This is a genomic window from Salmonella sp. SJTUF15581 (assembly GCF_043356775.1).
Taxonomy (GTDB): Bacteria; Pseudomonadota; Gammaproteobacteria; order Enterobacterales; family Enterobacteriaceae; genus Salmonella; species Salmonella enterica.
Genome location: NZ_JBEUJY010000003.1, coordinates 282,918 through 340,588 on the forward strand (window position 1 = coordinate 282,918; position 57,671 = coordinate 340,588).

Annotated in this window: 48 protein-coding genes (2 of these 48 cut by a window edge); 24 read left to right on the forward strand and 24 right to left on the reverse strand. The window is 49.8% G+C overall.

Annotation, left to right across the window (positions count from 1 at the left end; translation table 11 throughout):
• Together ABVN36_RS08290 and ABVN36_RS08295 are read right to left on the reverse strand one after the other, a co-directional pair.
• A protein-coding gene (locus tag ABVN36_RS08290; protein ID WP_000331200.1) for a nickel-dependent hydrogenase large subunit crosses the window boundary here: on the reverse strand, nucleotides 1-1,228 show its 5' portion. 575 nt of this gene lie to the left of the window's left edge; only the first 1,228 of its 1,803 coding nucleotides appear in the window; its start codon is at nucleotides 1,226-1,228; its stop codon lies beyond the left edge, outside the window.
• Between the two features lie 2 nt (nucleotides 1,229-1,230).
• The gene (locus ABVN36_RS08295; RefSeq protein ID WP_001194448.1) at nucleotides 1,231-2,334 is read right to left on the reverse strand and encodes a hydrogenase small subunit; all 1,104 of its coding nucleotides are present in this window, start codon (nucleotides 2,332-2,334) and stop codon (nucleotides 1,231-1,233) included.
• 428 nt (nucleotides 2,335-2,762) lie between these two features.
• Here ABVN36_RS08295 and ABVN36_RS08300 point away from each other — a divergent pair, with 428 nt between their 5' ends.
• Nucleotides 2,763-3,854 (forward strand): choloylglycine hydrolase family protein, encoded by a 1,092-nt coding sequence (locus tag ABVN36_RS08300; protein WP_000981375.1) that lies wholly within the window; start codon nucleotides 2,763-2,765, stop codon nucleotides 3,852-3,854.
• Between the two features lie 45 nt (nucleotides 3,855-3,899).
• Complete coding sequence (locus ABVN36_RS08305; protein WP_000388417.1) at nucleotides 3,900-4,691, forward strand: FadR/GntR family transcriptional regulator; 792 nt, start codon at nucleotides 3,900-3,902, stop codon at nucleotides 4,689-4,691.
• A gap of 58 nt (nucleotides 4,692-4,749) precedes the next feature.
• Here the strand turns inward: ABVN36_RS08305 and ABVN36_RS08310 are convergent, their stop codons facing one another.
• The 5 genes from ABVN36_RS08310 to ABVN36_RS08330 form a co-directional block, all read right to left on the reverse strand.
• Complete coding sequence (locus ABVN36_RS08310) at nucleotides 4,750-5,775, reverse strand: zinc-binding alcohol dehydrogenase family protein (RefSeq protein ID WP_000864924.1); 1,026 nt, start codon at nucleotides 5,773-5,775, stop codon at nucleotides 4,750-4,752.
• Complete coding sequence (locus ABVN36_RS08315; RefSeq protein WP_000824240.1) at nucleotides 5,750-7,036, reverse strand: MFS transporter; 1,287 nt, start codon at nucleotides 7,034-7,036, stop codon at nucleotides 5,750-5,752. The genes ABVN36_RS08310 and ABVN36_RS08315 overlap by 26 nt, the downstream gene beginning before the upstream one ends.
• Before the next feature lie 176 nt (nucleotides 7,037-7,212).
• On the reverse strand, nucleotides 7,213-8,769 hold the full coding sequence (locus tag ABVN36_RS08320; RefSeq protein ID WP_076932805.1) for a PhoPQ-activated pathogenicity-related family protein: 1,557 nt from the start codon (nucleotides 8,767-8,769) through the stop codon (nucleotides 7,213-7,215).
• Between the two features lie 69 nt (nucleotides 8,770-8,838).
• Complete coding sequence (locus tag ABVN36_RS08325) at nucleotides 8,839-10,080, reverse strand: MFS transporter (RefSeq protein WP_023138145.1); 1,242 nt, start codon at nucleotides 10,078-10,080, stop codon at nucleotides 8,839-8,841.
• Complete coding sequence (locus ABVN36_RS08330) at nucleotides 10,070-11,578, reverse strand: FAD-dependent oxidoreductase (RefSeq protein WP_023138146.1); 1,509 nt, start codon at nucleotides 11,576-11,578, stop codon at nucleotides 10,070-10,072. The genes ABVN36_RS08325 and ABVN36_RS08330 overlap by 11 nt, the downstream gene beginning before the upstream one ends.
• Nucleotides 11,579-11,622: 44 nt before the next feature.
• On the opposite strand from ABVN36_RS08330, the gene ABVN36_RS08335 reads away from it, so the two are divergent.
• On the forward strand, nucleotides 11,623-12,111 hold the full coding sequence (locus tag ABVN36_RS08335) for a MarR family winged helix-turn-helix transcriptional regulator (RefSeq protein ID WP_023138147.1): 489 nt from the start codon (nucleotides 11,623-11,625) through the stop codon (nucleotides 12,109-12,111).
• Between the two features lie 192 nt (nucleotides 12,112-12,303).
• Nucleotides 12,304-13,377 carry an S-adenosylmethionine:tRNA ribosyltransferase-isomerase gene (locus ABVN36_RS08340; RefSeq protein WP_023138148.1) on the forward strand — a complete coding sequence of 358 codons (1,074 nt, stop codon included), beginning with the start codon at nucleotides 12,304-12,306 and terminating at the stop codon, nucleotides 13,375-13,377.
• Between the two features lie 57 nt (nucleotides 13,378-13,434).
• Here the strand turns inward: ABVN36_RS08340 and ABVN36_RS08345 are convergent, their stop codons facing one another.
• The 5 genes from ABVN36_RS08345 to ABVN36_RS08365 all read right to left on the reverse strand — a co-directional run bounded on the left by ABVN36_RS08345 (nucleotide 13,435) and on the right by ABVN36_RS08365 (nucleotide 15,675).
• Nucleotides 13,435-13,824 (reverse strand): RidA family protein, encoded by a 390-nt coding sequence (locus tag ABVN36_RS08345; RefSeq protein ID WP_000194089.1) that lies wholly within the window; start codon nucleotides 13,822-13,824, stop codon nucleotides 13,435-13,437.
• Nucleotides 13,825-13,994: 170 nt separating this feature from the next.
• Nucleotides 13,995-14,279 carry a type II toxin-antitoxin system RelE/ParE family toxin gene (locus ABVN36_RS08350; protein WP_000221345.1) on the reverse strand — a complete coding sequence of 95 codons (285 nt, stop codon included), beginning with the start codon at nucleotides 14,277-14,279 and terminating at the stop codon, nucleotides 13,995-13,997.
• Nucleotides 14,269-14,517 carry a type II toxin-antitoxin system Phd/YefM family antitoxin gene (locus ABVN36_RS08355; protein ID WP_000885424.1) on the reverse strand — a complete coding sequence of 83 codons (249 nt, stop codon included), beginning with the start codon at nucleotides 14,515-14,517 and terminating at the stop codon, nucleotides 14,269-14,271. Before ABVN36_RS08355 ends, ABVN36_RS08350 begins: the two co-directional genes overlap by 11 nt.
• Nucleotides 14,518-14,929: 412 nt before the next feature.
• Nucleotides 14,930-15,283 (reverse strand): hypothetical protein, encoded by a 354-nt coding sequence (locus ABVN36_RS08360; protein ID WP_000418733.1) that lies wholly within the window; start codon nucleotides 15,281-15,283, stop codon nucleotides 14,930-14,932.
• 2 nt (nucleotides 15,284-15,285) lie between these two features.
• The gene (locus ABVN36_RS08365; protein WP_001044696.1) at nucleotides 15,286-15,675 is read right to left on the reverse strand and encodes a hypothetical protein; all 390 of its coding nucleotides are present in this window, start codon (nucleotides 15,673-15,675) and stop codon (nucleotides 15,286-15,288) included.
• 878 nt (nucleotides 15,676-16,553) lie between these two features.
• Here ABVN36_RS08365 and ABVN36_RS08370 point away from each other — a divergent pair.
• Entirely contained in the window at nucleotides 16,554-16,886 is a 333-nt protein-coding gene (locus tag ABVN36_RS08370) for a DUF1493 family protein (RefSeq protein WP_023138149.1), read from the forward strand.
• A gap of 274 nt (nucleotides 16,887-17,160) precedes the next feature.
• Here the strand turns inward: ABVN36_RS08370 and ABVN36_RS08375 are convergent, their stop codons facing one another.
• Nucleotides 17,161-17,349 carry a DUF29 family protein gene (locus ABVN36_RS08375; RefSeq protein WP_001276021.1) on the reverse strand — a complete coding sequence of 63 codons (189 nt, stop codon included), beginning with the start codon at nucleotides 17,347-17,349 and terminating at the stop codon, nucleotides 17,161-17,163.
• 412 nt (nucleotides 17,350-17,761) lie between these two features.
• Between ABVN36_RS08375 and ABVN36_RS08380 the strand changes: the two genes are divergently transcribed.
• Both ABVN36_RS08380 and ABVN36_RS08385 read left to right on the forward strand, forming a co-directional pair.
• Nucleotides 17,762-18,670, forward strand: a complete 909-nt coding sequence (locus ABVN36_RS08380) for a LysR family transcriptional regulator (RefSeq protein WP_023138150.1) — start codon at nucleotides 17,762-17,764, stop codon at nucleotides 18,668-18,670.
• A 173-nt stretch (nucleotides 18,671-18,843) separates the two neighbouring features.
• Nucleotides 18,844-19,824: a nitronate monooxygenase family protein gene (locus tag ABVN36_RS08385; RefSeq protein WP_023138151.1), complete on the forward strand. Its 981-nt coding sequence runs from the start codon at nucleotides 18,844-18,846 to the stop codon at nucleotides 19,822-19,824.
• A gap of 254 nt (nucleotides 19,825-20,078) precedes the next feature.
• On the opposite strand, the gene ABVN36_RS08390 is transcribed toward ABVN36_RS08385, so the two are convergent.
• Nucleotides 20,079-21,545 (reverse strand): hypothetical protein, encoded by a 1,467-nt coding sequence (locus ABVN36_RS08390; protein ID WP_077908601.1) that lies wholly within the window; start codon nucleotides 21,543-21,545, stop codon nucleotides 20,079-20,081.
• A 257-nt stretch (nucleotides 21,546-21,802) separates the two neighbouring features.
• Here ABVN36_RS08390 and ABVN36_RS08395 point away from each other — a divergent pair, with 257 nt between their 5' ends.
• The 3 genes from ABVN36_RS08395 to ABVN36_RS08405 all read left to right on the forward strand — a co-directional run bounded on the left by ABVN36_RS08395 (nucleotide 21,803) and on the right by ABVN36_RS08405 (nucleotide 25,620).
• The gene (locus tag ABVN36_RS08395) at nucleotides 21,803-22,810 is read left to right on the forward strand and encodes a LacI family DNA-binding transcriptional regulator (protein ID WP_000201080.1); all 1,008 of its coding nucleotides are present in this window, start codon (nucleotides 21,803-21,805) and stop codon (nucleotides 22,808-22,810) included.
• Between the two features lie 143 nt (nucleotides 22,811-22,953).
• Nucleotides 22,954-24,405 carry a Na+/H+ antiporter NhaC gene (gene nhaC, locus ABVN36_RS08400; protein WP_001276629.1) on the forward strand — a complete coding sequence of 484 codons (1,452 nt, stop codon included), beginning with the start codon at nucleotides 22,954-22,956 and terminating at the stop codon, nucleotides 24,403-24,405.
• Nucleotides 24,406-24,417: 12 nt separating this feature from the next.
• Nucleotides 24,418-25,620 carry a MalY/PatB family protein gene (locus ABVN36_RS08405; protein WP_023138153.1) on the forward strand — a complete coding sequence of 401 codons (1,203 nt, stop codon included), beginning with the start codon at nucleotides 24,418-24,420 and terminating at the stop codon, nucleotides 25,618-25,620.
• Nucleotides 25,621-25,732: 112 nt separating this feature from the next.
• Here the strand turns inward: ABVN36_RS08405 and glgX are convergent, their stop codons facing one another.
• From glgX to ABVN36_RS08435, 6 genes are all read right to left on the reverse strand, one after another.
• On the reverse strand, nucleotides 25,733-27,808 hold the full coding sequence (gene glgX / locus ABVN36_RS08410) for a glycogen debranching protein GlgX (protein WP_023138154.1): 2,076 nt from the start codon (nucleotides 27,806-27,808) through the stop codon (nucleotides 25,733-25,735).
• Between the two features lie 56 nt (nucleotides 27,809-27,864).
• Nucleotides 27,865-30,393, reverse strand: a complete 2,529-nt coding sequence (gene treY, locus ABVN36_RS08415) for a malto-oligosyltrehalose synthase (protein WP_023138155.1) — start codon at nucleotides 30,391-30,393, stop codon at nucleotides 27,865-27,867.
• The gene (gene treZ, locus ABVN36_RS08420; protein WP_023138156.1) at nucleotides 30,390-32,174 is read right to left on the reverse strand and encodes a malto-oligosyltrehalose trehalohydrolase; all 1,785 of its coding nucleotides are present in this window, start codon (nucleotides 32,172-32,174) and stop codon (nucleotides 30,390-30,392) included. Before treZ ends, treY begins: the two co-directional genes overlap by 4 nt.
• A 128-nt stretch (nucleotides 32,175-32,302) precedes the next feature.
• Nucleotides 32,303-33,088, reverse strand: coding sequence for an OBAP family protein (locus ABVN36_RS08425; RefSeq protein ID WP_000698598.1), 786 nt, complete (start codon nucleotides 33,086-33,088; stop codon nucleotides 32,303-32,305).
• Nucleotides 33,089-33,230: 142 nt separating this feature from the next.
• Nucleotides 33,231-33,560: an acid-activated periplasmic chaperone HdeB gene (gene hdeB / locus ABVN36_RS08430; protein ID WP_001032161.1), complete on the reverse strand. Its 330-nt coding sequence runs from the start codon at nucleotides 33,558-33,560 to the stop codon at nucleotides 33,231-33,233.
• A 336-nt stretch (nucleotides 33,561-33,896) separates the two neighbouring features.
• The gene (locus ABVN36_RS08435) at nucleotides 33,897-34,328 is read right to left on the reverse strand and encodes an OsmC family protein (protein ID WP_000152297.1); all 432 of its coding nucleotides are present in this window, start codon (nucleotides 34,326-34,328) and stop codon (nucleotides 33,897-33,899) included.
• A gap of 511 nt (nucleotides 34,329-34,839) precedes the next feature.
• Here ABVN36_RS08435 and bdm point away from each other — a divergent pair.
• From bdm to adhP, 4 genes are all read left to right on the forward strand, one after another.
• Nucleotides 34,840-35,055 carry a biofilm-dependent modulation protein gene (gene bdm, locus ABVN36_RS08440; RefSeq protein ID WP_000495700.1) on the forward strand — a complete coding sequence of 72 codons (216 nt, stop codon included), beginning with the start codon at nucleotides 34,840-34,842 and terminating at the stop codon, nucleotides 35,053-35,055.
• A gap of 94 nt (nucleotides 35,056-35,149) precedes the next feature.
• Nucleotides 35,150-35,293, forward strand: coding sequence for a stationary-phase-induced ribosome-associated protein (sra, locus tag ABVN36_RS08445; protein WP_000841559.1), 144 nt, complete (start codon nucleotides 35,150-35,152; stop codon nucleotides 35,291-35,293).
• A gap of 176 nt (nucleotides 35,294-35,469) precedes the next feature.
• Nucleotides 35,470-37,167 (forward strand): NAD-dependent malic enzyme, encoded by a 1,698-nt coding sequence (locus ABVN36_RS08450; protein ID WP_000450511.1) that lies wholly within the window; start codon nucleotides 35,470-35,472, stop codon nucleotides 37,165-37,167.
• Between the two features lie 285 nt (nucleotides 37,168-37,452).
• On the forward strand, nucleotides 37,453-38,463 hold the full coding sequence (gene adhP, locus ABVN36_RS08455) for an alcohol dehydrogenase AdhP (RefSeq protein WP_000642447.1): 1,011 nt from the start codon (nucleotides 37,453-37,455) through the stop codon (nucleotides 38,461-38,463).
• A gap of 90 nt (nucleotides 38,464-38,553) precedes the next feature.
• Here the strand turns inward: adhP and fdnI are convergent, their stop codons facing one another.
• The 3 genes from fdnI to fdnG are packed head-to-tail and all read right to left on the reverse strand — an operon-like array spanning nucleotide 38,554 to nucleotide 43,148.
• Complete coding sequence (fdnI, locus tag ABVN36_RS08460) at nucleotides 38,554-39,210, reverse strand: formate dehydrogenase-N subunit gamma (RefSeq protein WP_000045658.1); 657 nt, start codon at nucleotides 39,208-39,210, stop codon at nucleotides 38,554-38,556.
• A complete protein-coding gene (gene fdxH / locus ABVN36_RS08465; protein WP_000061599.1) occupies nucleotides 39,203-40,087 on the reverse strand; it encodes a formate dehydrogenase subunit beta in 885 nt (294 codons plus the stop codon). The genes fdnI and fdxH overlap by 8 nt, the downstream gene beginning before the upstream one ends.
• 13 nt (nucleotides 40,088-40,100) lie before the next feature.
• Entirely contained in the window at nucleotides 40,101-43,148 is a 3,048-nt protein-coding gene (gene fdnG, locus ABVN36_RS08470; RefSeq protein ID WP_077908602.1) for a formate dehydrogenase-N subunit alpha, read from the reverse strand.
• 277 nt (nucleotides 43,149-43,425) lie between these two features.
• Between fdnG and yddG the strand changes: the two genes are divergently transcribed.
• The 3 genes from yddG to ABVN36_RS08485 all read left to right on the forward strand — a co-directional run bounded on the left by yddG (nucleotide 43,426) and on the right by ABVN36_RS08485 (nucleotide 46,438).
• Entirely contained in the window at nucleotides 43,426-44,307 is an 882-nt protein-coding gene (yddG, locus tag ABVN36_RS08475; protein WP_033903579.1) for an aromatic amino acid efflux DMT transporter YddG, read from the forward strand.
• A 524-nt stretch (nucleotides 44,308-44,831) separates the two neighbouring features.
• The gene (ompD, locus tag ABVN36_RS08480; protein WP_000769043.1) at nucleotides 44,832-45,914 is read left to right on the forward strand and encodes a porin OmpD; all 1,083 of its coding nucleotides are present in this window, start codon (nucleotides 44,832-44,834) and stop codon (nucleotides 45,912-45,914) included.
• 143 nt (nucleotides 45,915-46,057) lie between these two features.
• A complete protein-coding gene (locus ABVN36_RS08485) occupies nucleotides 46,058-46,438 on the forward strand; it encodes a GFA family protein (RefSeq protein ID WP_014343841.1) in 381 nt (126 codons plus the stop codon).
• Between the two features lie 24 nt (nucleotides 46,439-46,462).
• Here ABVN36_RS08485 and smvA read toward each other — a convergent pair whose 3' ends face one another.
• A complete protein-coding gene (gene smvA / locus ABVN36_RS08490) occupies nucleotides 46,463-47,950 on the reverse strand; it encodes a methyl viologen efflux MFS transporter SmvA (protein WP_023138158.1) in 1,488 nt (495 codons plus the stop codon).
• Between the two features lie 117 nt (nucleotides 47,951-48,067).
• Between smvA and ABVN36_RS08495 the strand changes: the two genes are divergently transcribed.
• From ABVN36_RS08495 to ABVN36_RS08525, 7 genes are all read left to right on the forward strand, one after another.
• Entirely contained in the window at nucleotides 48,068-48,646 is a 579-nt protein-coding gene (locus ABVN36_RS08495; RefSeq protein ID WP_000121044.1) for a TetR family transcriptional regulator, read from the forward strand.
• A 214-nt stretch (nucleotides 48,647-48,860) separates the two neighbouring features.
• Complete coding sequence (locus ABVN36_RS08500) at nucleotides 48,861-50,249, forward strand: NarK family nitrate/nitrite MFS transporter (RefSeq protein ID WP_000198251.1); 1,389 nt, start codon at nucleotides 48,861-48,863, stop codon at nucleotides 50,247-50,249.
• A 91-nt stretch (nucleotides 50,250-50,340) separates the two neighbouring features.
• Nucleotides 50,341-54,081: a nitrate reductase subunit alpha gene (locus ABVN36_RS08505; RefSeq protein ID WP_023138159.1), complete on the forward strand. Its 3,741-nt coding sequence runs from the start codon at nucleotides 50,341-50,343 to the stop codon at nucleotides 54,079-54,081.
• On the forward strand, nucleotides 54,078-55,622 hold the full coding sequence (gene narH / locus ABVN36_RS08510; protein WP_000702603.1) for a nitrate reductase subunit beta: 1,545 nt from the start codon (nucleotides 54,078-54,080) through the stop codon (nucleotides 55,620-55,622). Before ABVN36_RS08505 ends, narH begins: the two co-directional genes overlap by 4 nt.
• Entirely contained in the window at nucleotides 55,622-56,317 is a 696-nt protein-coding gene (gene narW, locus ABVN36_RS08515) for a nitrate reductase molybdenum cofactor assembly chaperone (protein ID WP_023138160.1), read from the forward strand. The genes narH and narW overlap by 1 nt, the downstream gene beginning before the upstream one ends.
• On the forward strand, nucleotides 56,314-56,994 hold the full coding sequence (gene narI, locus ABVN36_RS08520) for a respiratory nitrate reductase subunit gamma (RefSeq protein WP_000617103.1): 681 nt from the start codon (nucleotides 56,314-56,316) through the stop codon (nucleotides 56,992-56,994). The genes narW and narI overlap by 4 nt, the downstream gene beginning before the upstream one ends.
• 106 nt (nucleotides 56,995-57,100) lie before the next feature.
• Nucleotides 57,101-57,671 carry the 5' portion of a PhzF family isomerase gene (locus tag ABVN36_RS08525; RefSeq protein WP_023138161.1) on the forward strand. 323 nt of this gene lie beyond the right edge of the window, so the window shows 571 of its 894 coding nt (coding positions 1-571); it begins with the start codon at nucleotides 57,101-57,103; its stop codon lies beyond the right edge, outside the window.

Sequence of the window (57,671 nt, forward strand, 5' to 3'; positions counted from 1 at the left end):
CATGTCCCTTCCAGCGCGGCGATTTAATCCATGAATATTTAGCGGACTCATCCACCTGTTCGATAAAGGTTTTTGTGCCTTTATAGTGTTCGCCCATGACCAGTTGCGGTTCGGTCAGACCATCCCACGGATGCAGGCCCTTATCGTTATTGCCGTTACCATAGGTATACCAGGAGTGAGTGACAAACTCCTGAATCTCATCGGGGGCGGTTAAATCGACAGGATGAATTTCGTCGAAACGACCGTTAATGATAGCCCCACGCGGAAGCAGAAGATTACTGGCGGAATAATCGTTAGGGTTATCCGGAAACTCGCCATAAGCCAGCAGGTTCATGCTCGATAACCCGCCGCCGATTTTTGCCCAGTCTTTGTAATAACTGGCAATCAGCAAGACGTCCGGAAGATAAACCTGTTCGCAGAACTGGCGAGCTTTTTGGATGATGGAACTGACAAGGTTCAGGCGTTCCATATTCACTGCGCCGACCGCGCCCGTTTCGTCAAGGTTGATGGCGCAAGGAACGCCGCCCACCAGCCAGTTAGGATGCGGGTTTTTACCACCGAAAACGGTGTGAATTTTTACGATCTCTTTTTGAAAATCGAGCGCTTCAAGATAGTGGGCGACCGCCAGCAAATTGGCTTCCGGCGGAAGTTTCATCGCCGGGTGTCCCCAGTAGCCATTACGGAAAGGGCCAAGTTGACCGGACTCGATAAACCGCTTCAGTCGATTTTGCAAATCGCGGAAATATCCCGGCGAGGATAGCGGCCATGCGGAAAGGCTTTGCGCGATGGCGGAGGTCTGATGCGGGTCGGCTTTCAGGGCCGCAACCACATCAACCCAGTCCAGCGCGTGCAGATGATAAAAATGCACCAGGTGATCGTGAACGTGTAGCGTAGCCTGCATCATATTACGGATACAGTTTGCGTTGTCCGGAATCGCGATTCCCAGCGCATTTTCTACGGCACGGATTGAGGTCAGAGCGTGTGTACCGGTGCAGACGCCGCAAATGCGTTCAACGAATGCCCAGGCGTCTCGCGGATCGCGACCTTTCAGGATAACCTCCAGGCCGCGCCACATGGTGCCGGTCGACACGGCGTTAGTAATGACATTATTACTGTCGATATTCACTTCGCAGCGCATATGCCCTTCGATGCGAGTAACCGGATCGACCACAATTCGTCGTCCGCTATTGTCCAGCGTAAAACCCTGAGTCTGATAAGGATATGCCATAATTATTTTTTCTCTTCCGGAGCGTTTTCTGATGACGTGTTGTTTTTATTGCGGGCGTGTTTTATGGCGCTCACCGTGGCGTGAGCGATGGCGGCAGCGCCCGCGACGCCGGCAACGCCCAGTCCGATTTTATCGGCGGTAGCCTCAATGCCGGTTTGCGGAATGCCCGTTGCCCGGCTGTAAAAAGAACCGTAATCCCAGAATCCATCTTCCGAACATCCGAGGCATCCATGACCCGACTGGATAGGAAAAGACACGCCATCATTCCAGCGAACGGTTGAACAGGCGTTATAGGTGGTCGGGCCTTTACAGCCCATCTTGTACAGGCAATACCCTTTTCTGGCGCCTTCGTCATCCCACGCTTCCACAAACTGACCGGCATCGAAATGCGCGCGTCGGTAGCATTTGTCATGAATTCGCTGGCCATAAAACATTTTTGGTCGTCCAAGACGATCAAGGGGAGGGATGCGATCAAATGCCAGCATATAGGTGATAACGGCGGACATCACTTCAGGTATAGGCGGGCAGCCAGGCACTTTAATAATGGGTTTATCGGTAATTAACTTGTGAACCGGCGTGGCCTTAGTTGGGTTGGGACGGGCTGCCTGCACGCAGCCCCATGATGCGCAGGACCCCCAGGCGATAATCGCTTTAGCATCCGCGCTGACGCGTTTTAACTTCTCCAGGAACGGCTCGCCAGCCAGTATGCAAAACATCCCATCTTCATTCAGCGGCGCGTTACCTTCCACGGCAACGATATAATTTCCTTTGTACTCACGCATCACATCCGCCAACGCCTGCTCAGCTTGTTGCCCTGCGGCGGCCATAATGGTGTCGTCATAATCCAGGGAAATGAGCGACAAAATGGCATCTTTTGCCAACGGGTGCGCAGAGCGAATGAAAGATTCGGTACAACAGGTACATTCAAGACCATGCAGCCATATCACTGGCGTACGCGGTTTATTCTCCAGGGCATAAGCTATCTGAGGAATCATCGAACTGCTCAGGCCTAAAGACGTTGCGGTAAGGCTGCAAAACTTGAGGAAGCTACGCCTTGTCACGCCGTGTCTACGCATAACTTGATAAAATGTATCTTGTGTTTGCATAACGTTTATCCCAAACCACTATAGTTAGTGTGGGCATCATATGTTGCATTTCTTGTCTTTCTCAACGTGTTTTAGTAGCAATTATGTTTCTAATTCGTAACAGCTGATTACATGTGTGCTACTCACATTACTCAAAAACATAAATTAATTTAATGTGATTGGTGATGTTGAGTAAATATAGCGTTGTGATGGCATCTCTTAATGTTGATAAGAAACCGTGTTTTTTATTTATAACATGATGGGATTTTTTTAAATGGTCACACGGATAACGCGTTTTCATGTTAGTTCGCTCTGTTTAACTCTCCTTTAAACCCGTCAGTTAAATTTATTAGCTTGTAAAATAAGATCACAATTAATTACGTGCCGCATAACCATTGATAGGTTTAATTTAATATATTCATCCAATCCATTTTACAAACAAGGAGAGCATGATGAACAAAAGTAAAACAATGTTATTTATCGCTCCGGCGCTGTTTTCATACGCCCTGGCTGCACAGGCCTGCACAACCCTTGCCATTCAGGATAAACAAGGCGATATTTTTCATGGACGTACGCTGGAATATATGCAGGATTTACCCTCATGGTTAACGTATTATCCGGCGGGAACGCAGTTTGATAAAAAAACGCCGGATGGCAGTCAGGGAGTAAGCTATCAGGCGAAATATCCGATACTGGCCATTACTTCCACCATTACTGATGGCGATAGCAGAGACATACTTGAAGGCATGAATAGCGCGGGATTGTCATTTAGTGAAAACATGATCATGAATGCGCAGTTGCCGCCATTGCCCGCGAGTGAATATAAACAGGCAATTCCTGTCACCTCGTTGGGAGAATGGGCGCTGGCCCGTTTTGCTACTGTCGGCGAGGTAAAACAGGCAATAAAAGAGGGCAAATTCTGGTCACCGGAACTGCATCGGTTTGGCGATCTGAAATCGCCATTTCATTATGCGTTTTACGACAAGAAAGGAGGAAGCATTGTCGTTGAAGTGGAAAATGGCAAATTCCATGTCTATGACAATCCCACTCGCGTGATGACAAATGGTCCCGCATTCCCCTGGCATCTGACAAATCTGAATAATTATACGCAATTAACCAATGTGGACCGCTCTTCAGGCACACTGGGCGGGATAAAAGTGATGCAGCCTGATAGCGGGATTGCTATTGCAGACTTGCCATCGTCCGATACGTCGGTTTCCCGTTTTATACGCGGCGTTTATTACACCACATATGCGCCGCAAGCGACATCCGCCCACGATGCAATGAATACGCTTGCGCATATTATGAGCCGTTTCGATCGTCCGAAAAATATTACGGTTGATTATATGGGGAGTGAAGGGGAAGGCAACGCCACCCGCAAACCGGTCTCAGAATATACGGTCTGGACAACGCTGTCTGACTTAACGCACGGTGAGATGATGGTGCGCGGCTACAATGATATCAACTATAAAACCTGGTCTCTTTCTCAGTTTAAGAACGCGACAGCGCCCGTGTTCGAGAAAATCAACGTCAAAGGATAAATAGCTCATCTCGGTTTAGTTTCCCCGGTAGTCTCGGCGAAGGTAATGGAGGCTACCGGCGGTTGCTTCTCTTTATCATGCACGGTAATTAATTATCACGATCACCAGCGCCAGGATGGTATGCTAAATCCATTCAAAATCCCCTGGATATGGATTGGAGGGCGCATGGTTATACCTGAGGTCAGGCAGGAGAGGCTCTATCAGAAGATAGCCAACCTCATCATTAAGCTGATCAATGATAATATTTTTCCACCGGGAACTTTTTTACCGCCAGAACGCGAACTGGCAAAACAGCTTGGCGTGAGCCGCGCCTCCTTGCGAGAAGCCCTTATTGTACTGGAGATCTCCGGATGGATCGTGATTCAGTCCGGTAATGGGGTTATCGTTTCAGATAAAAAACACCTTGCCAGCGACTATACCATCGAAGAAATTCTCTCTACTCGCGAGCTGGTCGATAGCCATTGTGCGCGCTTAGCCGCACAAAACGATAACGTTGACGTCATCAATCAAATAGAGGCGATTTATCATCGTATGGATCAAGCCATTAACGATAATAACGTCCACGGCTTTTACTCGCTGGATAAAGAGTTTCACCTTGCGATCTCTGAGGCCAGCCGTAACCGGGTGTTGTTCGATATGTCCCGTATGTTATGGGAACAACGGATTAATATCCCTTATGCCGGGCTTGATGAGCAGTCTGGAGACAGAAATGTTTTACTTAATCTCAACAAACAACATAAAGCGATAGTGGATGCGATGCGCCAGTCTGATGCTGACAGCGCCTATGAGGGATCTCTGGAACATTTACGCTATGTGAGAAAGATTGTCGGCGGCTAAGTTTGTCGGTAAATAACACCGCATGGCGGATATGCCATGCGGTAGAACTCGCCGTAAATCAATGGAAAACAGCATTAATCTTTAAGTAGCGCTCCGGATAGCGATCAAGTTCTTTAACTGCATCAGGGATCTCATCAAGATTGACGACCTTACTGACAACATCTTGCGGATTAATCTCCAGCGTTGACAGCATGCGTAATGCCTCATCAAATTCACCGGCACTGGTGCGGGAGCCGCGTAAATCCAGTTCTTTGTAGGTGATCAGGTTCGTCGGCAGCGACGTTTCCTGTTTTGGCCATCCGGTAAACGAAATACGACCAGCAAACGATGCTAAATCAAGCGTATTTCGAATAGCGCTATTTGCTCCGGAGGCTTCTATCACGACCTGCGCCATGGTGCCGTGGGTGATATTTTTAATAGCGTCGATAACCTGATCGTCAGCGGCGTTCAGTACATAAGGAACGCCAAGCTTTTGCGCATAGCGTAACCTTTCTTCCACAATATCGATCAGAATAGGCGTTGCCTTGTAATGTCGCGCGCTTAATGCCGCCATAAGACCAATGGCCCCCGCGCCGATGATGGCAACATATTCCCCGGCCTTAACGTTTGCCCGGTGCAGCGCGTGCAGAGCGATGGTCAGCGGTTCTGCCAGCGGCGCCATTTCAGAAGGCACATTATCTGGTATTTTATGAATTAAATGTGCGGGATGAGTAACCACCTCCTGCATTGCGCCATCGACATGCACGCCAATGACGTTTAAATTTTCACAACAATTAGTTCTGCCGACAGAGCAAGGGTAGCAGTGACCACAATAAATATAGGGGTCAACAATTACGCGGTCACCTTCTTTAATATTGTCCGGCATTCCGGCGCCTTCCTGAAGAACAATTCCGGTCACTTCATGCCCAATAATTCTTGGGTAAGTAACCAGTGGGTTCGTTCCACGAAAAGCCCCGATATCCGATCCGCAAATGCCTGCAGCATCAACCTTAATTAATACTTCATTTTCTTTCTTATGGGGATAATCCACCCAGCGGGTTTCAACTTCACCAGGCTTATTAATGAACACAGCTTTGACTTTCATTGGCTTTGAATCCTTTACTTTTTACAAACACGAAGACCAACAGGCTTGAAACGATAGCGATAGCACCAGCCAGATAGAACGCATAGTCATATTTACCGCTAAATTGAACGATAAAACCGGTGACAAGCGGACCGATAATGCCGGATATATTAGCCAGGCCATGCATGGCTCCGCCGACGCTCCCTACCTTATCTTTATGAACAACATCCTGAATAACCGCCCAATAAATTGGGCCCGTTAAATAGAGCAGGAAGAGTGAAACTGACATGAGCGTAATTGCGCTACCAATAGTGCTAACGGTACCGGAAACGGCAACACATACCGCCGCGCCTGCCAGACATACGCCCAGAATAAGTCGACGTGAGAGCAGAGCATTACCGGTAATCCGATAAATTACATCAGAACAGACGCCGCCGAGCACCATACCAATGGCGCCGATGACCCAGGGAATTACCGTGGCGATACTAATTTCTTTAATATCGAGATGTAACGAATGGTTCAGGTAACTTGGGAACCAGGTCAGGAAGAAAAAAAGAATATAGTTGTAGCTGAAAAAAGCCAGAGTTGTCGCCCATACCATTGGTTGTTTCATGTAATAGCCGAGTGAAGGCGTAGCCCGGCCATCATCAGATAAAATAACGTCCTCATGATTTTCAAAATCAATGCGTTCTTCCGGCGCCAGGCGTTTACTCATTGTTGGCTTATCGCTAACGATAAAGTACCACAGCAATACCCAGACCAGGCCAAATAAGAAAATAATGCCAAATGCGGGGCGCCAGCCTAAGGATAACGCCAACAGGCCCACAATCGGCCCGGACACCGCGCCGCCGAGCGGGGAACCGGCGCTAAAAATTCCGATCGCCGTGGCAGACTCCTTTCGGGAAATCCAGTTATTGATGATTTTATTTCCGGCAGCGCTGACCGGTCCTTCAGCCATACCGAAAAGAACGCGCACGATAAGCATTGTCCACAATCCGGTGACCAAACCAGTTAAGCCACAAAATACAGACCATAGTAACGCTGCGATGAGAAAAACCGTTTTTGGCCCAACTTTATCGCTGGCCCAGCCACCAATAAAATTAAACAGGGCGTATCCGATAAAAAATGCGCTGAAGATCATTCCCATCTCCGCGGCGTTAAATCCTAACTCCTTTTCGATCAAGGGGGCAGTTATCGACAATGCTGAACGATCCATATAGTTGAGCATGTAAACTATAAATAGAAGAAAAACGATAAGCCATCCCATTGTTTTTCTTTTCATGATTAATCCTCTTATTGTGGTCTAGCGGCCTGACCACAATATTTTAAGGTTATTTTCAAATCACCTCTCTTGTGGTTAGAACGTGATCAATATAACAAAAATTTATCGCAGAGGATTTTTATCCATCGCAAGCGTGATGGATAAAATTTTTTAAAATCAGACAATTACTTGAAAATTCAATCGGGGCTATCGTTTTCCCCTAATCCACGCCCCGGTAACGTTTGACATGCGGCGTTAACGGAAGGTGGTGCTGTCTGTGGGTATTTTTCATCGGGCGTAATATAAACCTGACTCGTGGCGACATAGCCATCATTAAAAGTGGCTTCGATATAGGTAGCTTCCCAACCTGTCTTCGGTTCATTTAACGTAATACTGATCTTATTGTTGGCGGGAATATCTATTGTAAGCGGCTGATAGCGGATGCCACAGGCATAACGGAAATCACGCGCATTTGGATTGTTGGCTGTCCAGCGAACGACTTTTACCGGCGCTTCTGAGAAATAGACCGTAAGAAGATGGTGGTGAATAAGGCCGATCAACTGTGGTAATGTTTTTTTACTTTGAAACCTATTAATAAAAGGAACGAGGCTTTCTTCAGCGAACTGGTTAATTGAGTAGTGGTTCATATTAGGCACTATACGTAATGATTTTACGCCAGGAAGTTTGCTATAATAAAAGCGAGTATTGTCTGGTACGAAAAAATCATCGCCGCTTGCATTAATAATATATTTCGGTATTGCAAGGCGGGGTTGATAAATAGTGTTGAGATATCTTAGCGGATCTATTATTTGCCTTAGCTGGGTAAATGTGGGGGATTTTATTTTCTCATCTATGCCTTGCTGGTAGTAGGGGTAGAATGTAATGGGCCAATTTCCACCGTATGATTGATAAATATGCTCAAGTGAAGCATCAATATCAAGTAGATCAATGGCGAAGGGAACAATTGCTTCAACATCAGGATCGGCAATAGCTGACAACCAGGTGGTCCACCCACGCTTTGAAATACCTGTAATGATAAAGGAATTTATATTCCATTGCGTTAACTCCTTTTTTGCTAATCTCATCGCTTGCGATATGGCAGTGACCATAGGAATATTTAAAGGCATTAACTCACGTTTCTCCGGCGCTTCCATAAATAATGCCCAGCTTCGGGAAACGCTCTCGTCCTCTTTCAGTGGTTTTTTATCATCCTGAAAGGTTAAATATTGGTTAGGTATATCACTCACTGATATTACGATGGTATTCGTATCACGGGCGATGCTTGCCAGTGTTTGCTGAGTAAAATCAACGGGTTTACTGGGGATTTGTACGCCTTTTTCATAATTAATTCCGTTGTTTACAACCACCAAAGCATGGTGCTCTTTTGCCGTTTCAGGGATATAAATATCAACGTTATGTCGCCATTGCGCAGGGGTTACCATGTCATCTGGCGACCAGTGTTGCGATAATAATTCATAGTGTCTGACTACCACCTGTGCTAATGGAGCTGTACTAATCAAGGTATATTTTAGCGGTGTGCCTGAAATCTGCTCCCGGTAGTCGGGGAGAACATGAGACAAATCACACTCCGGGCTGTTTCGACAAAAGAAGATGTTGTTATGAAGTAGTGTATAAACTTTTGTAGAAATAAAAAACAGTACGATAACAACGAGATATATTTTTTTCATGCTTTCCCCGCGCGTTACAAGGGCAAATGCCAGCCAGCATAATTTCCATAAATACCTCTTAAACATTCAATATAAGTACAATACTTTTGATAAATAACGGAAGAAGGGAACAATAATATTTGTGACGTTGTCACATTATTCTGTTTCTGGTTTCACTATTAGCACTGAACTTTTTGAAAGGTAAATCATTGCCGTCACCAGACCAATAATGGCGACAGCGATAGCTATACCGATCCAGACGCCATACAGGGCATAACCCAGGACCAATCCGCCCAATACGGGGGATATAAAATCAGCGATTGCGATTAATGCCTGTGCCGTTCCGATGACGATACCTTGTCGGGCAGGCGATACATGGACGGACAAGGCGGCAAGATAAGTGGGTTTGGCTAGCGCATCAGCGATGCTAATACAAACGATAGCAAAAATAAGCACTGGTATGGTCGTGGCGATACCCGCAGTGAGAAATCCAGTACAAAGAAGGGCGAAGATGAGGATAATTAGCTTTCGCTCCGAAAAATATTGGCTCACCCAACCTAACAGAAATAGCTGAACGAAAATATTAATAACCCCGTCCGCCATTAACAGATAGCTTAACGCTTTTGGCCCAAAGGGAAGCCCATTCCAGATGAAGGTGTCAGAAAGAAAAACAGGTAATTGTGAAGAGTACATGCCATAGGCGAAGAAATGACAAAGCATTACGATGATTAAGACGCGAAGGACTGGCATCTTTAAAATAGCGCGGGCAGAGAACGACGCTATTTTATCTGTGGTACGTGATGTTGTGGAAGGGTCTTTTAACCCCCAAATCGCGACCAGGGCAGCCCCAAGGACAAGTATAAAGGCGGCGTAGATCGGCGCACCCAGACTGATACGCGATAGCCACCCGGAAACGCCTGCCCCGACAATACCGCCTAAACCAATGCAGCCAGTGAGGATACCGATTGCCTGGCGCCGATTTCTGACGTGCGTACAATCGGCAATATAGGCTGCGGCGGCTGACAAATTCCCGGCGCTAATGCCAAAAAGCGTGCGGGCGAGCAGGATAAACAGGATACATTGCGCGTTGGCGAGTAATAGTAGACTTATCGCCGCAATAGCCAGCGTGACAATCAGTATTCGCTTGCGGCCAACGCGATCGGAAAGGTGGCCAATCAGGGGCGCCGCACAAAATTGGCTAAAAGCTTCAGTGGCGATGATGATTCCAATGATAAGCGGCGAACCGCCCATCTCGCGGATATAAAAAGGCAGTACCGACATTACAGCCGCTGTACTGGCGGCGTAAAGGCCGACAAGCAGGAAAACAGGCAAAATACGCCGCTTGTTGAGCGGGGTGATAGTTTCGCTGTCGGTGTTCTCATAGACATTAGTATTCATCTTTAATCCCTATGGCAAAACGAGAGAGATAATTTTCAATATCGTTGCTCTGTTTGCCGTGAAAGAATGCGCCGACATAGCCATCGGGTCGGATCAGCACGCATTGACCCGGGGCCAGATGATAGGACTCCCGGAAGTGCCCCAGGGTATCGATGAGCTCGTCCTGCTCGCCAATGTGATGAATACGCAGTCCTCGCCGCGCATCAATTACCTTACCGTGGGTTTCGTAGGCCAACAGATTCCAGTCCGGACCCTGGAGTAACTGAAATAATCGTAATGATTGGCCGCCAGCGCCCAAAAGAGGAGCATCCGGAGCTCTTTCTCCCGCTTGTAACCCATGCTGACGTTCGGGCAACGTGTGGGCTAAGGGGGAGTTGCTATACTGGATGTCAAGTTGTTGAACGTCGCGTTCTCGTTTGATGCCACCTTGTTTTTGAGAGTCAAGTAATCGGGTAGAAAGGTGGAGCAGTGATTCGGCTACCGGGCGGCGTTCCTGTTCATAGCTATCGAGAAGCTCTTCTCCTGCGCCCCGCAGCAAGGCTGCCATTTTCCATCCCAGGTTATAGGCATCCTGGATGCTGGTATTTAACCCTTGCCCACCCGTCGGCGGATGCACATGAGCGGCATCACCGGCTAAAAATACCTTACCCACACGGTAATGTTCCGCTATGCGCGCATTCATCTGGTACTTCGATACCCAGGGAATCGAATGGATGCGGACATCCGTCCGCCCGATTCGTTCAGTAAGAAAAGCCGTGAGCACGTCGGCTGAGAAATTCTGCGAGTCGTCCGGGGCCAACAACGCCTGGATTTGAAAGAGCTGCGTGCCGGCGAGAGGGCAAATCGTTATCATCCGCGCCATATCGCCATCGTTAAAATGGTGCCATACATCCCGGTTCAGACCGGAAAGTGAAGCGTCAGCCACAAGCGCATGGATTCCCAACGTACGGCCGGGAAAGCTGACGCCTAATTTTTTTCTGACAAAGCTTCCGCCGCCATCCGCGCCTATCAAATAATGCGCGATGATGACCTCTTCTCCAGCCGGCCCGGCAACATACGCGGTGACCGTGCGTGGGGTTTGCGCAAAATGTCGTAACTCGCAGCCGAACTCCACCCGATGTCCCCATGCTTTTAATTGCTCCCGCATAATCGTTTCTGTCACGTTCTGTGGAACCATCAATGGCAGATGGTAGGGTTCGGCATGGGTCGGTTTTGTATGATGCGCAATATCTGAATCTACATAGCTTCCGTCGTGACGGTAGGTTCGTAATCGGGGATAGAGCCCGCCGGCGGCGACCACTTTATTGAGTATCCCAAGATCCTCGAAGATTTCTTGCGTTCGCGGCTGAATACCCTTACCGCGGGAACCGGTAAAAGGCGTCGTTCTTTTCTCAATCAGGCGAAATGAGATCCCGTGACGCGCCAGTTCGATGGCTAAAGTAAGCCCGGTAACGCCAGCGCCGCAGATCAGTACATCTGTAGTGGTGTATCTTGTCATCGTCTCTCCGATATGTGTATTATGCACATAAGAGGAGACATGCTATGTCAGAAAATAAAAATGTGCAAGATACACATATTTCCGAGCAAATGAAGGCGCTTCACGGTGCGTTGATTCGCGTGGTAAGCGCGCTTAACCGGCCTCGTAATGATGAGAAATTAATTGCAGAAGCGGGGATTCAACTCGATCGTGCGCTATTTTCGATCCTTATTAGTATCGAACGTTTAGGGCCGATTGGCGTTGTTGAGTTAGCCGAACGTGCCGGTCGTGATTATACGACGGTAAGCCGACAGGTCGCCAAACTGGAGAAGCTGGGATTGATAATACGGCAACATAATGCCATCGATCGTCGTATACGCGAGGCCGTTATTTCCCGGACAGGAAAGGCGATGACGGAGCGTATAGACGCTGCTCGAGAGCAAATGGGCAAAGTTATTTTTAAAGACTGGCCTCAGGATGAACTTGATGTCTTTGTTCGGTTAATGCAAAAGTTTGCCGATGCAATGGATAGCGATGCTTCAATGCCGGAATAAGCAAAAGAAAAGGGCGGTCAAATCCGATCGTCCAGCTTAATATCGGTATCTGACATTGATTAAATAGCCAGCAAAGTAAATATAACAACAACATTTATTGAGTTAATTTTCACCCTTTGAAAGGCCAACGTATAATGCAGAATACGGCTATATAACAATCGCCGTATCAATGGTTTTTCAAAGGGTAAATATATGCTTACCGAAAAATATGATTTTCGCATTACCGATCAGATGACTATCCCACTCAGACCTCATTGGATAGCCAATGATTCATACAGGGAAAAGTGTAAAATGCTTGTCCTCAACCGGAGTAAAGGGGAAATTCATAAGGTAGACTTTAGTAAAGTAACAGATTATATCAAAGAAGGTGATGTAATCTGTTTTAACGACAGTACTATAATAAACCATATGTTTATCTGTAAAACAAGACAGAATAGGTTAATTAAAATTGTTTTAGAGGGATTTTTACCAAATAATAGAGTAATTATTTCCGGACTTTTAAAAGAAAGGCTTAACGCGAATGATGTTTTCTCTTTGATTGATAACCCTGAAATTTCCATTAAGATAGAGCAAAGGTTTAGCGAGGAGAGCCAGTACCGGGCCGTCGTGGAAAATCATGAGGCCTTAATTTGCTATTTAGCCAGTCATGGTGAGCGTCTTGATGAGTATGTGGACTCCAGCTTGTTTTATAAATATCCAGATGCTTACCGTTCCGTTTTTTCTAAAAAGTATGGTTCTTTGGAAATACCTTCTGCCGGCATTCATTTTACCTGGGATCTTATCCAAAGAATCAAAGATAAAGGTGGGTTAATATCCTTCATCACTTTACATGTTGCATCAACAGAAATGTTGTCCAACAGAAAAATACAAACAAAATGTGTAGAGGAAGTGACTATCAACGAAGAATACTACGAGGTTCCACAAGCTACAGCGGATATCATTAATACTGCGAAGCAAAATGGCGGACGTATTTTTGCCGTAGGAACTACCGTTACACGATGTCTGGAATCTGCGTATTCGAGAGAGCACAATTGCCTAAAAGCAAGTTCTGGCTGGACTGCGCTTTATATACATCCAGGTTATCAACTTAAAGTGGTTGACTGCCTGCTAACGAACTTACATCAGCCAAAAACGACGCATATGGTGTTAACTGGTCAGTTTGCTGGGGTTGATCTACTCATGAAGGCCTATGCCTCAGAAGATATCCAGTCATGTCAGTTCGATATGTTTGGTGATTGCATGTTAATCATACAGGATGTAGGGTAGGGGTGAATAAAATAAAACCGGTACACATAATGCTACCGGTTTTACCGAGAATAAGCATCAGGGGATTCGGGCAATAACCTTTATTTCGAAATCAAAGCCGGCCAGCCAGGTAACGCCAACAGCGGTCCAGTTAGGATAAGGGGGATGGGCAAATATCTCCTGTTTCACCGCCATCACGTCGTTAAGTTGTTGCTCTGGATCGGTATGGAAGGTGGTGACATCCACTATGTCATCGAATGTGCATCCTGCTGCAGTCAGTGTTGCTTTCAGGTTTTCAAAAGCAAGCCTCACTTGTTTTTGAAAATCAGGCTCCGGCGTGCCGTCTGTGTGACTGCCTACCTGGCCTGAAACAAACAGTAAATCACCAGAACGGATGGCTGCGGAATACCCATGTTCCTCATACAGAGAATGGCGGTCGGCAGGAAAAACCGCGATACGTTGCGTCATAATGTTATCCTCAGATAGCGTAAACACTCCGGGCGGGAATAAAATGAATGTCACATACACAACGTAGGCCATAGTTTCATATACGTGGCATATGTCAAGGTGCCGTCACATAAAAGAACTGAGCCTGTTTGTCGTATCGTTTGACGGGAAAGAGAGTATTTCCTGAGTGATTAGCTTCTGTGTCGTGTCACTTTGTAGACGGCATCATTTTCACGCTTTCCAACACCAATGACAGTTACCGTGATAATTTCATCTTCGACGCTGTACACCAGTCTGTATCCTGCACCACGCAGCTTAATTTTGTACTGATCCTTTCTTCCATGTAATTGAGAAGCCGGAACCCGAGGGTTTTCAAGCCGTTCCCTTAGCTTTTTTTTAAACTGTTCCTGTATGGTATGACCCAGTTTTTTCCACTCTTTTAGTGCTGATTCGTTAAATGCCAGCTTATAAGTCATCAATGTTGACCTCAATGACGCGTTCATTCGCACGCTCATCGATAATACGACCGAGTTCTTCATCCTCAAGAATATCCATAAGATGAGCATAAAGTGCCGGAGGCACACAGTAGAAAGCCGGTTCATTACGGTTAAGAATGGCAACTGGAGCGCCATCTCCGGCATTGAAAGTTCCCATTGGATCACGTTTCAGTTCTGTAATGCTTGCTGCAGTAGTCGTTAAAATTTGAAATGCCATAATTTACCTCCTGGTTGATGACTAAATATAGCACCTTTAATAGTACTAATAAAAGCATCCTTCACGAAGGGGATTCAGCTCCAGCCCGGTCAGTGATGCGGGCAGCTGACGGTTTTTTCAAGGCTAAGTTCAGATGTCCAGAACCTCGCTTAGAGCGTCCACATTATGTGAGTAAGATCACACTCGGAAGTGACGGACAGAGATACCCAGGCGCAGCGCGGCCATCTGGGTGCTCAGGACACTGGTCGACAAACCTGGACAAAAATGGCTACAAATAGGCATTAGCATTGGGCCTCTACAATTTAAATGCGCATAATGTACGGCTGTTGAAAAGGCCGCTGCGAAAATCGGATCCCGCAACGGCCTTTTTAGCATAACGTCATTGGGCGAACCAATTGCTATTTTCCAATACCTAATCACCCCTGGAATGATAATAATAAAGATATGCCAATCCAACTGGAGCGATAAATATTGAAAATATCCAACATAAGCACATTGTGATGACCTTAGCCATTAACATCACTATCGCATTGATGAAGAAGACATTTTCACCCATTATGAACGAAACAACCTGCTCATATACGAATCTTGCATATGGATAAAGTAACGCATTGATAACAAAGAATATTACATTACCCACCTTCATCCCAGAAGGATTCTGCATAGAGATGTAAATAAAGAATGTTGAAATTATCGCGCCAAAAATGAAATGGCGAATATAATAACTTGCTTTTAAACCCCCTAAAGTTTTTCGGAATAACTCCATATTTAATAAGCTCCCTTTTCCTTTGCGAGGATTAAAACACCTTCGGTATAAGAGTAACCATATCCGTAACCATATCCACCTCTGCCGGTTCCATTGTTGATAGACCCTGAGTCATATTTAAATCCCCAGTTTCCGGACGTTACTGGCGTTATGCTAATAACTTCAAATCCGTCTTGGTTGAGCTTATCTACTGTGCGTGTAATATCTTCATTCAATCTTTCACCATCAACCTGGCAATCTGACCATCCTTCCTGTACTACCTCTTTTTTGCGGATTTTTTCCTCAATATCAATAAATCCAAGAAATCGTTTTGTATTTCCGGTGGGAACTTTGACCGTTACCTCTTTGTAGATAGGTTGGAAGTAGCTTGGTACATACACGGTTTTGTTCATAATTTACCCTTTCCTTGTGTTTAAAAATCACCCAACCAAGAACATTCAGTGTTGGTAATACTGCACGTTTGTCTCATTCCTGAGGCTGTTAATTTTTTTACACCTCTCCAGACATCGCTTTTTTCATAAATCTTTTGTACTAGTGGTGTATGATCCTCGTGTATCAGGTGCAGATTTACCAATAGCAGCAGGATGATATAGTGAAGTGGCGAATATAATAACTTGTTTTTAAACACCCTAAGATTTTTCGGAAAAACTCCATGTTTAATAGTTATCTACTGCGCGTGTAATATCTTCATTCAATCTTTCGCCATCAACCTGGCAATCTGACCATTCATCCTCAATATCAATAAATCCAGGAAATCATTTCGTTGCCATCAAAACAGTTGAGCAGCAGGATATGAAGGCTCTTCGAAGCACTCGTCAGTTGATGGTGGAGCAGCGGACTGCACTGGCAAACTTCAGAGGGATAGGTAACACATATCCATATGTCCTGCATCTGCTACATATATAATCTGCATATACTGACCCTATGAGGAAACGTATTGGCTGCAGAAAATAGCCGGCATCGGCACGGTGTCGGAAACACATCCGGAAGGGGTAACTATGCGAACTCCGCTGTTCGCTCAACGATTTCCTGGAGCCGATCACAGGTGGAGTAGGGAAGAACAGCGTCATTAAGGCGGAGTTCTTTAAGACCATCCGGGTAGTGCCAGACCTCGATATACTTCCCGATAGCCCTCATCATGTACCAAAGGCTGATTCAGCCTCACCAAAGCGGAGGTGCATCAGGTGACCGATAGCATCATCAATAAAAACAAGCAGGCAGCATTTCGGCGCTCGTCCTTCAAACGCATTGCCAGAGGAAGCGATAAAATATGGTAAGTGATATTCTTGAACAGCGGATTTATGAACTGGTAAGAAGCCATGATGGAATTTACCTTTTTAAGAAAAAAGAACTGACACCGTCAACAGATTTGGATTCAGATCTACGGTTGGAAGATGATGAAGCACTGGCATTGATGGATGATTTTTTTACGACATTCAATGTAGATAAAGGGAATTTCTCGATCACAACATACTATCCGCCAGAACCACCGCTAAAGCATTTGCTTAATCCGTTTCGCAAAAACGATATTCCTCAGGTGCCGGATTTCACGATAGGTATGCTCATTGCGTCTGCCAGGGCTGGTCGCTGGTTGTATGACTGATTCACGCTGGGGGGCTGCTTTTCGCCTTCCGCTATTATGGTGCGCATAATGTATATTATGTTAAATGCACCAGAACATTTAAAAGACATGTTAAGGCGGCTGGATTCGTGCATGCCAAAAAACTTCTGGCCCATAAGTTTGATCCCTTCCCTACCGTGACGCTGCGCGAATTCTGTTGATTTGCACCCGCTATCCTGCACACGATTTCACGCAGCACACGCCGCGCAGACATAAAAAAACCGGCCATTGTGACCGATTCGTCACTGTCAGTGTGTCAGTCCGGGATGAAATCGTCGCGCAGCGCATCAGCGAGCGCCCACGGCATTTCAGACGGAAAACTCTTTTCACGCGCTGCAGATAACATGGCATCGCCGTAGGACTCAACAGCCATTTCCGACAGTTCCCGTTTTAATAACGGGCTTTTTTCCAGACGACGGGCAATTTTCCTGCGCTGCGCTGACATGGACTAAAAAATCAATGGGAACCTCATTTCATGAGGTTTGATTATTCACTGTCTGCCATTGTCTTGCATTCATACTCGCCACCTACACTGGCGGCGGTCAAACATAATTCATCGGTTATCAGTTCGTATTTTAACGTCGCGCCTGGCATGACCTGCACATGCGTAACCGTATCGCCTGGCCTGTTTGTTTTTGTATACGACGCCGCCGAACATCCAAAAAAGTTGCGAAGAATTGGTAGCGATTCTACAAATGACATGTCTTACCTCAACCACCCGGTAAAAGTCATATATCGATAGCAGTATGTTACTCCAGATGAAACAATCGGTTCAGAAAGGGATATGTTCCAGCAGACAGGAATGTTATAAGGAGCTTCCCCCTTCGACACAAATAATGGTTGAGGACTGAGAACAGATGCAGCTGAATATGCTGGAAGCCATGAATATTTATGTCAATGTGGTAGAGCAAGGGAGCTTTATCCGCGCGGCGGAGGTGCTTGAGCTGCACCGCCCTGCTGTTACCCGCGCCGTTCAGAATCTGGAACATGATCTGGGCGTTAAGCTCCTGCATCGTACAACACGACAGGTCAGTATGACGGATGAAGGGGAAGAGTTTTACCAGCGTTGCCTGTCGCTCTTAAGCGAGCTGGACGACGTCCGGCGATTATTTTCCAGCACGCAACCGCCGAAAGGCCGCCTGCGCCTTGACGTCCCTATTACGCTCGCCCGGGCAGTCATCATTCCGGCTCTTGGAGATTTTCAGAACCGATACCCGGATATTGAGATTGTACTTGGCACGGCCGATCGCAAGATTGATTTGATTGCCGAGCGTGTGGACTGCGTCATCCGACTTGGTGAGCTTAATGACTCCAGTTTTGTTGCCAGACGTCTGGGAACGGCAGCCATGGTGACCTGTGCTGCGCCATCTTATCTTGCGAAGCATGGCACGCCGCACTCTATCGATGAGCTGATGAAGTCCCACCGGGCTGTAAATTTTTTCAGTAATCATAGCCTGCAGATAATGGAGTGGAAATTCACGGTTGATGGCAGTATCGCGTCAATAAAAATTCCCTCCAGCATCCTGGTAGACAATTCAGAAGCGTTTCTTTCATGCGGGCTGGCGGGGTTGGGGGTTCTACACGGATTGCGTCCGTCTCTTGCACCCTTTATTGCCAGTGGAGAGCTGACAGAGATCCTCACTGATTTCCCGCCCCCGCCAAAACCGGTTTCACTGCTTTACCCGGATCGTCGGTATCTGGCACCTAAAGTTCGCGTATTCATCGACTGGCTGTGCGAGGTTTTTGGTCCGGATGCACATCTCTGATAACGCTCTTTCGTGCATACCCGACCTGAAGATTGTTACTTTATCAGTAATTCTGTTTTAAAGATTGGATGGTTTTTCGTAACAATAAAGAGGTTTAAGATCTTCTTCAGATTAATTAACTACCACAGTCGCCTAAAAGGCTGGCTGAAAATTTGTTCGAAGGAGATCACGTCATGAAGTACAACCGTATCTGCCAGATCCTGGGTATCGAAAAACCTGTTATACAAGGCCCACTGTCCTGGCTTACCGATGCAAGACTGGTTGCAGCCGTAAGCAACGCCGGTGGTTTGGGTGTGCTTGGCCCAAATGCGGGCTTAACAGCGGAAACTGCTGTATCAACGCCTGAAGAAACAGCAGAAAAAATGCGTGAAGAAATTCGTAAAACCAAAAAACTTACCGAAAAACCATTCGGGGTGAACCTTATTCCAACCCCTGAAAACGACATCTGGACTCCGCCTATCCTACAGGTAATAAAGGAAGAGGGAGTAAAAGCTGTTGTTTATACCGGTTACGGAGAAGGAGCTATTATCACTTCGCTGTTTAATGAACTAAAAGAGTCGGGTATTGCAATTATTTACCGCGATATTAATCCGACACCTGAAAATACACGTTTAGCGGAAAAAGCCGGCGCCGACATTATTGTTGCAACAGGTTTTGATGAAGGTGGCACATTGCCGGGCACCGCGCTTGGCACCTTTTCGATCGTACCGCTGATTGCGGACTCGGTGAAGAGTGTTCCCGTCATGGCTGCAGGCGGGATTACCGATAGCCGTACCGCCCGTGCTGCCCATGCGCTGGGAGCAGAGGGTGTCTTTGCTGGTTCGGTGTTTATTGGGACAGAAGAAAGCCGTGTGCCGCAGTCAGTAAAGGATAAAATCATTAATGCTAACGGCCTGGATTTGCTGCTTTTCCGTACCCTGCCAGATTACTACCGCTCACTTCCTGGCAAGCTGGCTGACAAGCTCGTGTCGATGGATAAAGCTGGTGCAAGCAATGAAGAACTGGCCCAGACGATGGGAGGTTTACGCGGGCTGCGTATCGGCATGCTGGAAGGTAATACAGATGAAGGATACATTGCGCTGGGCACGGGCATTGGAAATATCCGCAGCATCAAGAGCGTAGCTGAGGTCGTGAACGAGCTGGCCATTTGTTAAGGGCAGTACTGACTGCAAAAGCAATCGAACTTTGCGAAACGGCCTGGCGCGCAGCGGCCCTCTGACACAAGATGTGGTAGTGTTTTCAGACATTGAAACGCCATAGGATGTATTCCTCCCCTACCCTGTGACTACCGGCTCACCACCGGACAAGCCGCTGTGCTTATCAGCAAAGCCGAAATGATTGTTTGAGTAACTTTACGACAATTGCTTCAAAAACTGACTTCCGCTACCAGACGGTATACACAGTATGACTATTTCTTTTTATATGCCCCATACAAAAGCGATACGGGTGTTTTTTCTAATATCTGGATTTCATTTTTATGTGCTTTATGTTCACTAAAAATATCTGCCAGACTTTTACCTCCAAAGGCCAGGCCAATTCCCGTTGCTGCTGCTGAAAGTAATGTCAATTGCGGCATGGCAAGTGAAGCTATACCTAACGTGGCTGTTCCTGCAAAAATTAATCCAGATGAGATCTTTTTTTTCTTTGAATTCTTAATGGCTGATTCATGCGACTTTCCATACTCTTCGACCACATTGATTAAATGTTTTGAAAAATTATTTGCCGCATCTTGCATTTGATCTGGTGTTTTTCCTTGCAAGTCATGCCTTGAGATTCTTAGTTCATGCCTTAAGGATTCCAGTTGACCTCTTTCTCTAATCTTTTTTAATTCCAGATCGGAAAGCGCAGTAAGGAATTTTACTTCCGCGGCTGAAAGACCCATTGTAATCGCTTGCTCTTCAGAAGAAAGAGGATTTAATTTACCATAATCCTTGACCAACTGCTCCGTAGTCCATTCATGTAAAAACATATGGTTACTATAAATAACCGGATCAATGCCTAATAGTGTTGCCGATAATTGAGTTGATCGTTGTGCATAAATTGCACCTTCAACCTTACCCAGTAAGGTTGCTATAGCTGACGGCAGATCGTAATCCAGAAGATCTACCTCTCTTGTTGTAAAACTCTTTAAATCTGTATCGTAAACCCAGACTTCTTTTTCGATGTTATTGAAATTATTAAGCAATGTTTTTAATAATTCTTTATTTGTTAGGATCTTCTGGAATGTTTCTTCATTTCTCCCAAAGTGCTCAAGAAACGCTAAATAAGTAGCGTAATCCATTTTTCTATCTTTAAAAAAGAGCTGGCTTAGAAAAGCGGCAGATTGTTCATGATTGCGTTCTTTATCAAAATCCAGTAATTCAGGAACGATTAGAAAAATTGGATAATCATCATCAATAGTCATAAATGGGATGGCGCGAAATAGATTGGAAACATGTTCAAGTAATACCAACCTGCGCATGCGGACATAACTATTATCTGGTGGCAATGACAAAAATGAATGCAGAGAGCTAAGAGAAGGAAAATGTAATGGATCAACCATTATGATGCTATCAAAATAAATCCCCAGAGATCTAAGGTGATTAGATATGTTATAACCAAAGCGTTGAATCAGAAGTAATAATCGATAACTTTTAGACGCCCGCACTTCTGTTATAAGTGCCGCGGCGTGAGTATCCCAAAATTTATTTAGCAACACCATTAGGTTTGTAAGTTGATTATCTAACTCGGGAGAGCTAATTAGCTCTTTCAGGATGAATCTACGTAATTCTTTCAGTTCTAAATTTCTAAACGCATATTTATATTTTTCAGAAAAAGCGTTTTCCATCAATAAAACATATTCATTCTGTATGCTTTTTGTAATACTACTCATCATCTATCTCCGAACCACCACGCAACGATTTCCCAGTGTAGTGGTTCTTATCATGTGTATATTGTTAGTCATGTTATCGTAGAAAATTCAGTGGTCAATAACTCATTGAGGTAGCTACTAAAATTTGCAGTTACCAGGATTTAGGATGATTTTAAAAATGTTTATAAATTCAGGCTGCGCCGCAGTGATTGCACTGATTTCCACGTAACATGATAATCAATGGCTTTGATACCCTTTAAACGAACAAATATGAGCTTAACATGGCGACAATAAAGGATGTTGCATCCATGGCCGGTGTATCAACCGCGACTGTATCACGCGTCATTAACCAGACCGCGTGGGTTGAACCCGTCACGCGCGAACGTGTAGAGAAAGCCATGCGCGATCTCAATTATCGCCGGAATGCCGCCGCTATCGCGCTGGCGAAACGCAGCGGCGATATGCTCGGATTGTTAACCGGCAATCTGGCTGATCCTTTTTTTGCCCGCCTTGCTCGCGGCGTAGAAGATGTTTCTCGTAAGCAGCAGTATCGCTTGATGGTATGTAGCGGCGGCCACGACGAAGAAATGGAAAAAGCGGGACTAGATTTTCTGGTTAATCAAGGTTGTGAGGCTATTGTTGTACACGCCAGCCGATTACCGGATAAAGAGCTGCTGCGCTACGCAGCCCACTTTCCAGCGCTGGTTGTTGTGAATCGTTATATCGCCGGTATGGCCAACCGGTGTATCTGGCTGGAAAATCGCAGCGCCGCCAGGGAAGCGACCCGATATCTCCTGGCGAACGGGCATCGGCGCATTGCCTGTGTGACATCTGACTTGCCAATTATTGATCGTCAGGAACGCCTTGATGGTTACCGTGAGGCGCTGGAAGAATATGGTATTTCTCCAGACCCTCGCTGGGTGATTAGCGTTCCGTTTAACGAAGAAGGCGGCGAGCGGGCCGCGCATCAACTTATTAATAGCGGGCTTCCCCTTACGGCAGCGGTCACGTTTAACGATGTGATGGCCGCTGGCATTATGCGTATTCTTCATCAACGCGGCGTTCAGCTTCCGCAACAGCTCTCTATTGTCGGCTTTGATGATGTGGTGCTGGCCCGGTATCTTTATCCGGCGTTAACAACAATGCATTATCCGGTCGAACAAATGGCGCGTTGTGCCGCGCAACTGGCGATACAGTTATACCAGGGCATTACGCCGCCGCCCAGCAGCAATCATTTCAATGCCGAACTGGTGATCCGCGATTCTGTCGCGCCCTATTTTTCACGATGAATGCGTCGTCAACAGTAAAAACTGTGATGACTATCAAATTAACCCTTCTCATGTAATCGGTTACATGGACGAAAGTAATGGATCACAGTAGTGGGAAGCGTATCCCCCTACCCTTGAGCTACCTTACTGACCGGAGCTCCATTATGAGTGCATCACAAAACAAGAAGAAAACGCTGTCATTGGGTTTAGCGCTAATCCCAGTCATCTCCATGTTGTTATTGTTGATTATCGGTTACGGCATCATGGGGCTACGTATCGAACCGCTCCTTCTGTGCTCTGCGGCGGTAGCGGCAGGCATTGCATGGTGGCAAGGATACTGTTGGGAAGACATCATCAACTCAGTGGTGGATAAGCTGGCTAAAGCAATGCCGGTTATCATGATCCTGATCTGCGTGGGCGGTTTGATTGGCACCTGGATGTTTAGTGGCACCATTCCCTACATGGTGTACTGGGGGCTAAAACTCATAAGCCCGGAATATATTTTGATTGCAGCCTTCTTTTTAACCAGCGTGGTCTCCGTCTGTACCGGTACATCGTGGGGATCCGCCGGGACGGTTGGCGTTGCGTTAATGGGGGTTGCCGCCGGGCTGGACGTGTCTCTTGCAGCAGCAGCTGGCGCCGTCGTTTCTGGCGCTTATTTCGGCGACAAAATCTCACCGTTGTCCGACTCGACTAACTTTGCCGCGATTGTCGCAGACACTACTCTGTTTGAGCATATTCAGCATTTACTTTGGACGACCCTGCCAAGTTTCCTGCTTGCCGCCGTGGTTTATCTTATCGCCGGACACAGTAATATGCTGGGCGAGGTGGCCACGCCGCAGCGCGTTACGGACATCATCCACTCGCTGGAGTCGCTATACCATTTTAATATTGTTCTTATTTTGCCGCCGGTGATCGTACTGTGGGGCGCAATTCGCAAGAAGCCTGTCATCCCATTAATGTTAAGCGCCTGCGTACTTGCCTTATTCCTCGGCGTCATCATGCAGGGACTGAGCATCAAACAGGGACTGGACGCTTTCATTGATGGATTTGATATCGCCATGTTCCCACAAGGCGCTGAAGGTGTCGTGGCCGATGTTCCGCGCCTGCTAAACCGGGGCGGAATGTTCTCGATGATGGGAACAATACTGTTAGTTTTCTGCGCTTTTTCATTTGCCGGAGCGCTAACGTTAACCGGCGCGTTAACGATCATCATTAACCGGCTGCTGACTATTATTCATAGCGTTGGTCAGCTCATTGCCGCCACTATCGGCACCACAATTTTGGTCACAGGAGCGACCAGCGACGGTAAACTGGCATTGTTAGTTCCCGCCGAACTGTTTAAAGATGCCTATCGTCGTATGGGGCTGGATACTAAAAACCTTTCACGGACGATAGAAGATGCCGGTACCGTTATCGAACCTCTCCTGCCGTGGACCTCGGCTGGCGTCTACATGGCAACCACGCTGGGCGTTAGCACGCTTGATCTTCTGCCCTGGGCTATCCAGTGCTATGCGGCAATCTTCTTCGCATTAATTTATGGTTTTAGCGGAATTGGTATTGCCAGAACCGCCCCCGCCTCAGAAAAGTCGCCGCAATCGTCAGTGACGGAATAATAAGGAAACAAGATGGATTTTAACCAGATTATCAATCGCAACAATACTGGTTCGGTAAAGTGGGATTTTATTGAGCGTCACTTTGGCGACGGCGCTGGGAAACTGCTGCCAATGTGGGTTTCTGATTTCGATTTTGCCTGCCCGCCTGAGGTTCAGGCGGCATTGCATCAGCGAATCGAGCACGGCGTATTTGGCTATAGCGAACGTGATGAGGCCTATTTTAACGCCCTGCTTCACTGGTTTTCGTCACGCCACCAGCTTACGTTAAAACAGGAATGGGTATGCAGCGTGGAAGGCGTCGTACCAGGGTTGGCGCTCTTGGTGCAAATGTTGACGCATTCAGGCGACGGCGTAGTGGTACAGGGACCATACTATGGCTCCTTCGCCAAAATAATCACGCTTAATGGTAGAAAACTGCTGGAGAATCCTCTTAGCGAGTCGCCGGACGACGGCTACCAGATGGATTTTTGCCAACTGGAAAGGCTGTTTCGCCATGAGCGCCCTCCGCTGATGATTTTGTGTAATCCACATAATCCAACCGGGCGTTGCTGGTCGGCCAACGAGCTGGAGCAACTGCTTTTATTATGTGAAGCTTATGATGTCACTCTCATCTCGGATGAAATATGGGCCGATCTATTGCTGCCCGGCGAAACCTTTACCTCGGTACTGCATTTAGGGGAGCGCTGGCATAAACGGGTCATCTCCGCCACTGCGGCCAGCAAAACGTTTGGCTTATCGTCGTTGCGAATTTCTAATTTTCTCATTCCCGATCCTACGCTTCGCCAGCGATTCCTGTCTCGTCTGGACGCTCATGGGCTGGACGTCTTTAACGCCCTCTCCGTTCAGGCGGCGACTACCGCATGGAATGAAAGCAGACAGTGGCTGGATTCGCTACTGGATTACCTGGCGGAAAACCGCCGCTGGTTTGTTGAACAGGCGACAGAGCACCTTCCCTGGGCAAGAATTGTCCCGGCGCAGGGAACCTATTTATTATGGATGGATTGTAAAAAACTGGGACTGGATGACGAACAGCTAAAATGGGTAATGGCGGATGTCGCGGGTATTGCTCCTTCAATGGGCAGCGGCTTTGGCCCGGCGGGCAGCGGATTTATCCGTTTAAATCTGGGATGTCCACGTACCTACCTTGAAATGGCAATAGACGGCCTGAAGCGAATATCGGTGAAGACAATCAAAGGAATACCAACAGGCGGATGAATTTTTCGGGCGGTAAACTGCCAACGGTGTTATTTCTGCGGCATGATATCGCCTGAGCGCCAGTAAAAAACCGGCCATCAAGGCCGGTTGGGTCCGGAGCGCGGTTTTACTATCAGGGGCGTCTGAATAACACGATGCTGCGCCCGGCCAGATCGAAATCCATTTCTTCGGTAATCCGCATTCCCTTCTGCGCGTTATCGGCAGTCGTCAGTTCAAGTACCCAGCCGCCTTCTCCCCACATCGGAATACGGAACGGTACGCTGCCTTCAAACGGATTGAAAAGCAGTAAGGCGTCATGCCAGATCCCCGCTTCCGGCTGTAGATCGGGTCGACTAATGCATACGCCTATCGTCGATCCCTCATCCCATTGTTCGGATTGCTGCGCCCCTCCGCCGGCGTTAAACCAGCGGATCTCCAGACCGTCACGCCAGCTCTCCCGGCGCAGCAACGGTTGCGTGGCGCGCAGTTGAATCAGATGACGGGTAAACTCCCGTAGCGCATTGGCGGTTTCCGGCAAATTATCCCAGTGGACCCACGATATTTCACTGTCCTGACAGTAGCCATTATTATTGCCCATCTGACTGCGGCCAAACTCATCGCCCGCTAATAACATCGGCGTGCCGTGCGAGAAAAGCAAGGTGGTCAGGAAATTGCGTTTCTGTTGCTCGCGTATCGCATTGATGCCTTCGTCGTCGGTTGGTCCTTCTGCGCCATAGTTACAGGAGCGGTTATCATTATGCCCGTCATTATTATCTTCGCCATTGGCTTCATTATGTTTGTCGTTATAAGACACCAGATCGTTCAGCGTGAAGCCGTCATGGGCAGTAATAAAGTTAACGCTTGACCAGGGGCGACGGCCGCGCAAATCATAGAGATCGCCGGAACCCAGCAGGCGTGCGGCGAAATCATTTGTGACGTTGTCACCTTTCCAGTATTCGCGTACCGTATCGCGGTATTTATCATTCCATTCGCCCCACCCTGGTGGAAAGCCGCCAACCTGATAGCCGCCCGGTCCGATATCCCAGGGTTCGCCAATCAGTTTCAGTTTTGCCAGCACCGGGTCTTGCGTTACCGCATCAAAAAAACCGCCTCTCTGATCAAAGCCTTCCGGCTCACGACCAAGAATGGTGCCCAAATCAAAACGAAAGCCGTCGACATGCATTGACTCCGCCCAATAGCGAAGGGAATCCATCACCATTTGCAGTACCCGTGGATGAGAGGTATTGACGGTATTACCTGTCCCTGTATCGTTAATGTAATAGCGATGCTGATCGGGCATGGTGCGATAGTAAGAGAAGTTATCGATACCTTTAAATGACAGCGTGGGACCAAGTTCATTCCCTTCTGCCGTATGGTTATAGACCACATCCAGTATCACTTCGATGCCGGCATCATGGAAAGCGCGCACCATATCGCGGAATCCCTGAATACCTTTTGGACCATAGTAGCGCGTCGCCGGCGCAAAAAAGCCCAGCGAGTTGTATCCCCAGAAATTTTTCAGTCCTTTATCGAGCAGATGCTGATCGTCCGGGAACCAGTGAACGGGTAAAAGCTCGACGGAGGTAATCCCCAGACTTTTAATGTAATCCACGCTGGCTTTATGCCCCATGCCCTCAAACGTACCGCGTAGAGGCTCAGGGATCGCGGAATTAAGCTGGGTAAAGCCTTTTACATGCGTTTCATAAATAATGGCGTTCGACCACGGTATGGAGGGCCGTTGTCTATCCTCCCAGTTAGCCTCATCCGGATCAATCACCCGGCATTTAGGCGTAAATGGCGCGCTATCCTGGTCATCAAAGGTCAAATCTTTATCGTCATGAAGTAATTGATACGCGAAATGCGCATCGTTCCACTGAATATCGCCCACCAGCTCACGGGCATAAGGGTCAATAAGCAGCTTATTGGGGTTAAAACGATGACCATTTTCCGGGTCATAAGGACCGTAAACGCGGTACCCATACAGCGCGCCGGGCTGCAACTTCGGGACATAGCCGTGCCATATTTCGTCGGTATATTCCGGTAACTCCAGACGAGCGATTTCATGCTCCCCGCTCGGATCGTAAAGACAAAGCTCGACGCGTTCCGCATGGGCGGAAAAAATAGCGAAATTCACGCCTTCGCCGTCATAATTTGCGCCAAGCGTATGGCTGTATCCTGCTCTGATTTCAAAAGCCTTGTTTGTTGTCATTCTCTTTCTCCACCCACGGTAAACGTTGTCCTGTCACGGCACATCAACACATAAACTCAGTCGCTCATTAAAACCAGTACGCCGCCCTGGTGTGAGGCCAACGACAGGCGTTCACCAGGCATTAACCTCTCCTGGGTAAGCACATTGCGATAACGATGCTGATTAAGCTGTCCGGGTATAATAATGTCGGTTCCTGCCCAGAAACCGCTATGCGATTGCGACAATAAGCCGTCACATTCGGCGAACACCAGTCGGGGCGCAACAACAATCAGCGCATCATCATGATTAACTCTGGCGTAAGCGATGACCTTGTCGGCACGCTGACCAACAGCCCGCAGCGGTATATAGTCGCCAAAACGGAAGAGCTCATGATTCTGCTGACGCAAACGCAGTAATGCAGCGGTGACATACTGATTCACCTGCCCGTTCAGCCAACTCTCTTCGCGCGAGAAAACTCCCGGCGTTAGTTGGTCTAACTGCTGCGCCAGCGTGGCGAAATCCGGTTCGCGGCGGTTGTCGGGATCGACAAGACTAAAATTTAACGCCTCGCTCCCCTGATAGATATCAGGTACCCCCGGCGCGGTTAATTTGATAACGGTCTGCGTCAGGCTGTTAACCAGCCCTGCGCGGATGAAGGGTTGCAAGGAACGATAAAAATCCTGCAAAAATGTCTGATTATCCGGCGCCAGTAAATAACGGGCGTAATCAAGCATTGCCGTTTCGTAAGCCTCATTACTGTCCACCCAATCGGTACGTAGCTTCGCTTCGCGTAGCGCTTTCTTCACAAAGGCTTCAAAGCGTATTTTCAGCGCGTTTAAACCTGTTTCGTCCTGTGGTTGTAGCATCGGGGGCCAGACGCCGGTCAGCGCCTGATATAACATCCACGTATCCGCCGATTTTGGCGCAGTGCCATCATTTAAAAATTTGACATGGGTCTGGTTCATCTGCCGCCAGCGGGCAAGGCATTCGCTCCACTGCTCCGGCGCTTCGGTAAGCGTATACAGGCGTGCTCGCGCATCCTCGCCTCGCTTGGTATCGTGGGTCGACGTACCGGATAACGCATCAGGCTGTCGCGCCTGTCGGGTTTTCATCTCATGGTGAAAGCGTTCGATGGAGAAGTGATGCGTGACGGGCTCGGCGCCGACTTCATTTAACGCCAGTCCCATGTTTTGACGAAAGAAAAGCGTATCCTCTACCGATTTCGCCATCAGCGGACCGGTGAGTTGTTGGAACCGAACACGAAACTGTGTCGCCTCCTCCTGGCTGGAGGTGGGAACATCGCCGGTAAGAAGACGGCTCAGAAATGTAAGCGCTTCTGGCTGCGGAGGGTTTTCAAGCGTCTTTACCCGTTCCACAATACGGTGTAACAGGCAAATATCGGTCGGCGGTAGCGCTTCTGCCGTGCCGTAAGTGCGATATACGGGAAAGGCAATTAATAACTCGCGTAACGCCTGCCGAACGACGCTCTCTTCCTGTGCGATCTGTAGCTCGCTGGCAATCGACAGCGCAAGCGCGAGCAGCCGGGTAAATTCCCCCTCGAAATTGCGATCGACCATCAGCAATTTAGCCGCCCGTAATTCCGCCCGCATATCCACTGGCGCGCCTTTAACGGTCTCGTAAGCCTGGCGCAGATTGTCTATCTGCTCATCGTCAACCAGCACCTCCGCCAGCGAGGCGATAAATTCATAGCCTGTGGTGCCGGAAACTGGCCAGTCATCAGGAAGTTGCTCGCCTTTAGCGAGAATTTTTTCCACGGTGATATAGCACGCCGGCCCCACTTCCTGACGTAAACGCGCAAGATAGGCTTTCGGATCGGCAAGGCCGTCGATATGATCGATACGTAAACCGTCAACCGCCCCCGTTCTGACCAGCTCCAGAATCAGCCGATGTGTATCGTCGAAAACGGTTTTATCTTCCACCCGCATTCCTACCAGCCCTGTGACCTCAAAGAAACGCCGATATGAAAGCGAGCGAGCGGCATCGCGCCAGGACATTAATTTCCACGGCTGGCGCTCATGCAAATCAGCAATAGCGGCTTTATCGGTAAGCGCCAGTATTTCGGCCTCGCGCCCCTGCCATGTCGCCGGCGCAAGCGGATAATAGTTATCATAATAGGCGAGCGCGGGTTTACCCGTAGCGGGATCGGGCTTGATCGCAATTTCTCCGTTTTCCAGCACGGCGTCAAACGTGTCGCCTAAAAAAGGCAGCGTCAGTCGGCGCGACCAGTCAATATCGAAATGGCGCGCGTAACGGCTCTCCTTGCCATATTCAAGCACGTCGCGCCACCAGGCGTTTTCCAGCGAGCTGGCCATGTGATTAGGCACAATATCGATGATCAATCCCAGCCCTTGCGCTTTAAGTTCGGCCACCAGTCTTTCAAATCCTTCGCGCCCGCCAATAGAGGGCTCAATCTCATTCGCATCGGTGACATCATAACCATGCGTTGACGCTTTGGTGGCGGTAAAGATGGGTGAGGCATAAAGATGGCTGATACCCAGATTTTTAAGGTAAGGCACCAGCGCCGCAGCGCGGTCGAAGGTCATGCCATTGCGAAACTGAAGACGATACGTTGCAGTTGGGATCATGATGCAGACTCTCCCTGGGCTAAGCGGACAATAAGAGAATGTTGGGAAAGCGACCCGGTGGATTCATTCGGCCAGGCGAAGAGGGTCTTACCCGGTAAATCGGGCAGCAATACCGTCGTGGCGCTAATATTCAGCGCCAGTGACAGTGTTCCTCCCGGAAAACGCCAGCTAACGGCAATAAACCCGGGCGCGGTTTGCAATACCGTTCCTGAGCTCTCACGGGCAGCGGACAACAGCGGCACGATATGCTTCTGGCGCAAAAGCAGTAGTTCGCGGGTAAACGCCAGCCACGCTTTACCCTCTTCACTGTGCTGTTGCTTCCAGTTAAGTTTTGAGCGTTGAAAGGTCTCTGGCGCATTCGGGTCCGGAACATTTTCCCCTGCATGATCGGCAAACTCTTTTGCGCGACCTTCACGAACGGCGCGGGCTAAATCCCCATGGAAATCGGTAAAAAAAAGAAAAGGACGGCTTTCGCCATACTCTTCGCCCATAAAAAGCAGCGGAATATGCGGTGAAAGCAGCAACGTGGCGAGCAATACTTTTGTTCGTTCAGCACCCGCCAGGGTTATCAGTCTGTCGCCCTGGGCGCGGTTACCGACCTGATCGTGATTCTGAATAAAATCCACAAAAGCGACCGGGGGTTGTCCGGTACTTTTTACGCCGCGAGGTTCGCCGGTTTGTGGTGAAATTTCTCCCTGATAAGCGAATCCTTCGGCCAGCGCTCTTGCGAGGTGTTTTTCCGGGGCATCAGCAAAATCGTTGTAGTAGGCCTGGGTCTCTCCGGTCGCAAAAACGTGGACGGCATTATGAAAATCGTCATTCCATTCGGCGGTAAACAGCGGCGCATTGCCATCCTGATCTCGGGGATGCAGAGAAATAATATTGCGGCTATCTTCGGTGGTCAGATGAATGGGTCTGTCGGTAATGTCTTCCCGAATACGTTGTGCGATTTCAACCAGCACATGCCTGGCGCTACTGTCCTCAATCTGATCGATAGCGTCAAAGCGTAAGCCGTCGAGATGGTATTCTGTCAGCCAGTATAACGGCGCCTCGATGATATAGCGCCGCACGGCGTCGACATCATAGGCGATACCATTTCCCCACGGCGTCATGCGCTCTTTGTGGAAAAACGCCGGCGCCAATAGCGGTAAATAATTTCCCTCCGGGCCGAAATGGTTCAGCACAATATCCAGGACGACGGAAAGACCATACCCATGCGCGGCGTCAATAAACGCCTTGAAATCATCCGGCGTCCCATAGGCAGAATGCGGCGCGTAAAGCAGTACGCCGTCATAGCCCCAGCCACGCTCGCCGCCAAATTGCGCAACGGGCATCACTTCAATAACGGTAACGCCGAGTTCAGCGAGATAAGGCAGCTTCGCTATTGCGGCGCGGAAGGTGCCTTCCGGAGTGAACGTGCCTGTATGCATCTCGTACACCACGGCCTGCTCCCAACGGCTACCTTTCCACCCGGTGTTGCGCCACGCGTAGCTGCCTGGATCAACCACATATGACGGACCGTTGACGTCAGTTTTTTGGGCGCGGGAAGCCGGATCGGGGACCACCATGCCATCGCTGAGTACAAAGTTATACTCCGTACCTGGCGTCACCCCGGAGACGTCCAGCGTAAACCAGCCGTCACCGCTCGCCTGCATTTCCTGGTCTTTACCCGCAAGCCTGAGAATAACCTTTTGCTGACCGGTGGCCCAAAGACGAAAGCGGACAACATCAGCGGCGATATATTCAGCCCCCCAGCTTTTGCAAAAAATTTTTGAACTCATTTGTCGCTCCGTTTAACCCATAACCTCTACAACATCCGAAGAACAAGCATAGACTATGGGGCTAATCTTTACGTGACACTGTCACTTAACAGGCATTCTTTTTCGTATCTGCGTGTAAAACCGTGGAATTATTGTCGGGATTGCTCAGATGTACCGAAGTGCGCGGTATCGCCTCGCCCGTGTTCGCCAGAGCCCTGAACACGCTGTAGCTGGATAACCTCTCCCTGCTCCCAGGCGTTAGCCCCTTTAACAACGGGATGTTCAGGCAGATCCTGCCGCTCGCGTTTAATGGCCTGGGTATCAATTCCCAGACGGCGATCCCGATCGGCCAGCAGCGCGGGGTCAAGCTGCCCGTCGCCAGTAAAGCCCATCATCAGCGCAGGGATACCCATTGGCAGGGTTTTATCCCGGTCGGTATGCCAGGTGTGCCAGGTCTTGCCATAAGTATTAACAATCTTACTCATCAACGCTTTATCAGCGACCTGCGGTAAGCCAGGCGCCACCAGGCTACCGGATTTCACCTCGTACTGGTGGCTGTGCCACAGTTTTTTCTCCTCGGGAGGAAGCGTTTTAAATAAACGTTCGCTGATAATGTACTCCACCCCCATCAGGCGCGCGTTTTTCGTATTGCCGTCGTAAATCACCGCCTGCATGACATCTTCGTTCAGGACGGTAACGTAATGGTGCGCTTCCATCTGTCCGTTTTTATCACCGCTATAAAAATGGAACCCGTCAAGGTAGGTACTGATGGCATCGACAGGTGGTCTGGATTGAATGGCCGCCGCGCCTGTTTCCAGGGTACGTAATTTGGCAGAGGTTTTTTCCCCGGGAATAGGCGTTTGCGGCGGCGTATTATTGGCGCCACATCCGGCCAGAAAAGGAATGATAAAGAGTGCCAGCGGTAAAATTTTCATTAGGTCTCCATGTAGTGAAAGGGCTCTAATGAAAATAGTGCAATACCACGTGATTGGTAGAAGAAATGGAAGATGTTATTTGTGACGGCGTCACAAATAGTAAAACCCGACACACAGGCCGGGTTTTGACATCAGTTTACTCTTATTTTGAGAGTTCTTTCTTGATTTCGTCTTTTATTTTGCTTAATTCACTCTGCGGGTTTTTCTTACAAAGCTCAACGGCCAGCGGCACTGCTGTCGTCTCAGTTTCCTGGAAATCAACGTAGTCCCCGCCTTTAAAATCTTCATCTTCATTCAGCACCCAGAAAGCGACTGGCGCCATCGTCTGCGGATTGAGGTCAACAAACTCCTGGCAGCTCATACCTTTAGGCGTAACGTTTGTTTTAGTAGTATCTGTTGCCGCATTCACGCTAACACTGGTTACCAGCGCTGCCACGATAATACCTGCTGTAGCAAGGGAGAATTTATTCATTGTTGTTGCTCCAATAATTATATAAATAACCTCTACATCTGCGCGTTAACCCGTTAATGTAGAACACAGAAAATAATACCCCTCCTCTCTCAGGAATAAAGATCACCCTCCGTGATATGGCTATTATTGATATTTACGTTGACTGATTTTGATGTTTGATGAATAAAGCAACATGGCGAGCAGATTTTAGGGCGAAAAAGTAGGCCACGACAATAGCCACTGACGTGGTCTACGGTACGTTGAGGTGATAGAAATACGGCAGCCGGGAGCGAGCCCTCCGTCTGAAGGTATATTCATCAGCCCGATCAACCCATCGTTACCGGGCTGGAGAGGTTATCAGGCGTTAAGCTGGTAGTCGAGGGTGATTTCCGCATTCAGAACCTGCGATACCGGGCACCCGGCTTTTGCTTTCTGGATGATTTGATCGAAAGTTGAAGCATCAATATCTGCTACCGCGACTTTGCTTTGTAGCGCAATTTTGGTAATGGCGAAGCCCGCCTCCACCTTATCAAGCGATACGTCAGCGGTGGTGTCAATGGATGTCGGCGTAAATCCAGCCTCTCCCAGCATGAGTGATAGCGCCATGGAGAAACAGGCCGCATGTGCGGCGCCAATTAACTCTTCCGGGTTGGTTCCCTGCGCGCCTTCGAACCGGGTATTGAATCCATACGGTTGTTGATTAAGCACGCCGCTTTCTGTTGATACAGTGCCTTTACCTCGTTTGATGTCGCCTTCCCAGTGTGCCTGACCTTTCTTATGGATTGTCATTTTTGCTCTCCTGTTGGCTCAAAAAATAAAGTATAGACCATGCTGCTAATCTGCGTTGTCCATGCCGATGGAGATAGCATGTTGTCGATTACCCGCACTTCAGATATAGAAAATAGTTGTATACTTTTTCAATGATGGATATTAAACCAACAGGCCTCACTTTCTTTAAAGAATATATCCCTCCTTTTATCCTTACTTTTTCTTCTGGAGGCGTATTCCATTATGTATATTTTCATTCAAATTAAGATTTGTCTTATCTCGTTGTAATAAAGGATAAAAATCGCAATAACTAGCCTTTTAAATGTATATTAATTGACCACTATTTGTATGAGGATATGTAATTGGCAAACGTAATATATTTTCTTCTGGGGTAAACAATTAGAGTTCCGCCTTGCGTTAAAATAACTCCAGGACTAATCTTAACCACAGCCGCAAAAATATTTGCCATGCTGAATACGAATTAATTTTCTGCGAGCCGTACTAAATAAATACATGTTCACGGAGGCATTATATGTTTACTTATCACTCAGCAAATACCTCAGCAGCACAACCAGCCCTGGTCAACGCGATTGAGCAAGGATTACGCGCGGAGTTAGGCGTTGTCACTGAAGATGATATTTTAATGGAGCTGACCAAATGGGTTGAGGCTTCCGACAATGACATCCTCAGTGACATCTACCAGCAGACCATCAACTATGTGGTAAGCGGGCAGCACCCGACTCTGTAAAACCTGCTATGCTGTATCGGCAACCTTAGGGGTTACGTTTCTTTCGCGTAAGCGAATTTGTCCTTAAAACTAGCAACAGGATTGAGGAGTTAACATGAAATCGAACCGTCAGGCTCGTCATATACTTGGACTGGATTACAGAATTTCCAACCAGCGTAAGGTTGTTACTGAAGGCGACACCAGCAGCGTGGTGAATAACCCAACCGGCAGAAAGCGCCGCGCCGATAGCCAAAAGTAATCGTACAGTCCTGAAATGACGTTAAACACCATTGCATCTGCAATGGTGTTTTTGTTTATAGGAATGACCTTAACGTCTCACAATGCTTTATACTCAGGGTCGGTTCCCTGGTGGAAGGCAATATATGATGATAAACGACGGTGCCAGGGACAGTTATTCGAAAAAGAGTGAGTAACATGGAAACTACAACCAAGAAAGCACGTTCCCTTTATATCCCTTACGCTGGCCCTGTATTGCTGGAATTCCCCCTGTTAAACAAAGGCAGCGCTTTTAGCGTAGAAGAGCGCCGCAACTTCAATTTGTCAGGGCTGCTGCCAGAGGTCGTCGAGTCGATTGAAGAACAGGCCGAACGCGCCTGGCTCCAGTATCAGGGGTTTAAAACAGAAATCGATAAGCATATTTACCTGCGTAACATCCAGGATACCAACGAAACGCTCTTTTATCGACTGGTGCAAAACCATCTTGAAGAGATGATGCCGGTTATCTATACCCCGACCGTGGGCGCTGCCTGTGAGCGCTTCTCTGAGATTTATCGCCGGGCACGCGGCGTGTTTATCTCTTATCCGAATCGTCACAACATGGACGACATTTTGCAGAATGTGCCTAACCACAACATTAAAGTTATTGTGGTGACGGATGGCGAACGGATTCTGGGGCTTGGCGATCAGGGCATCGGCGGGATGGGGATCCCTATCGGTAAGCTGTCATTATACACCGCCTGCGGCGGCATTAGTCCGGCCTATACCCTTCCCGTTGTGCTGGATGTCGGCACCAACAATCAACAGTTACTCAACGATCCGCTTTACATGGGCTGGCGTCATCCGCGCATTACCGACGATGAGTATTATGCGTTTGTCGATGAGTTTATTCAGGCCGTTAAGCAGCGCTGGCCAGATATCCTGCTACAGTTTGAAGATTTCGCGCAGAAAAACGCAATGCCGCTGTTGACGCGCTATCGTGATGAGATTTGCTCCTTTAACGATGATATTCAGGGCACCGCAGCCGTGACCGTCGGTACGTTGATCGCCGCCAGCCGCGCTGCCGGCAGTCAGCTTAGCGAGCAGAAAATCGTTTTTCTCGGCGCGGGTTCCGCCGGATGTGGGATTGCTGAACAAATCATCGCGCAGACTCAGCGTGAAGGTTTAAGCGAAGATGCCGCCCGACAGAACGTTTTTATGGTCGATCGCTTCGGCCTGTTGACGGACCGGATGCCAAATTTATTGCCGTTCCAGGCAAAACTGGTGCAGAAATGCGACAATCTCCAGCACTGGGATACCGAAAATGACGTGCTGTCGCTGCTGGATGTGGTGCGTAACGTGAAGCCGGATATTCTGATCGGGGTTTCCGGCCAGACCGGGCTCTTTACTGAAGAGATCATCCGCGAGATGCATAAGCATTGCCCTCGCCCGATCGTCATGCCGCTCTCTAATCCCACCTCTCGCGTGGAGGCCACGCCACAGGACATTATCGCCTGGACGGAAGGCAACGCGCTGGTGGCAACCGGCAGTCCATTCTCGCCGGTCATCTGGAAAGATAAGGTTTATCCGATCGCACAATGTAATAACGCCTATATTTTCCCCGGCATCGGTCTGGGGGTTATCGCTTCCGGCGCATCGCGCATTACTGATGAAATGCTGATGTCAGCCAGTGAGACGCTGGCGAAACATTCTCCGCTGGTGAATAACGGCGAAGGATTAGTGTTGCCAGCGCTTAAAGACATCCAGGTCGTGTCGCGCGCTATCGCTTTTGCCGTAGGCAAAATGGCGCAGCAACAAGGCGTAGCGGTGAAAACCTCTGCGGAAGCGCTGCAACAGGCGATTGACGATAACTTCTGGAAACCGGAATACCGCGACTACCGTCGGACTTCCATTTAATACGTACCCGGCGGTGAATGCCGCCGGATATCACTTTCTTCTTTAGTTTTGGTGAGTCTGTCGACACACCTGAATTCCTTTCCCTGCTTATTTGTCAAGCTACTAATATTAGCCACCTTTATGTATTGAACGGGGATTTATCAGGATAATCCTGGCTAAACTATTACATTGTATTTCTGCCGCCTTGCATAACTCATCAGAAATATTAATCCTAAAGAGGTAATAGCGCCTTACCTGCTATTACTTACCTGCTATGCAGTTCACTATTAATAAAAGGAGAAGGTTATGAAAGCTGCTGTTGTCACACAAGATCATCAGGTTGATGTTACTGAGAAAACGCTGCGTCCCCTTCGCCACGGTGAAGCTTTGCTAAAAATGGAGTGCTGCGGCGTATGCCATACCGATCTACACGTGAAAAACGGAGATTTCGGTGACAAAACCGGCGTCATTCTGGGACACGAAGGCATTGGCGTCGTGGCGGAAGTCGGTCCTGGTGTCACCTCGCTGAAACCCGGCGATCGCGCGAGTGTCGCGTGGTTTTATGAAGGATGCGGACACTGTGAGTATTGCAATACGGGCAATGAAACCTTATGCCGCAACGTGAAAAATGCCGGTTACACGGTAGATGGCGGCATGGCCGAAGAGTGTATTGTCGTCGCGGATTATGCGGTGAAAGTACCGGAAGGTCTGGACTCTGCGGCGGCAAGTAGTATTACCTGCGCGGGCGTTACCACGTATAAAGCGGTGAAGATTTCTCATATTAAACCTGGCCAGTGGATTGCCATCTACGGTCTGGGCGGTCTGGGTAATCTGGCCTTGCAGTACGCGAAAAACGTTTTCAATGCGAAAGTGATCGCCATTGATGTCAATGATGGACAACTGAAACTGGCCGAGGAAATGGGCGCAGATCTGACCATTAATTCACGTACGGAAGATGCGGCTAAAATTGTGCAGGAAAAAACCGGTGGCGCGCACGCAGCGGTGGTTACCGCGGTCGCTAAGGCGGCGTTTAATTCCGCAGTAGATGCCGTTCGCGCCGGAGGCCGCGTGGTGGCAGTCGGACTGCCGCCAGAAGCCATGAACCTTGATATCCCTCGCCTGGTGCTGGATGGCATTCAGGTTGTCGGTTCGTTGGTGGGGACACGCCAGGATCTGACCGAAGCCTTCCAGTTCGCGGCGGAAGGAAAAGTCGTGCCAAAAGTCGCTTTACGTCCGCTTGAAGATATCAACGTTATTTTTAAAGAGATGGAACAAGGGCAAATTCGTGGCCGTATGGTCATCGATTTCCGTCGTTAAACGATTTGCTGCGGTCGTCTGAGTATACAGACAGCAGATGAAAACAAGGCGCTACGAGGATAGCGCCTTGTTTATCAGATCGCGAAAGAATTACTGAATACCTTTTTCGCTCTCTTTTTTTGCTTCCGCCTTCTCGATTTCACGATACCAGCGTGGATGATGTTTCTTCGCCCAGCGACGGCTGACCTTCCCTTCGATCATGCCTTTAATCGAGCCTTTCACCCAAAACGCCATATACATATGGATGAGGATCGCGTGCATTAAAATAATGCCCGCCGCCGCATGAATTAACAGGCTATAACGCACCACCTGCATGGGGAAATACTGCGCGAAATACGGACGCCAGATAATCACGCCAGTCACCAGCAGCACAAAAATCATGCTCATAATGGACCAGAACATCATCTTCTGTCCGGCATTGTATTTGCCGACATCCGCCACCTTATGCTCATTGCCTTTCAATACTTCGACAATATTTTTCAGCCACGGAATGTCTTTTTTATCCGGGATGTTGTGGTGGACGAAACGCACGAACATAAACATCAGCGCGATGAAGATGGCAATACCGAAGAACGGGTGCAAAATACGTCCCATCTGCGGCGTGCCGAAAGTTTGCGTCAACCATTGTAGCGTCGGGAAGAAAAACGAAATCCCCGACAGCGCTACCAGGAAGAAGCAGATCACCACCGTCCAGTGACAGGCGCGGTCGACAAATTTCGTGCGCACAATCATTTTCGACTTACTCATGATGATCCTCCTCATCGTCGTCCGTTTCTTTATTCGGGCCAATACCGATGTAGTGGTAAATCAGACCGGCGAAAGTGGCGATAAAGCCCGCTGCGGCCAGCGGTTTTAGCGCCCCTTTCCACAGATTGATTGAGGTATCGATCTGCGGATCTTTCGGCAAGCCGTGGTACAACTCCGGCTGATTGGCATGGTGCAGCACATACATGACGTGCGTACCGCCGACGCCCTGCGGGTTGTAGATACCGGCATGTTCAAAGCCGCGCGCTTTTAACTTCTCCACGCGTTGCTCACCCAGTTCCAGCATCTCTTTTTTGGTGCCGAAGTGAATAGCCCCGGTCGGACAAGTTTTGACGCAGGCCGGTTCCTGGCCCACGCTGACGCGATCGACGCAGAGCGTACATTTATAAACGCGGTTGTCCTCTTTGTTGAGGCGCGGAATATTAAACGGACACCCGGCGATACAGTAACCACAGCCGATACAGTGTTCAGATTGAAAATCAACAATCCCGTTCGCGTACTGGATGATAGCCCCGGCAGATGGACAGGCTTTAAGACAGCCTGGATCTTCACAGTGCATACAACCATCTTTACGAATCAGCCACTCCAGCTTGCCGTTCTGCTCGGTTTCGGTAAAGCGCATCACCGTCCAGGACTTGGCGCTGAGATCGGCAGGGTTATCGTACACCCCGACACAATGGCCAACGTTATCGCGAATATCGTTCCATTCAGAACAGGCTACCTGGCAGGCTTTACAGCCGACACAGGAGGAGACGTCGATCAGTTTCGCGACTTCGGCTTTGTAATCACGCGCCTGCGGAGGCGGCGTGATGGCGTTTGTTGCGGACCGTTTAATAATGTCCTGCGTTTCCATAGACATATGTTCGCCTCCCTTACGCCTTCTCGATGTTAACTAAAAACGCTTTGTATTCCGGCGTTTGCGAGTTGGCATCACCGACATTTGGCGTCAGAGTATTGGCGATATAGCCTTTGCGCGCGACACCCTCAAAGCCCCAGTGAATCGGGATCCCCACCGTTTCAACCTGCTGACCGTTGACATGCAGGGTGCGAAGACGACGAGTTACCACCGCGACCGCGCGAATAAACCCGCGTTTACTGCTCACCTTCACATAGTCGCCGTTAGCAATACCTTTCGCTGCCGCCAGCGTCTCACTGATCTCCACAAACTGTTCAGGCTGAGCGATAGCGTTAAGTAGCGCATGTTTGGTCCAGGTATGGAAATGCTCTGTGAGGCGGTAAGTCGTGCCCACGTACGGAAACTGCTCCTTCTTACCCATGCGCAGCGCATCTTCTTCATACAGACGCGCCGCCGGGTTCGAGATCACATTCGGGTGCAGTGGGTTAGTGCCCAGCGGCGTTTCCATCGGCTCGTAGTGTTCAGGGAACGGCCCTTCCGCCATTTTATCAATAGCAAACAGACGTCCCAGCCCTTCCGGCTGCATGATAAACGGATTGGTCCCGCTCCCCGGCGCCGCGTTGTTAAAGTCCGGAATATCGTTCCCTGTCCACTTCGCGCCGTTCCACTGGATCAGCATCCGTTTTGGATCCCACGGTTTACCCTGCGGGTCCGCCGAAGCGCGGTTATACAATACGCGACGGTTTAGCGGCCACGCCCACGCCCAACCCAGTGTATTGCCAAGCCCTGACGGGTCGGCGTTATCGCGTCTGGACATCTGGTTGCCCTGCTCCGTCCAGCTACCGGTATAAATCCAGCAGGAGGAGGATGTCGTACCGTCATCGCGCAGTAATGCAAAGCTGCTCAACAACTGGCCTTTCCTGGCAAGCAGTGTACCGTTGGCGTCATAGAGATCTTCCAGCGCATAGCCGTTGTTCTCTTTCGCTACTTCTTCCGAATGCGGTTCATCCGGCTGCTTGTAGTTCCAGCTCATCTTCAATAGTGGTTCGGCGCCTTTACCGCCTTCTGCGCGATACATTTCACGCAGACGATGGTAAATACCGGCCAGAATCTCGCCGTCGTTACGCGCTTCGCCCGGCGCGTCCTGACCTTTCCAGTGCCACTGTAACCAGCGACCGGAGTTAGCGATAGAGCCATCCTCTTCCGCAAAACAGGTAGACGGCAGACGGAAGACTTCGGTCTGAATCGTTGTCGGATCGACATCATTAGATTCGCCGTGGTTCTGCCAGAACGTTGACGTTTCAGTCACCAGCGGATCGATAACGACCAGATACTTCAGTTTGCTTAAGCTTTGCACCACTTTGTTTTTGTCCGGGAAGGACGCCACCGGGTTAAAGCCCTGACAGAAATAGCCGGTGACTTTCCCGCTATCCATCATGTTGAAATATTTGATCACGTCATAGGACTGATCCCACTTAGGCAGCCAGGCAAAGCCCCAGTCATTCTCTTTCTGCGCCGCATCGCCATAGAAAGATTTCATCAGGCTGACGAAGAACTTAGGATAATTACCCCAGTAGTTGACCTGATCGGCCAGCGTCGCTTTGGGGGTATTCGCTGCCAGATAAGTTTGCAGATCGGCCTGTTTTTCCGATGGCAGCGTCAGGTAGCCCGGCAGGCTGGTGGAGAGCAGTCCTAAATCCGTTAAGCCCTGAATATTAGAGTGGCCGCGCAAGGCGTTCACACCGCCGCCAGCCATCCCCATATTGCCGAGCAGCAACTGGATCATCGCCATAGTACGGATGTTCTGCGCCCCGACGGTATGTTGCGTCCAGCCCAGCGCATACAGGAAGGTGGTAGTGCGATCCGGCGCGCTGGTAGAGGCCAACACCTCACACACCTTCAGGAAATCCGCTTTCGGCGTACCGCAGATGTTTTCCACGACGTCCGGCGTGTAGCGCGAAACGTGCTGCTTCAGCAGATTCCACACACAGCGTGGGTGCGTCAACGTTTCATCACGTTTGGCATAGCCGTTTTCATCGAACTGGTAGTTCCAGGAGGATTTATCGTACTGACGCTTTTGGGCGTCATAGCCGCTGAAAAGACCGTCATCAAAGGCAAAATCATCCCGCACCAGCAGGCTGGCGTTGGTGTAATGCTTAACGTATTCAGCGTTGATTTTGTTATTTTCGATCAGGTACAGCAAAACGCCGGACAGAAAGGTAATGTCTGTACCGGAACGTATTGGCGCATAGATATCCGCCACCGACGCCGTACGCGTAAAGCGTGGATCAACGACAATCAGCGTCGCATCGTTATTGTTTTTCGCTTCCATCGCCCAGCGGAAACCCACCGGATGCGCTTCTGCGGCATTGCCGCCCATCACCATCACGACGTTGGCGTTTTTAATATCCACCCAGTGGTTGGTCATCGCACCGCGACCAAATGTTGGAGCAAGACTTGCTACCGTTGGTCCGTGTCAGACGCGCGCCTGGTTATCTACCGCCAGCATACCGAGAGAACGCGCAAACTTCTGCGTCAGCATCCCCGTTTCATTGCTGGCCGCCGAGGCGCACAGCATTCCGGTAGAGAGCCAGCGGTTAACCGTGACGCCCTGCTCGTTCTTTTCAATAAAGTTGGCGTCGCGGTCGGCTTTCATTAATTTAGCAATACGAGTGAAAGCGTCATCCCAGCTAATGCGCTGCCACTTGTCGGAACCCGGCGCGCGGTATTCCGGATAGCGTAGGCGATCTTCACTGTGAACATAGTCCAGCAAACCGGCCCCTTTCGGGCACAGCGCGCCACGGCTTACCGGATGATCCGGGTCGCCTTCAATATGGTAAATCGCTTCTTTCGCGTTTTTTGCCCCATCTCCCAGGCTATACATTAATAGCCCGCAACCTACGGAACAGTATGTGCAGGAGTTACGGATCTCTTTTGCGCGCAACAGCTTATAGTTTCGCGCCTGAGCCAGGGCCATTTTAGGGGTAAAACCCAGTGCGGCCACCGTTGTTCCCGCCATACCGCCCGCGCAGATTTTAAAAAATTGTCTGCGGCTGACGTCCATTGCTTTCCTCTTTTTTCCACGGATGCACGCCTCCTTCGAACTGCAGCAAAACCTCAGCCCAGGATGCGTGTATAACTTCGCGAGGAAACTAACAGCAAAATCGATAACTTTTTTGCGTCAAATCAATATTGAAACGGTTCCGCTACTAAATAGCCCTATTTTTAAACTGCAATAACTCCAGGGAGGTACTTAAAAATGACACTGCATGGCATCGCCCCCGGAAAAAGTGCTATAAGTGGCAGTTTATTTTGCGCGGTATTCAGGACAGTCACAAAGCATGACATCACAAAAAGCAACGCTAATAGGGCTTGTTGCCATCGTTCTGTGGAGCACGATGGTTGGGTTAATTCGCGGCGTCAGCGAAGGTCTCGGACCGGTAGGCGGCGCAGCCATGATCTATTCATTAAGCGGCCTGCTGCTGATTTTTACCGTCGGATTACCTGATATCCGTCGTTTCCCGGGGCGATACCTCATCGCAGGCAGTGTACTGTTTGTCAGTTATGAAATATGCCTGGCGCTTTCTCTCGGTTATGCCGCCACTCGCCATCAGGCTATCGAAGTCGGCATGGTTAACTATTTATGGCCCAGCCTGACCATTCTGTTTGCCATTCTTTTTAACGGGCAAAAAACTAACTGGCTTATTGTTCCTGGATTGCTTATTGCACTTACTGGCGTTTGCTGGGTTCTGGGGGGCGAGAATGGTCTTAATGCCGGAGAAATTATCAACAATGTCGCCACCAGTCCGCTAAGTTATTTCTTGGCATTTCTTGGGGCGTTTATATGGGCGACATACTGCACCATCACCAATAAATATGCGCGTGGTTTTAACGGTATCACCGTCTTTGTGTTACTCACCGCCGTGGCGTTGTGGTTCCACTATTTTCTTACGCCGCAACCTGCCATGATATTTAGCCTACCGGTGATTGCTAAACTTTTTACCGCGGCATTAACGTTGGGGTTTGCCTACGCAGCATGGAATGTGGGCATACTTCATGGCAATGTGACTATCATGGCCGTAGGGTCTTATTTTACCCCCGTCATGTCCTCTGCTCTGGCAGCGCTGTTACTCAGCTCACCACTGTCATTCTCCTTCTGGCAAGGCGCAGTCATGGTTTGCGTAGGTTCACTACTTTGTTGGCTGGCAACGCGGCGGCGCTAATAGTGACGGGCGGGCCGATGTTGATATTAAATCGACCCGCTGTACCTTGACACTCTTCATAACACAACTACGCTTTTATCTATTGCCTGTGTGTATTTGACGATTTTCCATTTTCACGTGCTCCTCCTGCGCCACACCAGGATTGCGCTGGTAAAAATGAATTTTATAAAATCGTTAAATATGTTAATGTGATGATGCAATTATATTAATAAATATATAATTAACGTTAGCTCGCAACTGTTATTAGTGCATATAATAATCAGTCGTTACTACCAAAAATAAAACCATAAACAGCCCAATAGTCCCCTCCGAAAATATATCTTATTAGACAGTCCCTATTTGAATTAATACTCTCAAATGTATTAAGGAGATCTCGATCACACAAATTAAAATAATTTGTAATCTTATGAAACTTATTATTGAACTTATGCCACTCCGTCATTTAAAAATAGTCTGCCATTGACAAACGCCTCGTTTAACAATGGTTGAGGAAACACGCTAAGAAAATTATAAGGATTATTAAAATGAAACTTAAGTTAGTGGCAGTGGCAGTGACTTCCCTGTTGGCAGCAGGCGTTGTAAATGCAGCCGAGGTATATAACAAAGACGGCAATAAACTGGATCTGTACGGTAAAGTTCACGCTCAGCATTATTTCTCTGATGATAACGGAAGTGATGGTGACAAAACTTACGCGCGTCTGGGCTTTAAAGGCGAAACGCAGATCAATGACCAACTGGTTGGTTTTGGCCAGTGGGAATATGAATTCAAAGGCAACCGTACTGAATCTGAAGGTTCCGACAAAGACAAAACCCGTCTGGCATTCGCTGGTCTGAAATTCGCTGAATACGGTTCTTTCGACTACGGTCGTAACTACGGCGTTGCTTACGACATCGGCGCATGGACCGACGTTCTGCCAGAGTTCGGTGGCGATACCTGGACCCAGACTGACGTATTCATGACCCAGCGTGCTACCGGCGTTGCCACCTACCGTAACACCGATTTCTTCGGTCTGGTTGAAGGTCTGAACTTTGCCGCGCAGTATCAGGGCAAAAACGATCGTGACAATGAAGTAGAAGCAAACGGCGACGGTTTCGGTCTGTCCGCAACGTATGAGTACGAAGGTTTTGGCGTGGGTGCGGCCTATGCGAAGTCTGACCGTACTGACCGTCAGGTGCGCAACGGCACCAATGGCCTGTATGCTTCTGGCCAGAATGCGGAAGTGTGGGCTGCTGGTCTGAAATATGATGCGAACAATATCTATCTGGCGACCACCTACTCCGAAACGCTGAATATGACCACATTCGGTAAAATCGACGGTATTGCTAACAAAACTCAGAACTTTGAAGCTGTTGCTCAGTACCAGTTCGACTTCGGTCTGCGTCCGTCCATTGCTTACCTGAAATCCAAAGGTAAAGATCTGGGTGCTTACGGCGACCAGGATCTGGTTGAGTACATCGATGTCGGTGCTACCTACTACTTCAACAAAAACATGTCCACCTTCGTTGATTACAAAATCAACCTGCTGGATGACACCAACTTCACTAAAAATGTTGCGCAGATCAGCACTGACAACATCGTTGCTGTTGGTCTGAACTACCAGTTCTAATTTTGTTGTAGTCTGAATACAAAGCCAGTCCTTTCAGGGCTGGCTTTTTCTCTTGATGTAGACTCGGTCATAAGGAGTATGCCGTGCAGACGTTCACTGGTCGTTGTCTTTGCGGACAGAGCCATTTTACCGTTGACGTCGAAATGCTGGATGTCTATGCCTGCCATTGTACGCTGTGTCAAAAATGGTCGGGTGGAATAGCCATGTATCTGGAAGCCTGCGGGCAACCACAGCTAGCCCCCCTTTCCCCGGAACCGCCATACTTTTCATCCTCTTCGCGCGGCGAACGCTACTTCTGTTCCGGCTGCGGGTGTCCGCTGTGGTTTCGGCTTACCGATACCGATCGCTATTTTATTCCCTGGACCTTACTGGAACTGAACGAAGTTGATCGCCGTCGGCTGATTCTGGCTGCGGAAATTTATACCGAAACCCAGCCTGCCTTCTGGCGACTGACGGGGCAATACGCACGCCTCAGCGGTAAAGAGGTTGAGGAAATGGACTCCCCCTGCCAGCTAGCGCATTAAGCGCTTATCTCACCAGGCGTTATGTTATCGGCGTTGGGCTTTTGCCAGGCTGAACCACATCCCTACCGCCAGCAAAAGAAGCATACTCCCGGCGCTGCTTAACGCCACGCTATGCGACCAGATAAAGGCATGTCTGGCGGCGTCCAGTATTGCCTGCCCCTGCGTGGGCGGTAGGCTATTCGCCAACTGCACGGCTTCTCCCATTGAAGATGACGCTCTGGCAATCTCTTGCGCCTCAAGCCCGGCAGGCAGACGGATAGACGCGGAGAAGCTACGGCTTAACAACAGACCGAAAATGGCAATGCCCAGTCCCGCGCCCAGTTCATAAGCCATCGTTTCTATCGCGCCGGCCGCCGCCGCTTTTTCTGCCGGCGCAGCGGCCATAATTGCCGACGTGGAAGCCAGCAATGCGCTGGCGGCGCTAAATCCCAGCAGCGCCATCAGCCCCCAGGCCTGCCATTGCTGGGTGCTGAAATCCGTCATCGCCAGGCCATAAAAACTCAGCGCGCTTAACGCCATGCCGCCCGTCGCGACCAGCCGTAGTCCCAGACGCGAGACCAGCGCGCCCGCAATCGGCCCGCTGAATCCACTGGCGACCATCACCGGCAGCATAAATACCCCGGCCTCATAAGGCGATAGCCCGTGAACAAACTGCAGCTCTTGCGCCATCAGCAGCTCAAAACCCACCAGAGTGATCATCGCGGTCATCGCCATCACGACGCCGCTCAGGATAATGCGATGGGTAAATAGTCGCATATCAATCATCGGACGCGATGTCGCAAGCTGTGTGCGGATAAAGAGTCCCAGGAGCAGCGCGCCGGTAAGCAGGGTAAGCGAGATGACCCACAGCGACAGATGTCCTTTCAGCGCGGTTTTAGCGCTATAAACCAACAGCAAAATGGCAATAATCAGCATCACCGCATGGCCAAGATTGAGCGGTTGATCACGATGGCCCGCCTGGCGAGGAACATAGCGGGCGGTTAAGCCCATGACGACCAGCACAATCGGCACGTTGATCAGGAAAACCGATCCCCAGTAAAAATGCTCTAATAAGATGCCGCCGATGAGCGGCCCAAACGCCGCTCCGCCCGAACCTACCGCTGCCCAGACGCCCAGCGCCATGTTGCGATGCTTCTCTTCACAAAAGGTGGCGCGTATCCCGGCCAGCGTCGCTGGTACAATCATCGCCGCGCCAATAGCCAGTAATACCCTGGTGGCGATAAGCCAACTGGCGGTATGCGAAAACGCCGCCGCCAGTGACGCCAGGCCAAAGAGCGTCCCGCCCAGCATCAGCAGGCGTTTAAAACCGATACGATCGCCAAGCGCGCCCATCGGCAACACCATGCCAGCCATGACCAAAGAATAAATATCAATGATCCACAGCAGCTCGTTGCCGCTGGCCCCCAGTGTCATACTCAGTGTCGGAGCGGCGACATGCAAGACCGTGGCATCAATGGCGACAGGAATATAGACCAGCACAATAATGACTAACGTTAACCACTGACGAAACATAACTCTCCCTTCAAAAACTCAAATTTGGACGCTTGTCCAGTTTCAAGATCCTACGGTAAGTTGAACGAATGTCCAGCTTTTTGTTACACTGCGCGCATTGGCTAATGTGGGGAAAATATGAGTTACCTTAACCGGGATGAACGCCGCGAAGTGATCCTGCAAGCGGCGATGCGCGTGGCGCTGGCAGAGGGGTTTGCCGCCATGACGGTGCGACGAATCGCATCAGAAGCCGATGTCGCCGCCGGCCAGGTGCATCACCACTTCAGCTCGGCGGGTGAGCTCAAAGCGCTGGCCTTTGTCCATTTGATCCGCACCCTGCTTGATGCCGGGCAAGTTCCGCCGCCCGCCACCTGGCGTGCACGGCTTCACGCTATGTTGGGTAGCGAAGACGGCGGCTTTGAGCCTTACATAAAATTGTGGCGAGAGGCGCAAATTCTGGCCGATCGGGATCCGCACATCAGAGATGCTTATCTCCTCACGATGCAGATGTGGCATGAGGAAACGGTCACAATTATCGAGCAGGGCAAACAGGCAGGAGAATTTACGTTTACTGCTAACGCCACAGATATTGCCTGGCGGCTTATCGCACTGGTGTGCGGGCTGGACGGTATGTATGTGCTGGGTATTCCGGAAATGGCCGATCCCGCGTTTAAATACCATCTGGATCGGATGATTACGCTTGAACTCTTTGCGTAAAGTTACAAATAATTTAATAAAAATCACTTTTAGTTTACAAATAGTAACAATTAAGAAACATCATATCTCCTCTTCGCGCCGCGCTGGCCTGGTTTTTTATCTATTCTTTCACTCAATATTCTAAAAAAACTTCAATAAGTTCTCAAAAGAGCGCGTGACGCTCTGTCTCTTTTTTGTGTTTTTTCTCAAATGATATGCGCATGTGAGGGGTAAAATGACACGACAAAACGAGAATTATAACCGTTATCTCTTGAGTGACTGGCGACCCGAAAATCCAGCCTTCTGGGAGAATAAAGGGAAAGGCATCGCCAGAAGAAATTTATGGATTTCAGTAAGTTGTTTGCTCCTGGCATTTTGCGTCTGGATGTTGTTTAGCGCTGTTGCCGTCAACCTCAATAAAATTGGATTTAATTTTACCACCGACCAACTCTTTTTATTAACCGCATTACCTTCTCTTTCCGGCGCAATATTACGCGTTCCCTACTCCTTTATGGTGCCACTGTTTGGTGGTCGTAAATGGACCGTATTAAGCACCGTAATATTGATTATTCCCTGCGCCTGGCTGGGATTCGCCGTGCAAAATCCCGCCACCCCTTTCGGGGTATTTATGCTCATCGCTCTGTTGTGCGGTTTTGCGGGGGCAAACTTCGCGTCCAGTATGGGCAACATCAGTTTTTTCTTTCCAAAAGCCAGACAAGGTAGCGCGTTGGGTATTAACGGCGGACTGGGAAATCTTGGCGTCAGTGTGATGCAGTTGATTGCGCCGCTGGTTATTTTTCTGCCGATATTTACTTTTTTAGGCGTCCAGGGCGTGCCGCAACCTGATGGCTCCCTGCTCGCCCTCACTAACGCCGCCTGGATCTGGGTGCCGTTACTGGCTGTCGCGACGCTTGCCGCCTGGTTTGGTATGAACGATATCGGCAGTTCAAAAGCGTCTGTCGCCTCGCAATTGCCGGTGCTAAAACGTCTGCACCTGTGGCTGCTTAGCCTGCTGTACCTGGCGACATTCGGGTCATTCATCGGCTTTTCCGCAGGTTTCGCCATGCTCGCCAAAACGCAATTTCCCGACGTAAACATTCTGCAACTGGCGTTCTTTGGCCCCTTTATCGGCGCGCTGGCGCGATCGGCAGGCGGCGTGATCTCCGATAAATTCGGCGGCGTTCGCGTCACGCTCATTAATTTTATCTTTATGGCGCTGTTTACCGCCTTGCTATTCCTCACGCTGCCAGGCTCCGGCGCAGGCAGCTTTAGCGCGTTCTATCTTGTTTTTATGGGCCTGTTTTTGACAGCGGGTCTCGGCAGCGGTTCTACCTTCCAGATGATTGCGGTGATCTTCCGTCAGATCACGCTCTACAACGTCAAACTGCGCGGCGGGAGCGATGAGCAGGCGCAGCGCGAAGCGGTGACGGATACCGCCGCCGCGCTCGGTTTTATCTCCGCTATTGGCGCTGTGGGCGGCTTCTTTATTCCAAAAGCGTTTGGCACCTCTTTGGCCTTGACCGGCTCGCCGGTGGGCGCCATGAAAATCTTTTTGCTGTTTTACCTCGCTTGCGTCCTGCTGACCTGGCTGGTCTACGGGCGTCGTAAGCCTAAACAACAATAACAACATACGCACCTGTAGGACGGCCATCCGGTAATGGTTTAACGCCAAATCGACAGGATGGCGGAAAATTTATCGAAGCAGGAGAAATGTCATGAGTAAACTGTTGGATCGCTTTCGTTACTTTAAACAAAAAGGCGATACCTTTGCCGACGGCCATGGTCAGGTGATGCATACCAACCGCGACTGGGAAGACAGTTATCGCCAGCGCTGGCAGTTTGATAAGATCGTGCGCTCAACCCACGGCGTCAACTGCACGGGCTCCTGTAGCTGGAAAATTTATGTCAAAAACGGTCTGGTGACGTGGGAAACCCAGCAAACCGACTACCCGCGCACGCGTCCCGATTTACCGAACCATGAACCGCGCGGCTGCCCGCGCGGCGCCAGCTACTCCTGGTATCTCTATAGCGCCAATCGTCTGAAATACCCTCTGGCGCGTAAGCGGCTGATAGAACTGTGGCGCGAGGCTCTTTCCCGGCACAGCGATCCGGTACGGGCATGGGAATCTATAATGAACGACCCGCAAAAATGCCAAAGTTACAAACAGGTGCGCGGACATGGCGGCTTTATTCGTTCGAACTGGAAAGAGCTGAATCAGCTCATTGCCGCCGCTAACGTCTGGACAATCAAAACCTATGGTCCGGATCGTGTGGCGGGGTTTTCACCTATTCCGGCAATGTCGATGGTTTCTTACGCCGCCGGAACACGTTATCTGTCATTGCTTGGCGGTACTTGTCTGAGCTTCTATGACTGGTATTGCGATCTTCCACCCGCGTCGCCAATGACCTGGGGCGAGCAGACTGATGTGCCGGAGTCCGCCGACTGGTATAACTCAGCCTACATTATTGCCTGGGGCTCTAACGTGCCGCAGACGCGTACCCCGGACGCCCACTTTTTTACCGAAGTGCGCTACAAAGGCACCAAGACAATCGCCATCACCCCGGACTATTCCGAAGTCGCTAAACTGTGCGATCAGTGGCTGGCGCCAAAGCAAGGTACCGACAGCGCGCTGGCGATGGCCATGGGTCACGTTATTTTAAAAGAGTTTCATCTCGATAATCCCAGCGACTATTTTCTTAACTATTGCCGCCGTTATACCGACATGCCAATGCTGGTCCTGTTGGATGAGCGCGCAGACGGCAGTTATGTACCGGGGCGTATGATACGCGCGTCGGATCTGGTGGATGGACTGGGAGAAGCCAATAATCCGGAATGGAAAACCGTCGCGTTCAACAGTACGGGCGAACTGGTCGCGCCCAACGGTTCTATCGGTTTTCGCTGGGGAGAAAAGGGAAAATGGAACCTGGAACCGGTGGCGGCAGGCGTCGAAACTGAACTGTCGCTCTCTTTACTTGGTCAGCATGATGACGTGGCGGGTGTCGCCTTCCCCTATTTTGGCGGTAACGAAAACCCACATTTCCGCAGCGTGCGGCAGGAACCGGTGCTGGTACGTCAGTTACCGGTGAAACGCCTGGCTCTGGCGGACGGTAGCGAGCGGATGGTCGTCAGCGTTTACGATCTGGTGCTGGCTAATTATGGGCTGGATCGTGGTCTGGATGACTGCCATAGCGCCAATAATTATAACGACGTAAAAGCCTACACGCCGGCCTGGGGCGAACAGATTACCGGCGTGCCGCGTCGACATATCGAAACTATTGCGCGTGAATTTGCCGAGACCGCCCATAAAACTCACGGTCGTTCGATGATCATCCTCGGCGCGGGAGTGAATCACTGGTATCACATGGATATGAATTACCGTGGGATGATTAACATGCTGGTGTTCTGCGGTTGTGTTGGACAAACCGGCGGCGGCTGGGCGCATTATGTCGGCCAGGAGAAGCTGCGGCCGCAAACCGGCTGGCTGCCGCTGGCCTTCGCGCTGGACTGGAATCGCCCACCGCGTCAGATGAACAGTACCTCGTTTTTCTACAACCATGCCAGCCAGTGGCGCTATGAAAAACTGACTGCGCAAGAGTTGCTGTCGCCGTTGGCCGATCCGGCTAAATTTTCCGGACACCTGATCGATTTCAACGTGCGCGCGGAACGTATGGGCTGGCTACCCTCGGCGCCGCAGCTTAATCTTAACCCGCTCAGCGTGAAAGCGAGCGCCGCTAAAGCCGGGCTGTCTGCGGCGGATTATACCGTGCAGGCGTTGAAATCAGGCGCTATCCGTTTTGCCTGCGAACAGCCCGACAGTGGTCATAATCACCCGCGAAATTTATTTGTCTGGCGCTCTAACCTGCTCGGCTCCTCCGGGAAAGGTCATGAGTATATGCTCAAATATCTGCTGGGCACCGACAGCGGTATCCAGGGCGAAGCGCTGGGTTCCAGCGAAGGAATTAAGCCTGAAGAGGTGGAATGGCAGTCCGCCGCGATTGAGGGCAAGCTCGATCTGTTGGTCACGCTTGATTTCCGTATGTCCAGTACCTGTCTGTTTTCCGATATCGTTTTGCCGACCGCCACCTGGTATGAAAAAGACGATATGAATACCTCGGATATGCATCCGTTTATCCACCCCCTTTCCGCCGCGGTCGATCCTGCCTGGGAATCCAAAAGCGACTGGGAAATCTACAAAGGTATCGCCAGCGTCTTTTCTGAAGTGTGTGTCGGACATCTCGGACAGGAAACCGATGTGGTGTTACACCCGCTCCAGCATGATTCCCCGGCGGAACTGGCGCAGCCATTTGATATTCTCGACTGGCGTAAAGGCGAGTGCGAACTTATTCCGGGCAAAACCGCCCCCAATATCGTCGTGGTTGAACGCGATTATCCGGCCACCTATGAACGTTTTACCTCGCTGGGTCCCCTGCTGGATAAATTAGGCAACGGCGGTAAGGGTATTGCCTGGAATACGCAAGATGAAGTCGATTTCCTCGGTAAGCTCAATTACACCAAACACGATGGCCCGGCGAAAGGACGTCCACGGATCGACACCGCGCTGGATGCTTCGGAAGTGATTCTTGCCTTAGCGCCGGAAACTAACGGCCAGGTGGCGGTGAAAGCCTGGCAGGCGTTGGGCGAGATGACCGGGCGCGAGCACACCCATCTGGCCATCAATAAAGAAGATGAGAAAATTCGCTTTCGTGATATCCAGGCGCAACCGCGCAAAATTATCTCCAGCCCGACCTGGTCAGGGCTGGAAAGCGAGCATGTCTCTTATAACGCCGGCTATACCAACGTACATGAACTGATCCCGTGGCGCACGTTGTCGGGGCGGCAACAACTCTATCAGGATCATGCGTGGATGCGCGCTTTTGGCGAAAGCCTGGTGGCATATCGTCCGCCGATTGATACCCGCAGCGTCAGCGAAATGCGAGAAATTCCGCCCAACGGTTTCCCGGAAAAAGCGCTTAACTTCCTGACGCCGCACCAGAAATGGGGAATTCACTCCACCTACAGCGAAAACCTGCTGATGCTGACCTTGTCGCGCGGCGGGCCGATTGTCTGGATCAGCGAAGCCGATGCCCGTGAATTGGGTATTGAAGATAACGACTGGATTGAAGCCTTCAACGCTAATGGCGCCCTTACCGCTCGTGCGGTGGTCAGCCAGCGCGTCCCGCCGGGTATGACCATGATGTACCACGCCCAAGAGCGGATTATGAACATTCCGGGTTCGGAAGTCACCGGGATGCGCGGCGGGATCCATAACTCCGTGACCCGGGTCTGTCCAAAACCGACGCATATGATCGGCGGCTATGCGCAACTGGCTTACGGCTTCAACTATTACGGAACCGTGGGTTCGAATCGCGATGAATTCATCATGATCAGGAAAATGAAAAACATTAACTGGCTGGATGATGAGGGCCGGGATCAGGCACAGGAGGCGAAAAAATGAAAATACGCTCACAGGTTGGGATGGTACTGAATCTCGATAAATGTATTGGCTGTCACACCTGCTCCGTCACCTGTAAAAACGTCTGGACCGGACGTGAAGGGATGGAATACGCATGGTTCAATAACGTCGAAACTAAACCGGGCATCGGCTATCCCAAAAACTGGGAAGACCAGCAGGAGTGGCAAGGCGGTTGGGTTCGTGATGTTAATGGCAAGATAAGACCCCGTCTGGGCGGCAAAATGGGGGTAATTAGCAAAATTTTCGCCAACCCGGTGATTCCGCAAATCGATGATTACTATGAACCCTTTACCTTCGATTATCAGCATTTACATACAGCGCCGGAGAGTAAGCATCAGCCCACTGCCCGTCCGCGTTCACTGATCGACGGAAAACGGATGGACAAGGTGATCTGGGGGCCAAACTGGGAAGAGCTGCTCGGCGGCGAGTTTGAAAAACGCGCCCGCGACCGTAACTTCGACAACATACAAAAGGAGATGTACGGTCAGTTCGAAAACACCTTCATGATGTACCTGCCGCGCCTGTGCGAACACTGCCTGAACCCCAGTTGTGTCGCCACCTGCCCAAGTGGCGCTATTTATAAGCGTGAAGAAGACGGCATCGTGCTAATCGACCAGGATAAATGCCGGGGCTGGCGTTTGTGTATCAGCGGCTGCCCGTACAAAAAAATCTACTTTAACTGGAAGAGCGGCAAGTCTGAGAAATGCATATTTTGCTATCCGCGTATTGAATCCGGCCAGCCGACCGTTTGCTCGGAAACCTGCGTCGGGCGCATCCGTTATCTTGGCGTTCTGCTCTACGACGCCGACAGGATTGAAGAAGCGGCCAGTACCGAACACGAGACAGATTTGTATGAACGTCAGTGCGATGTGTTTCTCAATCCGCACGATCCGGCGGTCATCGAAGAGGCGCTTAAACAGGGCATCCCGCAAAACGTCATCGACGCCGCCCAACGGTCGCCGGTGTACAAAATGGCGATGGACTGGAAGCTGGCGCTTCCGCTGCACCCGGAATACCGTACCCTGCCGATGGTCTGGTACGTACCGCCGCTATCGCCCATCCAGTCATACGCCGACGCGGGCGGGTTGCCGCACAATGGCAATATTCTGCCAGCGGTGGAGACGCTGCGTATTCCGGTCCAGTACCTGGCCAATATGCTCAGCGCGGGCGATACCGGCCCGGTCATTCGGGCGCTAAAGCGGATGATGGCGATGCGCCACTACATGCGCTCGCAGACGGTTGAAGGCGTGACGGATACCCGCGCGATTGACGAAGTGGGTCTGAGCGTACAACAGGTTGAAGAGATGTATCGCTACCTGGCGATTGCCAATTATGAAGATCGTTTTGTCATTCCCACCAGCCACCGGGAAATGGCGCGCGACGCCTTTCCGGAGCGCAACGGCTGCGGCTTTACTTTTGGCGACGGTTGTCACGGCTCGGATACCAAATTCAACCTGTTCAACAGTAGCCGTATTGATGCCATCAATATCACCGAAGTGCGTGATAAAGCGGAGGGGGAATAATGCAAATCCTCAAAGCGATTGGCCTGTTGATGGAGTATCCGGACGACGAGTTGTGGGAATGTCGGGATGAAGCGCTCACCCTTATCCAACACGATGCGCCAATGCTGGCCGACTTCACTCGCGAGCTGCTTTATGCGCCGTTACTGGATAAACAAGCAGAATGGTGTGAAGTATTTGACCGCGGGCGCGCCACTTCATTGCTGTTATTCGAGCATGTTCATGCGGAGTCCCGCGATCGCGGCCAGTCGATGGTCGATTTGTTAAGTCAGTATGAAACCGTGGGCCTGCAGCTCAACTGCCGCGAACTGCCGGATCATCTGCCGCTCTATCTGGAGTACTTAAGCGTGTTGCCGAAAGCGGAAGCGCGCGAGGGATTACAGAATATTGCCCCTATTCTGGCGCTACTGGGCGGTCGTCTGAAACAGCGAGGAGCGCCGTGGTATCAACTGTTTGACGCCCTGCTGACGCTGGCGGGCAGTACGCTTACAAGTGACAGTGTCACCAAACAGATTATTCAGGAATCGCGGGATGATACCCGTCAGGCACTGGATGCCGTCTGGGAAGAAGAGCAGGTGAAGTTTATCGAAGACAACGCCACGACCTGTGACAGTTCACCGTTACACCATTATCAACGACGCTTTAGCCAGGACGCGGCGCCGCAGTACGTCGACGTCAGCGCGGGAGGCCCGAAATGATACAGTACCTGAACGTCTTTTTTTACGACATCTACCCCTATATTTGCGCCACGGTATTCTTCCTCGGCAGTTGGCTGCGCTATGACTACGGACAATATACCTGGCGCGCGTCGTCCAGCCAGATGCTGGATAAGCGTGGGATGGTGATATGGTCGAATCTGTTCCATATTGGCATTCTGGGGATCTTTTTTGGCCATCTGTTTGGAATGCTGACGCCACACTGGATGTATGCCTGGTTCCTGCCGATTGCGGTAAAACAGCAGATGGCGATGATCCTCGGCGGCGTGTGCGGCGTATTAACGTTGATCGGCGGCGCGGGATTACTGTGGCGTCGTCTGACCAATCAGCGTGTGCGGGCGACATCCACTACACCTGATATTATCATCATGAGCATTTTGCTGATTCAGTGTCTGCTTGGCCTGAGCACCATTCCGTTTTCGGCGCAATATCCGGATGGCAGCGAAATGATGAAGTTGGTGGGCTGGGCGCAAAGTATTGTCACCTTCCGCGGCGGGTCTTCGGAAATGCTGAACGGTGTGGCGTTTGTTTTCCGCGTTCATCTGGTGCTGGGAATGACTATTTTCCTGCTCTTCCCGTTCACCCGTCTGGTTCATGTCTGGAGCGCGCCGTTTGAGTATTTCACCCGTCGCTACCAGATTGTTCGTACCCGCCGCTAATTCTCTTTGCCCGGGGCGTACGCTTACCGGGCAAAGAAAAACACATGGGCGTCGTCATTCGGCAACGCACAGGCTATGATGATTCTTCAGTCAAAGGAGAACATCAATGAAACCGCAGATTTACCATGTTGACGCCTTCACCAGCGACCCCTTTCGCGGCAACTCTGCTGGCGTTGTCTTACATGCGGATACGCTAAGCGACGCGCAGATGCAGCTGATTGCCCGTGAACTTCGTCACTCGGAAACCGCCTTTTTGCTAAAAAGCGAAGAGAGTGATGTGCGCATACGCTACTTTACACCGACAGTAGAAGTCCCCATCTGTGGTCATGCCACCGTGGCCGCGCATTATGTTCGGGCAACGGTACTGGGGTTGGGAAACACCACCGTCTGGCAAACCTCGTTAGCGGGCCGTCATCGCGTTGAAATTCATGCCGAACACAACGACTATCGCATCACGCTGGAACAAGGTCAGCCCTCTTTTGAACCACCGCTAGTCGGAGAGATTCGGGCTGCCATCATCACCGCGTTGAACCTGACTGAAGATGATATCGTGCCGGGAGCGCCAATTCAGGTAGCTTCAACAGGACATGCAAAAGTGATGATCCTGCTCAAACCAGACGTTGATATTGATGCCCTTTCTCCGAATCTGGCAGCCCTGACGGCAATCAGCCAGCAAA

Bases quoted from the DNA above. Each gene is read 5' to 3' on its own strand.
- ABVN36_RS08295 (WP_001194448.1), bottom strand. From the start codon at position 2,334: ATGCAAACACAAGATACATTTTATCAAGTTATGCGTAGACACGGCGTG.
- ABVN36_RS08300 (WP_000981375.1), top strand. From the start codon at position 2,763: ATGATGAACAAAAGTAAAACAATGTTATTTATCGCTCCGGCGCTGTTT.
- ABVN36_RS08305 (WP_000388417.1), top strand. From the start codon at position 3,900: ATGGAGGCTACCGGCGGTTGCTTCTCTTTATCATGCACGGTAATTAAT.
- ABVN36_RS08310 (WP_000864924.1), bottom strand. From the start codon at position 5,775: ATGAAAGTCAAAGCTGTGTTCATTAATAAGCCTGGTGAAGTTGAAACC.
- ABVN36_RS08315 (WP_000824240.1), bottom strand. From the start codon at position 7,036: ATGAAAAGAAAAACAATGGGATGGCTTATCGTTTTTCTTCTATTTATA.
- ABVN36_RS08320 (WP_076932805.1), bottom strand. From the start codon at position 8,769: ATGTTTAAGAGGTATTTATGGAAATTATGCTGGCTGGCATTTGCCCTT.
- ABVN36_RS08325 (WP_023138145.1), bottom strand. From the start codon at position 10,080: ATGAATACTAATGTCTATGAGAACACCGACAGCGAAACTATCACCCCG.
- ABVN36_RS08330 (WP_023138146.1), bottom strand. From the start codon at position 11,578: ATGACAAGATACACCACTACAGATGTACTGATCTGCGGCGCTGGCGTT.
- ABVN36_RS08335 (WP_023138147.1), top strand. From the start codon at position 11,623: ATGTCAGAAAATAAAAATGTGCAAGATACACATATTTCCGAGCAAATG.
- ABVN36_RS08340 (WP_023138148.1), top strand. From the start codon at position 12,304: ATGCTTACCGAAAAATATGATTTTCGCATTACCGATCAGATGACTATC.
- ABVN36_RS08345 (WP_000194089.1), bottom strand. From the start codon at position 13,824: ATGACGCAACGTATCGCGGTTTTTCCTGCCGACCGCCATTCTCTGTAT.
- ABVN36_RS08350 (WP_000221345.1), bottom strand. From the start codon at position 14,279: ATGACTTATAAGCTGGCATTTAACGAATCAGCACTAAAAGAGTGGAAA.
- ABVN36_RS08355 (WP_000885424.1), bottom strand. From the start codon at position 14,517: ATGGCATTTCAAATTTTAACGACTACTGCAGCAAGCATTACAGAACTG.
- ABVN36_RS08360 (WP_000418733.1), bottom strand. From the start codon at position 15,283: ATGGAGTTATTCCGAAAAACTTTAGGGGGTTTAAAAGCAAGTTATTAT.
- ABVN36_RS08365 (WP_001044696.1), bottom strand. From the start codon at position 15,675: ATGAACAAAACCGTGTATGTACCAAGCTACTTCCAACCTATCTACAAA.
- ABVN36_RS08370 (WP_023138149.1), top strand. From the start codon at position 16,554: ATGGTAAGTGATATTCTTGAACAGCGGATTTATGAACTGGTAAGAAGC.
- ABVN36_RS08375 (WP_001276021.1), bottom strand. From the start codon at position 17,349: ATGTCAGCGCAGCGCAGGAAAATTGCCCGTCGTCTGGAAAAAAGCCCG.
- ABVN36_RS08380 (WP_023138150.1), top strand. From the start codon at position 17,762: ATGCAGCTGAATATGCTGGAAGCCATGAATATTTATGTCAATGTGGTA.
- ABVN36_RS08385 (WP_023138151.1), top strand. From the start codon at position 18,844: ATGAAGTACAACCGTATCTGCCAGATCCTGGGTATCGAAAAACCTGTT.
- ABVN36_RS08390 (WP_077908601.1), bottom strand. From the start codon at position 21,545: ATGATGAGTAGTATTACAAAAAGCATACAGAATGAATATGTTTTATTG.
- ABVN36_RS08395 (WP_000201080.1), top strand. From the start codon at position 21,803: ATGGCGACAATAAAGGATGTTGCATCCATGGCCGGTGTATCAACCGCG.
- nhaC (WP_001276629.1), top strand. From the start codon at position 22,954: ATGAGTGCATCACAAAACAAGAAGAAAACGCTGTCATTGGGTTTAGCG.
- ABVN36_RS08405 (WP_023138153.1), top strand. From the start codon at position 24,418: ATGGATTTTAACCAGATTATCAATCGCAACAATACTGGTTCGGTAAAG.
- glgX (WP_023138154.1), bottom strand. From the start codon at position 27,808: ATGACAACAAACAAGGCTTTTGAAATCAGAGCAGGATACAGCCATACG.
- treY (WP_023138155.1), bottom strand. From the start codon at position 30,393: ATGATCCCAACTGCAACGTATCGTCTTCAGTTTCGCAATGGCATGACC.
- treZ (WP_023138156.1), bottom strand. From the start codon at position 32,174: ATGAGTTCAAAAATTTTTTGCAAAAGCTGGGGGGCTGAATATATCGCC.
- ABVN36_RS08425 (WP_000698598.1), bottom strand. From the start codon at position 33,088: ATGAAAATTTTACCGCTGGCACTCTTTATCATTCCTTTTCTGGCCGGA.
- hdeB (WP_001032161.1), bottom strand. From the start codon at position 33,560: ATGAATAAATTCTCCCTTGCTACAGCAGGTATTATCGTGGCAGCGCTG.
- ABVN36_RS08435 (WP_000152297.1), bottom strand. From the start codon at position 34,328: ATGACAATCCATAAGAAAGGTCAGGCACACTGGGAAGGCGACATCAAA.
- bdm (WP_000495700.1), top strand. From the start codon at position 34,840: ATGTTTACTTATCACTCAGCAAATACCTCAGCAGCACAACCAGCCCTG.
- sra (WP_000841559.1), top strand. From the start codon at position 35,150: ATGAAATCGAACCGTCAGGCTCGTCATATACTTGGACTGGATTACAGA.
- ABVN36_RS08450 (WP_000450511.1), top strand. From the start codon at position 35,470: ATGGAAACTACAACCAAGAAAGCACGTTCCCTTTATATCCCTTACGCT.
- adhP (WP_000642447.1), top strand. From the start codon at position 37,453: ATGAAAGCTGCTGTTGTCACACAAGATCATCAGGTTGATGTTACTGAG.
- fdnI (WP_000045658.1), bottom strand. From the start codon at position 39,210: ATGAGTAAGTCGAAAATGATTGTGCGCACGAAATTTGTCGACCGCGCC.
- fdxH (WP_000061599.1), bottom strand. From the start codon at position 40,087: ATGTCTATGGAAACGCAGGACATTATTAAACGGTCCGCAACAAACGCC.
- yddG (WP_033903579.1), top strand. From the start codon at position 43,426: ATGACATCACAAAAAGCAACGCTAATAGGGCTTGTTGCCATCGTTCTG.
- ompD (WP_000769043.1), top strand. From the start codon at position 44,832: ATGAAACTTAAGTTAGTGGCAGTGGCAGTGACTTCCCTGTTGGCAGCA.
- ABVN36_RS08485 (WP_014343841.1), top strand. From the start codon at position 46,058: ATGCTGGATGTCTATGCCTGCCATTGTACGCTGTGTCAAAAATGGTCG.
- smvA (WP_023138158.1), bottom strand. From the start codon at position 47,950: ATGTTTCGTCAGTGGTTAACGTTAGTCATTATTGTGCTGGTCTATATT.
- ABVN36_RS08495 (WP_000121044.1), top strand. From the start codon at position 48,068: ATGAGTTACCTTAACCGGGATGAACGCCGCGAAGTGATCCTGCAAGCG.
- ABVN36_RS08500 (WP_000198251.1), top strand. From the start codon at position 48,861: ATGACACGACAAAACGAGAATTATAACCGTTATCTCTTGAGTGACTGG.
- ABVN36_RS08505 (WP_023138159.1), top strand. From the start codon at position 50,341: ATGAGTAAACTGTTGGATCGCTTTCGTTACTTTAAACAAAAAGGCGAT.
- narH (WP_000702603.1), top strand. From the start codon at position 54,078: ATGAAAATACGCTCACAGGTTGGGATGGTACTGAATCTCGATAAATGT.
- narW (WP_023138160.1), top strand. From the start codon at position 55,622: ATGCAAATCCTCAAAGCGATTGGCCTGTTGATGGAGTATCCGGACGAC.
- narI (WP_000617103.1), top strand. From the start codon at position 56,314: ATGATACAGTACCTGAACGTCTTTTTTTACGACATCTACCCCTATATT.